39 protein-coding genes and 4 pseudogenes are annotated in these 44,392 nt (G+C 39.3%); 22 read left to right on the top strand and 21 right to left on the bottom strand.

The window, feature by feature from the left end:
- The coding region (locus CXF72_RS08785; RefSeq protein ID WP_157823222.1) for a hypothetical protein at positions 1–1,578 on the bottom strand (1,578 nt) is incomplete at its 3' end.
- Positions 1,579–1,860: 282 nt separating this feature from the next.
- On the bottom strand, positions 1,861–2,928 hold the full coding sequence (locus CXF72_RS08780; RefSeq protein ID WP_101038588.1) for an ice-binding family protein: 1,068 nt from the start codon (positions 2,926–2,928) through the stop codon (positions 1,861–1,863).
- A 590-nt stretch (positions 2,929–3,518) separates the two neighbouring features.
- Between CXF72_RS08780 and CXF72_RS08775 the strand changes: the two genes are divergently transcribed.
- From CXF72_RS08775 to CXF72_RS08760, 4 genes are all read left to right on the top strand, one after another.
- Positions 3,519–4,976, top strand: coding sequence for a sigma-54-dependent transcriptional regulator (locus CXF72_RS08775; protein ID WP_101038587.1), 1,458 nt, complete (start codon positions 3,519–3,521; stop codon positions 4,974–4,976).
- A gap of 224 nt (positions 4,977–5,200) precedes the next feature.
- The gene (locus CXF72_RS08770) at positions 5,201–6,460 is read left to right on the top strand and encodes an oligosaccharide flippase family protein (protein WP_101038595.1); all 1,260 of its coding nucleotides are present in this window, start codon (positions 5,201–5,203) and stop codon (positions 6,458–6,460) included.
- Entirely contained in the window at positions 6,453–7,463 is a 1,011-nt protein-coding gene (locus tag CXF72_RS08765) for a glycosyltransferase family 2 protein (protein WP_101038586.1), read from the top strand. Before CXF72_RS08770 ends, CXF72_RS08765 begins: the two co-directional genes overlap by 8 nt.
- A 23-nt stretch (positions 7,464–7,486) precedes the next feature.
- Complete coding sequence (locus tag CXF72_RS08760; protein WP_232784925.1) at positions 7,487–7,894, top strand: hypothetical protein; 408 nt, start codon at positions 7,487–7,489, stop codon at positions 7,892–7,894.
- Positions 7,895–8,092: 198 nt separating this feature from the next.
- On the opposite strand, the gene CXF72_RS08755 is transcribed toward CXF72_RS08760, so the two are convergent.
- The 6 genes from CXF72_RS08755 to CXF72_RS08730 are packed head-to-tail and all read right to left on the bottom strand — an operon-like array spanning position 8,093 to position 14,925.
- A complete protein-coding gene (locus CXF72_RS08755) occupies positions 8,093–8,938 on the bottom strand; it encodes a glycosyltransferase family 2 protein (protein ID WP_101038585.1) in 846 nt (281 codons plus the stop codon).
- A 14-nt stretch (positions 8,939–8,952) separates the two neighbouring features.
- On the bottom strand, positions 8,953–9,921 hold the full coding sequence (locus CXF72_RS08750) for a glycosyltransferase family 2 protein (RefSeq protein WP_101038584.1): 969 nt from the start codon (positions 9,919–9,921) through the stop codon (positions 8,953–8,955).
- A 4-nt stretch (positions 9,922–9,925) separates the two neighbouring features.
- The gene (locus tag CXF72_RS08745) at positions 9,926–11,017 is read right to left on the bottom strand and encodes a polysaccharide pyruvyl transferase family protein (RefSeq protein WP_101038583.1); all 1,092 of its coding nucleotides are present in this window, start codon (positions 11,015–11,017) and stop codon (positions 9,926–9,928) included.
- A complete protein-coding gene (locus CXF72_RS08740) occupies positions 11,010–12,278 on the bottom strand; it encodes an O-antigen ligase family protein (RefSeq protein WP_101038582.1) in 1,269 nt (422 codons plus the stop codon). Before CXF72_RS08740 ends, CXF72_RS08745 begins: the two co-directional genes overlap by 8 nt.
- On the bottom strand, positions 12,233–13,627 hold the full coding sequence (locus CXF72_RS08735) for a hypothetical protein (RefSeq protein WP_232784924.1): 1,395 nt from the start codon (positions 13,625–13,627) through the stop codon (positions 12,233–12,235). Before CXF72_RS08735 ends, CXF72_RS08740 begins: the two co-directional genes overlap by 46 nt.
- An 8-nt stretch (positions 13,628–13,635) precedes the next feature.
- Positions 13,636–14,925: a polysaccharide biosynthesis/export family protein gene (locus CXF72_RS08730; RefSeq protein WP_232784923.1), complete on the bottom strand. Its 1,290-nt coding sequence runs from the start codon at positions 14,923–14,925 to the stop codon at positions 13,636–13,638.
- 388 nt (positions 14,926–15,313) lie between these two features.
- Between CXF72_RS08730 and CXF72_RS20230 the strand changes: the two genes are divergently transcribed.
- The 3 genes from CXF72_RS20230 (at position 15,314) to CXF72_RS20030 (ending at position 16,126) form a co-directional block, all read left to right on the top strand.
- On the top strand, positions 15,314–15,661 hold the full coding sequence (locus CXF72_RS20230; RefSeq protein ID WP_442966035.1) for a transposase: 348 nt from the start codon (positions 15,314–15,316) through the stop codon (positions 15,659–15,661).
- Between the two features lie 63 nt (positions 15,662–15,724).
- Positions 15,725–15,916, top strand: a complete 192-nt coding sequence (locus tag CXF72_RS08725; protein WP_101038581.1) for a hypothetical protein — start codon at positions 15,725–15,727, stop codon at positions 15,914–15,916.
- Positions 15,917–16,003: 87 nt separating this feature from the next.
- On the top strand, positions 16,004–16,126 hold the full coding sequence (locus CXF72_RS20030; protein ID WP_269801169.1) for a hypothetical protein: 123 nt from the start codon (positions 16,004–16,006) through the stop codon (positions 16,124–16,126).
- Positions 16,127–16,296: 170 nt separating this feature from the next.
- On the opposite strand, the gene CXF72_RS08720 is transcribed toward CXF72_RS20030, so the two are convergent.
- The 3 genes from CXF72_RS08720 to CXF72_RS08710 all read right to left on the bottom strand — a co-directional run bounded on the left by CXF72_RS08720 (position 16,297) and on the right by CXF72_RS08710 (position 19,270).
- Entirely contained in the window at positions 16,297–16,992 is a 696-nt protein-coding gene (locus tag CXF72_RS08720; RefSeq protein WP_198552542.1) for a sugar transferase, read from the bottom strand.
- A gap of 8 nt (positions 16,993–17,000) precedes the next feature.
- On the bottom strand, positions 17,001–18,293 hold the full coding sequence (locus tag CXF72_RS08715) for a WecB/TagA/CpsF family glycosyltransferase (RefSeq protein WP_232784922.1): 1,293 nt from the start codon (positions 18,291–18,293) through the stop codon (positions 17,001–17,003).
- Positions 18,294–18,529: 236 nt separating this feature from the next.
- Entirely contained in the window at positions 18,530–19,270 is a 741-nt protein-coding gene (locus tag CXF72_RS08710; protein ID WP_101038579.1) for a hypothetical protein, read from the bottom strand.
- A gap of 304 nt (positions 19,271–19,574) precedes the next feature.
- Here CXF72_RS08710 and CXF72_RS08705 point away from each other — a divergent pair, with 304 nt between their 5' ends.
- Both CXF72_RS08705 and CXF72_RS08700 read left to right on the top strand, forming a co-directional pair.
- On the top strand, positions 19,575–21,209 hold the full coding sequence (locus CXF72_RS08705) for an LruC domain-containing protein (RefSeq protein WP_101038578.1): 1,635 nt from the start codon (positions 19,575–19,577) through the stop codon (positions 21,207–21,209).
- A 25-nt stretch (positions 21,210–21,234) separates the two neighbouring features.
- Positions 21,235–21,732: a hypothetical protein gene (locus CXF72_RS08700; protein ID WP_157823221.1), complete on the top strand. Its 498-nt coding sequence runs from the start codon at positions 21,235–21,237 to the stop codon at positions 21,730–21,732.
- A 65-nt stretch (positions 21,733–21,797) separates the two neighbouring features.
- Here the strand turns inward: CXF72_RS08700 and CXF72_RS20225 are convergent.
- Both CXF72_RS20225 and CXF72_RS19310 read right to left on the bottom strand, forming a co-directional pair.
- Positions 21,798–22,120, bottom strand: a pseudogene (locus tag CXF72_RS20225) (sensor histidine kinase).
- Between the two features lie 52 nt (positions 22,121–22,172).
- A complete protein-coding gene (locus tag CXF72_RS19310; protein WP_157823220.1) occupies positions 22,173–22,352 on the bottom strand; it encodes a hypothetical protein in 180 nt (59 codons plus the stop codon).
- A gap of 392 nt (positions 22,353–22,744) precedes the next feature.
- Between CXF72_RS19310 and CXF72_RS08685 the strand changes: the two are divergent.
- Positions 22,745–23,094 (top strand): annotated as a pseudogene (locus CXF72_RS08685) (transposase); the annotation flags it as partial.
- A 654-nt stretch (positions 23,095–23,748) separates the two neighbouring features.
- Positions 23,749–25,701, top strand: a complete 1,953-nt coding sequence (locus tag CXF72_RS08680) for an acyltransferase family protein (RefSeq protein ID WP_101038575.1) — start codon at positions 23,749–23,751, stop codon at positions 25,699–25,701.
- A 677-nt stretch (positions 25,702–26,378) separates the two neighbouring features.
- On the opposite strand, the gene CXF72_RS08675 is transcribed toward CXF72_RS08680, so the two are convergent.
- Positions 26,379–26,708, bottom strand: a complete 330-nt coding sequence (locus CXF72_RS08675) for a transposase (RefSeq protein WP_101038574.1) — start codon at positions 26,706–26,708, stop codon at positions 26,379–26,381.
- An 813-nt stretch (positions 26,709–27,521) separates the two neighbouring features.
- Here CXF72_RS08675 and CXF72_RS08665 point away from each other — a divergent pair.
- A pseudogene (locus CXF72_RS08665) lies at positions 27,522–27,902 on the top strand (sigma-54-dependent Fis family transcriptional regulator); the annotation flags it as partial.
- Positions 27,903–28,245: 343 nt separating this feature from the next.
- On the opposite strand, the gene CXF72_RS08660 reads toward CXF72_RS08665, so the two are convergent.
- Positions 28,246–30,111, bottom strand: a complete 1,866-nt coding sequence (locus CXF72_RS08660) for a sensor histidine kinase (RefSeq protein WP_101038571.1) — start codon at positions 30,109–30,111, stop codon at positions 28,246–28,248.
- Between the two features lie 20 nt (positions 30,112–30,131).
- Positions 30,132–31,346, bottom strand: a complete 1,215-nt coding sequence (locus tag CXF72_RS08655) for an ABC transporter substrate-binding protein (protein WP_101038570.1) — start codon at positions 31,344–31,346, stop codon at positions 30,132–30,134.
- Between the two features lie 1,010 nt (positions 31,347–32,356).
- On the opposite strand from CXF72_RS08655, the gene CXF72_RS08650 reads away from it, so the two are divergent.
- A complete protein-coding gene (locus CXF72_RS08650; protein ID WP_101038569.1) occupies positions 32,357–32,872 on the top strand; it encodes a hypothetical protein in 516 nt (171 codons plus the stop codon).
- A gap of 400 nt (positions 32,873–33,272) precedes the next feature.
- Here the strand turns inward: CXF72_RS08650 and CXF72_RS19565 are convergent, their stop codons facing one another.
- Positions 33,273–33,584 carry a transporter substrate-binding domain-containing protein gene (locus CXF72_RS19565; protein WP_198552541.1) on the bottom strand — a complete coding sequence of 104 codons (312 nt, stop codon included), beginning with the start codon at positions 33,582–33,584 and terminating at the stop codon, positions 33,273–33,275.
- Complete coding sequence (locus tag CXF72_RS19560; RefSeq protein ID WP_198552540.1) at positions 33,535–33,735, bottom strand: hypothetical protein; 201 nt, start codon at positions 33,733–33,735, stop codon at positions 33,535–33,537. Before CXF72_RS19560 ends, CXF72_RS19565 begins: the two co-directional genes overlap by 50 nt.
- Before the next feature lie 765 nt (positions 33,736–34,500).
- Here CXF72_RS19560 and CXF72_RS08635 point away from each other — a divergent pair.
- Positions 34,501–35,133 carry a 2OG-Fe(II) oxygenase gene (locus CXF72_RS08635; RefSeq protein WP_198552539.1) on the top strand — a complete coding sequence of 211 codons (633 nt, stop codon included), beginning with the start codon at positions 34,501–34,503 and terminating at the stop codon, positions 35,131–35,133.
- Between the two features lie 42 nt (positions 35,134–35,175).
- Here the strand turns inward: CXF72_RS08635 and CXF72_RS08630 are convergent, their stop codons facing one another.
- The gene (locus tag CXF72_RS08630) at positions 35,176–36,078 is read right to left on the bottom strand and encodes a metal-dependent hydrolase (protein WP_232784920.1); all 903 of its coding nucleotides are present in this window, start codon (positions 36,076–36,078) and stop codon (positions 35,176–35,178) included.
- A 333-nt stretch (positions 36,079–36,411) separates the two neighbouring features.
- Entirely contained in the window at positions 36,412–37,206 is a 795-nt protein-coding gene (locus CXF72_RS08625; RefSeq protein ID WP_101038566.1) for an HAD-IIB family hydrolase, read from the bottom strand.
- 294 nt (positions 37,207–37,500) lie between these two features.
- Between CXF72_RS08625 and miaE the strand changes: the two genes are divergently transcribed.
- Positions 37,501–38,262, top strand: a complete 762-nt coding sequence (gene miaE / locus CXF72_RS08620) for a tRNA isopentenyl-2-thiomethyl-A-37 hydroxylase MiaE (RefSeq protein WP_101038565.1) — start codon at positions 37,501–37,503, stop codon at positions 38,260–38,262.
- A gap of 315 nt (positions 38,263–38,577) precedes the next feature.
- Positions 38,578–39,189 (top strand): acyloxyacyl hydrolase, encoded by a 612-nt coding sequence (locus CXF72_RS08615; RefSeq protein WP_101038564.1) that lies wholly within the window; start codon positions 38,578–38,580, stop codon positions 39,187–39,189.
- Positions 39,190–39,769: 580 nt separating this feature from the next.
- On the opposite strand, the gene CXF72_RS20220 is transcribed toward CXF72_RS08615, so the two are convergent.
- Positions 39,770–39,928, bottom strand: coding sequence for a transposase (locus CXF72_RS20220; RefSeq protein WP_198552538.1), 159 nt, complete (start codon positions 39,926–39,928; stop codon positions 39,770–39,772).
- Between the two features lie 542 nt (positions 39,929–40,470).
- On the opposite strand from CXF72_RS20220, the gene CXF72_RS08605 reads away from it, so the two are divergent.
- The 6 genes and pseudogenes from CXF72_RS08605 (at position 40,471) to CXF72_RS08580 (ending at position 44,385) form a co-directional block, all read left to right on the top strand.
- Positions 40,471–42,570, top strand: a complete 2,100-nt coding sequence (locus tag CXF72_RS08605; RefSeq protein WP_101038563.1) for a hypothetical protein — start codon at positions 40,471–40,473, stop codon at positions 42,568–42,570.
- A complete protein-coding gene (locus tag CXF72_RS08600) occupies positions 42,542–42,784 on the top strand; it encodes a hypothetical protein (protein WP_101038562.1) in 243 nt (80 codons plus the stop codon). Before CXF72_RS08605 ends, CXF72_RS08600 begins: the two co-directional genes overlap by 29 nt.
- 99 nt (positions 42,785–42,883) lie before the next feature.
- Positions 42,884–42,982, top strand: a pseudogene (locus tag CXF72_RS20215) (hypothetical protein); the annotation flags it as partial.
- Positions 42,983–42,991: 9 nt separating this feature from the next.
- The gene (locus CXF72_RS08595) at positions 42,992–43,243 is read left to right on the top strand and encodes a hypothetical protein (RefSeq protein ID WP_101038561.1); all 252 of its coding nucleotides are present in this window, start codon (positions 42,992–42,994) and stop codon (positions 43,241–43,243) included.
- Between the two features lie 110 nt (positions 43,244–43,353).
- Complete coding sequence (locus tag CXF72_RS20125; RefSeq protein WP_332870227.1) at positions 43,354–44,019, top strand: group II truncated hemoglobin; 666 nt, start codon at positions 43,354–43,356, stop codon at positions 44,017–44,019.
- Between the two features lie 18 nt (positions 44,020–44,037).
- Positions 44,038–44,385: a TraR/DksA family transcriptional regulator gene (locus tag CXF72_RS08580; RefSeq protein WP_101038559.1), complete on the top strand. Its 348-nt coding sequence runs from the start codon at positions 44,038–44,040 to the stop codon at positions 44,383–44,385.
- Positions 44,386–44,392 lie beyond the last annotated feature (7 nt).

Here is a 44,392-nt window from a genome sequence, read left to right as displayed (position 1 = left end):
TTTAAGTTGATATCCTTCACTTTTATATTTGCTTAGAAAGCTCTGCCGTTTATCAGAGATTTCTGCTTTGCAATTGTTCATTTTTTTATTGTGACGCCTTAAAAATCGATCATATTTCTCTGGATAGGTCCGCTCATAATAATCTTGTCGAACCTGCATATAAGGTTCATGTTTGTACCCACGAATTCTTATGTTAGGCGCAGAGAGTGTCTTTTGGGGTGGTGTAAGCCAAGTTCCCTCCTTACCAACATAGCCTTCAGTAATCGCGCTTGCGCTATAGGCCCAGCCTTCTGCCGAAAATGACCACTGTAACGCTCGTGGAACGACATCAACCTCACAAGTACTGGAATCCCGCTCCGTTTCACTGGCAAGCGCTATTCCTCCTTTATAAGATTTGATTTCCCAAGCTTTAAACGGTATTAAAATTTCACCAGACAAGGATACTACGCCTTGTGTACGACCACGTGTTTCAATTTTAAATTTCTCGGCTTCGTTACTCTGCGTCTCTCCCTGTGAGCCTCCCTGCCAAAAAGTATCATTGGATTTCGAAGCGACTTGACCGCCATCATTCCAAAAATTATCACTGTCCGTTATCTGGGGCTTTATTTCCTCAGTCTCAGCTTTAGTTTTAATGCCAACTTGAGATTCAGATTCCACAATCCCACCGTTGTTCCAAAAATCTGATGCAGTTTCAGTAACAGGTGTTTTTTCACTCCCCACATCCTTTTTCTTACACGTCCATGTTAGCGGGTTGTCAGTATATTCACGGCAACCATTTTCACGGTACATCAAAGTATCGTAAATCGATTTAATTTCTTTTTCTGGAATTTGGATTTCCGATATTAGCGCATTACGAAACTCAACTGTGCCCGTGTTAATAAAGGTCGCTGCCAGTTTCTTTTCCACCTCCTTTTTCGATAATCCGTAGCCCTGCCCAAAACCGGGCTTAACAGCATAGCTAGTAAACTCTCTAAAACCATCAGGTGGTGTACCGGAACTCATGTTTTCGCCATCGCCCCCAGAACGGACGACCATCAATTCTACGTCTTTGATAACTCTGCGGTAAGTAAACTGGCCGCCTTCAAAGAAAGTCCCATAACCACTAATAGGCTTGATTATCGACATAGCTCGTAATGTGACGTCTACGGTAATCTCCATATGCAGGGGTTGTAGATCGTCATAACGTGCCAACAGATCCGGGTAGAGCTTGAGAGCACGGCGGTGTAAAAAAATCGAATATCCGTAGTACAACTCAACTTTAATTGCGTCTTTGAGCTTCCATCTCAAAGTGTGATAGTAAACAGGCTCCCTGAACAGCCACCACCAAGTAATATCGAGTTCGGTCGACTCAATAAACCCCACCGATTTTTCATCTCCGCCTGCAAACCCATAAGCATTTATTGGAAAAATCGTGGTGTGAAACTTACCGTCTTTTTTTTCAGCAGTCACCAGATCTTGTGCATGGGAGAGACTTAACGCTCCGAAGAGAACAATAAAAGCCACAGTATTGCGTTGAAAACATCGCAAGCTATTGATTTTAATTCCTAATGTATACAACCATAAGTTAAAAGCCATCAATCCAACATCACCTAAGAATGTAAAAAATAAAGTAGTAAGTAATCCCTATATGATTAAGATACAGGAATGGGGTCACCCATTAGTAAGTTCTGGTCAAGCTGGTATGTAAGTTTCCTTGGTTTTTTTACCAAATATTTAATCGTACATGAACCGTTAATTTGTTGCTTATTAATACACCCATTAGTAAGTTCTGGTCAAGCTGGTATGTAAGTTTCCTTGGTTTTTTTAACCAAGTATTAAATCGTACATGAACCGTTAATTTGTTGCTTATTAAAATAAGTTTTACCAATTTTTTGGACACGTTTTGAATGGCACGGATATACCATTTGACGCGACGCCATCCGTAATGCTGAGGCTATCATTTAACCCATTAATTGAGCCAGCCCATGTGTCTGTACCGATACAATTTGTTGATATCAGCGAACTTATATCTATCGCCGCTAGAGAAAATAAGTTGCCGCAACTAACGTTTGAGCCAGCACCACCGGATATAGCTCCATTGGCGAAAGCGGTGCCAATGAAAGATGTTTGGGCCCCAAGCGTTACAGCACCTCCGGTATTCCATATCACACTAGCACCAGCACCTGCGTTAGTTATTTCGAACATGGTACTAGCACCCACCGACAGAGCCCCACTGAAATTAAAAATCCATAAAGGATTTTCTTCACCTTTGCCATCAAGGGTAATGGTTGACTCTGCAGTGATAGTCAGCGCAGAGCCTTCATATACGCCAGGTTCAAAAGTATAAGTGCCCAATGTTGTAGGCAGAGAAAAATCACTGTAGAGGCCAAATAAAATTACCTGCGCACTCGTTATTTGTTCAATGGCTTTTGCGGTGTCTAATGTTTCTTTATAGGCATCTATACTCGATGCCGTATTAGTGTAGGCTGTGGTACTATTAGCCCCTGTTCCGGTGATTATCCCCGTTGCATAAATATCTCCTACAGAGGCACCATCGCCCAAACTAATGGCGGTACCAGAGTAGAGGTTTGCAGCGCTTCCTGCCGCACCTATTACAACAGCGGCACCAGCATATATGTTGCCAGCGGTACCATCAGCACCTATACCAGCGGCTTCACCAGCATATATGTTGCCGGCGCTAGAGCCAGCACCTGTAGTCACCGCGGCACCCGCATATAGGTTTGCAGTTTCAGCCCCAGCCCCGAGATTAACCGCCGCTTGTGAACCGAGATCATCACTGACAAAGCCATCTGCTTCTATCGTTATTGCCGCAACAGCAATTGCTGAGTAACCGATCAAGTCAGGACCTACCAGTGAGTCGGCTACCGACACGGTTGAGTTGATTAATAATATGCTGCATAAAAAAATAGTTGACTGTTTGTTATTCATATACCTGCCCCTAATTGAAATATAAACTCTATTGATATTTTTCCATTATTATCGTTACCAAATCTTCTTGACCGTCCTAGCCGCGATAAGGGGTTGCCGTATGCCGAAAATTTAGACGAGTGAAACCACGAGAGGACATGAGATCCTCATCGCCACTGATAAACTTATCAGGTTACAAACCTGTATAGCGAGATTCATGCCAGTTTATTGTGTCTTTTAACTCATTGATTTATATTTATTAATTATATTTTATTTTTATATGTAGCTATTGGTAGATAAATTTACACATCAATTTTCGCAATTTGCTATGCAATTTGCTAATGACGGGACCTATGTTAAAAAATATCCACTGACAAGCTTAACTTGTTCATGGAATGGACTGGTGATAATGCCAAAACTGATAAAACGAGGCTTTATTGATTAATTGTTCAGTAGTTATTTCAGTTTTACTGAGCTATGTACAACAAAGTAAAAATGTTTTTATTTGTTTTTTGATTCATTCACTGATTAAAAAAACTAATAAGTGAAAATAGCTTAAGAATGTGCCATTGTGAGATGGAACTATCTAAGTAACGAAGGAGATATTGCCAATGACCAGACAAACTAATGCAAGTATTTTATTTGTTGATGATGAGATAAATATCTTATTATCGTTGAAGCGTTTGGTTCACGATATGAATTTAGAGGTACATACCGCAATTACTGCAGAAGAAGGGTTGAAAATTTTGCAGAAAAATCACATTGATATCGTTATCTCAGATAAAAGTATGCCAGGCATGAATGGTAATGAATTCCTGGGAAAAGTTGCTATTGAATGGCCAGACACGGTAAGAATTATGATTACCGCCTACACAGAACTGACTGATGTGATAAGCGCAATAAACGCAGGTAAAATATGGGGGTATATTAAAAAGCCCTGGGATAACAAAGAGTTAAAATTAAGCATACAGCAGGCCTTGATTTTTCGAGAAGTTCTTGCGGAGCGAAGCTTACTGCGTCACACCCTCGATCAGGTGCAAGCCAAACGAAAACGTCACTTTCAGCATTTTATTGGTCAATCAACTGCGATGCAATTTGTTTACGATGCCATTGAACGTTGTGCAGTAAGTTCTGCATCGGTATTTATCACTGGACCAAGTGGCTCAGGTAAGGAACTTGCCGCTGATGCCATTCACAATTTAAGTCTACGAAAAGATCAACCCTTAATATGCCTTAATTGTGCAGCGATACCGCGCGAACTGATGGAGTCTGAAATATTTGGCCATATCAAAGGCGCGTTTTCTGGTGCAATATCAAACCGTGATGGTGCCGCAACACTTGCTCACAATGGTACTTTGTTTTTGGATGAATTAGGTGAGATGGATATCGCTTTACAGGCCAAAATTCTGCGGTTTATTCAAACGGGTACTTTTCAAAGGGTCGGCAGCAGTAAAACAGAAAAGGTTGATATTCGATTTATCAGTGCCACCAACAGATTGCCCTTTGAGGCAATTTCTGATGGGCATTTGCGAGAAGACTTGTATTATAGACTCAATGTTATTTCAATTAACCTGCCTCCTTTATGCGAAAGAGAGGCAGACCCCAGTCAAATAGCTCAACATTTTATTAATCGCTTTAGTGATATCGAACAAAAAATATTTGTTGGCATGTCTGCCAATGCAGAAAAGTTGATCAATCATTACAGTTGGCCTGGTAATGTCAGACAGCTTGAAAATATTATTCACAGTGCCGTGGTGATGTCAGAAGGGCCTCTGTTAACCGAAAATAATTTGGCTCGACAGTTGCAATTAAATGAAGGACAGGTAAGTGAACTGATCAGTAAAAGGTCGCCATTAGATACTTATAGATTAACAGAACAATTGTCGGATGAGGAATCTACATTTTTGATCAACAACCCTACAGAGGTACACAGTTTAGCGTCAGTCGAAAAAGCGGCTATTGAACATGCTATTGCCGCTTGTGATGATAATATCGTTAAAGCGGCTAGTTTACTTCGAGTGAGTCCTTCTACCTTGTATCGCAAGATGCAACAGTGGCAAGAGCAGTAATAACGGCGCTTTAAACCTCAGTATCCATCTATTTTTCCTTTTGCTATTTTTCGCTATTTGCAATTTTTGATTTTTTGCAAATAGCAAAAACCCCCCTTTCTTTTGATTTAATTAAAAAATACTCCTTATAATTCAAGTGGTTAAAATTATTATGTACTTGGAACGATTCTTGAATTGTTTCCTATAATTCTCTTGATCAGGTAGGTGTTGTGAAATTTAGATTAATGCAAGGTGAAAACAGACGTTTACTTGATAACACCACTTGGTTGTTGCTCACGGAAATCGCTGGAAAAATTTCCAGAGTACTGGTGATCCTAGCATTGGCCGCTCATTTAAGTGCTATTGAATATGGCACCGTCATGCTCGCATTAGCCTGTCATGAGGTCCTCAAGCTTATGTTGCGCTCAGGTGCGGGCACACAAATTATCCAGTGTTCTGATGACAACCTCAAAGAATATGCTAAAAATGGCGCAATATTACAATGGGTCGTGTGCTTGTCGTTAGCTGGAATACAGAGTGTTTTGGCTAAGCCTATTGGCGATTTTTATAGTAACCCCGCGGTCACTCAATTGCTGGTCGCAATGGCTGGTGTCTATCTACTGTATCCGTTGGTGAGTATAAAAGTATTTTTAATTCACCGTGCAAGTAACATGCGTTTTTATAGTGTACGAAATGCCAGCTGTATTTTGGCTGAAAACCTAACAATTACGCTATTTGCAATCTTTGATTTTGGCATTATGTCGGTTGTCTATGGAAAATGGGTGTTTGGCCTCATGTGGGTATGCCTATTTTATTTTGCTCCGGTGAAACACTTTGGTATCGGCTTTGACCTCAGTACATTTTTGGTGCTTTGCAGAACCTCAGGTCAATTATTATTAACCGAGTTAGCAAGGGCTCTGCGTATGCAACTTGATATGTTAATTGGTGCTCGTTTATTAAGTCCAGAAATGTTTGGACTGTACAGTTTCGCAAAAAGTGCTGGTGTCGGCTTAAGTCAGTCGCTCAATAATGCATTTAACTCGGCGCTTTATCCTTACCTTTGTGATAAACACAGACAAGGTCAATTATCACAACATATTTGTTGGATCTACCTCGTTACTACTGCGGTTGCCCTGCTATTTTTGTTGCAAGCCATCGCTGTACCTTTTTACGTGCCATTGTTGTTCGACCAACAATGGCAACAGCAATATCTGGTTATTTCATTGCTATGTCTCGCGGCATTATCTGGACTTTACGTCGATACTCATTGCAATATATTACGATCGCAGGGGGCCTATCAATATGAATTATATGTCCGTTTGTTTTGTTTAGTGATTAGTACAGTGGGTTTACTGATTTTCCAAACAGAGACGCCAGAAACTTTAGCTTTAGTTGTGTTGGCAAATAGTACAACTTGGCTCTTGGTTTTATTTTTTAAGCCACCTATGAGCCAGAATATTAGCCCATTAAAATCACTTTCAATAAGGACTCAAACTAATGAATAAACAATCGTTACCGATAGTGTCAGTCGTTATTCCTATGTATAACGTTGAAGATCATATTCAGCAGTGTATTCAATCTGTATTAGCTCAAACGTTCCAAAATTTTGAAGTGATCTGTGTTAATGATGGCAGTACAGACAGTACACTTGATAAACTCAGGCAATTTAATGATCCCCGCATAAGACTTATTCAACAAGCCAATAGGGGATTGTCAGGTGCCCGTAATAGTGGAATTCTTGCCGCGAGGGGGCTCTATGTTGCTTTGCTTGATGCCGATGACTTTTGGGCACATGAAAAGCTAACTTACCATGTCAATCATTTGAATAGTCATCCCAATGTAGGCGTAAGTTATTGCCCTTCTTTATTTGTCAATGAACAAGGTACACTGATGGGAATAGGTCAATTTCCTAAACTAAAAAAGCTCACTTGCAAGGATATCTTTTGCCGAAATCCGGTTGGTAATGGTTCTGCACCGGTGATCCGTCATCGACTGCTTCGAGAAATGACTTTTGAGTGTCCCAAAACTGGCCATATCTCTGTATTTGACGAAGAGTTAAGCCAATCTGAAGATATTGAACTTTGGCTTCGGATCGCATTACGTGAAAGGTGGACATTTGAAGGTATTGATGTCCCTCTCACCTATTATCGAGTAAACGAGAGTGGACTCTCGGCCAATGTCACCAAACAATATGCTAATTGGTGTTTAGCCGTTAAAAAAAATATCGTCGGTCACGAAGAATTCTTTGAACGTTATCTGGCTTTGGCTAGAGCCTATCAACTTCGTTACCTTGCTCGAAGAGCCATTCGTTCAGGCAATAGCTGGAGTGCCATTAAATTAATCCACAAAGCGCTAATCACTCACCCTAGAATAATTATTGAAGAACCGCTCCGGACACTTTCAACATTTTGCTTTGCATTAATTTCAATATTACCCCGGTCGTTTCATCGTATGTTGGAGAATATAGTCATGAGTTATGTTAAGTATCGTGGCCATGGTATACGTTAACTACTTATAAAAAAGGAGTTTTTTTGAATACTAAAAGTTCGATTAGGCAAGATCCCGATATCATGAATTTCCTGAGCCGGCTACCTCAGGTAACTGCAGCCAAATTTACTGATAGCCAACTCGAACATATTAAAGTGGCCATAGGAACCGCCAAGTATCGTAAACATAAAGTCGATGTAAGAGGTACCATTCCTATTTTTTTTACAGAATACCGCATCTATTATGTGTTGTTAATGGGGCTTAATTTACGTTCGCTTAATCGGCGAGAAAAATCATTAGCCCTAGCCGCATTACTCCTTATATTTAGCGTGTTCGTGTTACTCAGCTCGCTATGTGGTTTGGTTATTTTATATCTGCTCAAATCAGCTTTGGGTATCGATCTGTTGGAAGGTTTTTCAATAGGCTTATGGGGTTGGTTTAATGGCACCTAAGGAAATATTATTAAGCTAGAATAGTTTCATTAAAAACGATTGAAATACTCAGTACTATTGAGTGTTTTAATCGATTAAGCTTGTTTATCTGTTGCCAAAAGTAGCCAATATCCTTATGCCATAGTCAAATGGCAGAGAAAATGCTTTTGAAGACTCTCCGGTGTTGTTTTGACAAAAGCTTTTCAGTGCCGACAACTTCTATACTGGCCCAATAAACTTGGCAATGAGTATATCTTTTAGTGATAACACATTCTTAACACGCCAAATCAACCAGTATCGGGTTTGACTTGCGTAAAAACTCAGTCTGTCCATTAATGGAAATATCATCTTTTTATTGTCGCTATAATAAAAACAGTCATCGGCCTGTTTTAACCAGTCATCATCTGATTTGTTTTTAACATGTAAAAAACTAAAAGGGTTGTTTAGTCGAATTTCTCTGCGCATTTTTATCTGTTCTGGCGTGCGTTGGGCGTAATGCCGACAAATGGGTGACGGATGATACAACTTTTGACAAAATGACGGTACCTTGCCACTCATATCTTCTGGCCAGCTTTGATCAGGTGAGTTTTTGAAAAAACGCGGTTCACGCCAGTTTATTCGATAATAACGACGTCGTTCGGAAACCGATAGTGTCTTATCTTCTTTTTTGTATGCCGCTAAGTCATTGTCAGTGAAATAAAACTGGGCTTGCCATACGCGCATTTGATTTTTTTTACCTTGCATGGCCTTAATTAACATTGGGCGGGGATCGTCCGTTAGCATTTCATCAGCATCTAAAATATACCACCAATCCGATGCCAAAAAGCGGGAATGAAACATATTATAGATTCGATTTCTGAATTGATTTCGGTAGATTTCACCGCTATGGGCGGCGATGACGACTCTCGGATCCTCAAAGGCTTTGTTGCATATCAGCTCCCAACTGCCGTCGGTTGAGTCATTATCAAATACATAGATATTGTCACAAAAGCGCAGCGCGTTGTTGAGCGTTTCTAGAATGATATCAACTTCGTTTTTAATGATGCAAATGGCATTTAATTTCATAATATTACCTGCTACTAAAGTGAGTTTATATTGATAGATGACCCTTTAAGCTGAGTTAAATATGCTCGTGGGGATGAGATAAGTTTCATAAATAACCACAGATAAAAGCCAACGAAATGAAAAGGTTTAAGCTTACAGCATGGATATTTCAATAACTGCTGTGCTATCACTAGGTTTCCAACCCCTAGATTTAACTTAACCAACTGACAGATATGGGCTGCACAGTAAGTTAAAATAGCTTCATTTAAGTGGGCATCGTGAGACTCATTATCTACCCAGTCGACTAGTCGCTTCGCAAAGGGCAATAAGTCATTAGGCAGGTGTCTGTCACAGGCTCTGTTTTCACTGTCTGTGTGATACTTCAAGAGGATTAAAGGTGAATAAACAATACTTGCCCAAAGGGCAACTTGGGAGAATAATGCTTGATCTTCCCCCATAATTTCACCGACAGGAAACCCGCCAACTTGCTTAAATAAACGACGCGTTATAACAGTACTTGATACCATGAAAGGCAGATCACCATGCCCTGCAATGGTAAAATAATTGTCAAGTACAGATCCTCGAGGGGGGATATGACCAATAGCAAGTTTTGGGTCGATAAACACATCATGGTTACACACTTTCTGGTAATTGCTTGCAAAGAATTCGTGCCCCGGGAAGCGCTCAATCAATTTACTCATTTCGAGTAAGAAAAAGGGTGACCATTGGTCATCTGCGTCAATGAAGGCGATATGTTCATATTTTGCAAGAGAAACCCCATAATTTCTGGCCGCTGATACACCTAGATTTGCTTGTTTGACTAACCTGACTTGCGGAAGGTTAAGGGCTAACACTTTTTCTGCGCTGTCATCGGTTGAACCATCGTCAACAATAATAATCTCTGCGGCTTGGAAGCGTTGCTTAATAATTGAATCAAGGGTTCGACAGACACTTTTAGTCTTGTTGAATAAGGGGATTACGACTGAAAACTTTATTTTATTCATAATATTACCTCCAATTTAATAATGTGGCCTTAATAGCCTCATCGGTATTCATCGTGGGCAGAGTGAAACCGATACCAAGACCTTTTGTTAAAGTGTCAGTCAAGATTTTAGGACAAAGATCTCCCGCATCAAATTGGTACTGTTCAGGCACACCGACTTGCTGACACCAGCGCTTGCACTTTTCATGATAAATTATCGATATAGCGGGCGTATTCGCCAGATAAGAAAGGATCGCCGAGTGTAACCTCATTGACACCGTTACTTTAAACCGGGCCATTCGTTGCAATACTCGAAATGGATTGGGGTCATAGGGAATATGGACAACTGGGATATGGTCGGGTAAGCCAGCGATTATTTGCTGATGAAGATGAAAATCACCAAAGACCGCATGACCATTAAAATCTAACAAGTAAATGTCTTCATTCGTGTTTTGCCAGGTTTTTTTAATCGTCTCAATGGCCATTTTGATGTGGCGACGTTCATTATCGACATTGGTATGGCCAAAGGCGTCTATCGCCTGCTGACAAAAATTGAACATCACTCCTTTGCGCTCTATTGCCACTAGACGATTTGATTGATGACATAAGAGTAATGGCGCAAGATCAAAGGTTAGTTTTACGTTAGCCTGTGGTGCAATGGCCGTCGCTATCTCTAAACTGTTGGCATCTCGTACACCAACAAAACCACATTCAGATAAAAATTTAGCACAGGCTTTTTCTGCATTAATTGATTCAAATGGCTCAATACCTACACCAACACAGCGGCTTGATTTAGCGTTGGTTAAAGCGAGCAGGTGACGTTTAAATTGGATGTCCTTTTCACTATGTAAAACCGAACCACCACCAAAGATGATATTTTCACTTAGCAAAGCATTCTTATAATGCACAAGACGATGATGACCACGAAATTTAGCGGTAGGGTAAGCGGAAATGTCACCAAATTCTGGACAGCTAATGTTGGAGGCACTGCTGACTAAGTCTCTTTGATACCCTAATATATGACGTATTGCCCATCGGCTTGTATAAAGTAAAACGTCGTCACCGGTATTATTCATCCCATAATAGCCCGTAAGATAAGCATTGAATTTTTTAAACATGTGCACCTCTGACTTGAAGATTTTTAAGTACCATGCCGAGCCAAAATAAGGCCGGCCAATATAAATAGGCCAAAATTTCAAGATTTTCAAAAAAACTGTAGCAGATCAAAACCAACAACATACAAAGTGCTGAGCGTGCTTGAATGTTGTTATGAGCAAAAATGAAGAGATACAAGGTGCTCAAAACCATGGGGATGGCCAATGCCAAAAGCCCTACCAGTCCTTTAACGAAGAGCAAACCATACCAGCTGTGATGTGAACCAATAGGCATGAACTCAACAAGTTTTGGCCCTGACTCAACTATGCCATGTCCCCAAATGGGAGCTTCATCACGCCAGCGTTGAACGGCAAGGTTTTCAAGCGTAGCCCGCACCCGTGTCGATGCGGGACGCGCTTCTTTAACTTGTTGAAAGATATCCATTACTGATTCATATAAAGGTTCACCTAAGAGCATCATAATAGGTAACAGCAGTCCAATAGAGACCAGTAACCAGGGGTTGTTAACTTGGTTGGCCAGCATGAAAGTGGGGACAATTACGATAAAAATAGCCCAGCCTGCGCGAGATTGTGACAATAATGCCATAACAATACAGCCGGCAAGGCCCCAATTACGGTAGTTTTTGTCTTTTTCTTGTAAGCAAAAGATAACAAAAAGGCAGCTAAGTAATCCGGCAGCAGTAGCCCAAGGTGCAAAGAATTGCCAACGGCCAACAGACGATTCTGGATTGATTTGGTAAAGGCTGACCATAAAAAAATTCTCCCCTGAGCCGCCCAAAATTTGCAGGGGAGAGACAAATAATTTACCTGGCAACCCCGTCATGTAAATTAACCATGTTATTACGCCAAATATAGCGCTATGTTTAGCAACAATGCATACGACTCGTATCAATGCTTCGGGTTTAAGCTTGACGATTGCACCTAGCATTGGAAACAACCCCAGGAGTGCCCAGCCCTTTGCCCATCCAACGGTGCTTTTGATCGTTTGACCGCTGCCTAAAGACCATTGTCCATGTGCGACCCAAAGACTTAGCAGCATCACTAACATCCCCATGACCCAGACCCAAACTAGCACTGGAAGACCAGTAAACGAATTTTCACCTTCAATAAAAGCTCTCAGTGAAACCAGAGCTAGTACTGTCCAACCCAAAACAGAGCCTGTGATATAGAGTCCACCCATCGCATATATTGGATAGGTAAATAGCAAAGCCCCAACAATTAGCTTCTTTTCAAAAGTACTTTGATAATGCGTCTGCGATTCCATAAGACGGTTACTCCTGAAGTAAGGAAAATGAAACCCACTATACCCGCGGCCACTCCAAGCTCAGGAATGGGGCTGTTTTCTTTAGTGGGTAGCGATGGTTCTGTTAGTAGCTGTAGAACAGGGTATGAGGCAAATACATCCGCTTTACCTGCCTCTAATCTCGCTGCAGCAGAGGTGAAAATAGCTTCAGCTAAATCAAATCTACGCTGCAATTGATCTAGTACCGCAGACTCTCGGGCGAATATTTTTAACTGATCACTGAGTTGTAATTCAGAGCGCTGTAAGTCATTTATTTCTGCCTGAATACCTTGTTGACGAGCTTTAGCCTCAATTAAAGCAGCAAACATTTCGGCACGCTTTGGATTGATTTTAAGATCAGAGTGAGCAAAGAAATTCGCAGCATGTGGACCCGCCAATTCGTTACTTCTGCGCAGCAATGCTTGGCGGGCCCCATCATAACGCTGTTGCTCAGCAATCACTTTGGGGTGACCGATTCCCCAGCGTGATTGATACTCTAAAAGTTGAGAGGTACTGGTATCAAGCTCATTAAGTAAAGCTCTAAATTCAACATCTGATTGCAATAACAAAGCCTTACCGGCTAAATTTGACGATACACCTAAGTTTTCGCTCAAGCCATAACTGTAATCGCCAAGATTAGCAGCTTGGGCTTTTAGGTAGAGCTGTTTTTCTTTAATACTTTGTAAACTGGTCACCAGTAACACGAACTGATCTTGGGAGACTAAAAAAGAGTCTTCTTGGAACTGTAAAATATTGGCGCGCGCCTCGTTTAGCTTAACCCGATAGTCATCAAGCACTCCCTGAGTACTTTTATCTCGACGTCTGATTTCATCGGCTCTCAGACGATTTAATTCTTCTTGTAAACTTTGATAAAGCGCCCAAGCTTTTGCGTTCGCTTGTTTAGCACTAATACCAATGATGCTAACGGCTAGAATTGAGGTTTGGGCGGTTAAATTTACCTTTGGTAGTCCATAGCTAAGTGCTGACAAAAACATTTTTTCACGAGCTAATGCCAATACGCCGCGGCTTAATAGCATTTCTTTGTAATTCACTCGTGGGTTGTATCCGCCACCCGAGAAAGGTGCGCTGGTAGTTGATACCACCTGACCAACATTATCGATAGAGACACTCGATGATGTGCCAGTTCCGGGTAAGACTAATTCCAATTCACTTTTATAAACAGGCGCTTTGCCCAAGTATAATAAAACCATGAGCGTAATTAATAAATATCCTCCTAATGTAAAAATTAAATACGGCGATTTGACAAAACGATAAATTGTAGTTCTAAAACGGTTGCTAGGGGGTGAAATAACGATGGGGAATTGCATCATAAAGCGTCCTAAAATAACAAGGTAAATGGAGTTATTACATCTAAAACAGTTCGTGCTACTTCGCGCAAATTGGTTATGCTAGAGTCGTAACAAGCAATGGCATCATTAGGCATAACGTAAGGATTAATTTCATCACGATTGGCTTGTCTGACCAATTGTTCTACCGAACGCTCAATTACCTGAGTTTGATTTGTCATCGGATTGATACTCGCCAACATGACTTTACGTGAGGCATTAGTCCATTCTTTTCCGCCAACACAATTTGCTGATACAGCAGCTTGAAGCAGTTTGGTTCCGTAAGGTAGATTGGTGGAATATTTGTTGACCGCTGCACCGGAATTACTCTGTGCGGAATCAATCAAATTGGACATAAAAACGCGAAAACCTTTTGGAGTTATTTGACTGGGACGAACTAGGTGGGATTGAAAGCATCCTGTACTTGGCACTATTACCTGATCACCGGCAATCAATGGATAATCTTTGACCGGTAAACCAGTTAATATTCCGGTTAAATCAACTTCAATCTGCCAGCCCTGACGAATCAGTATAATTTGGTCTAGTTTGGCGTCAGGTCGAATCCCCGATGCAGCCCGGAGCGCTTCTGAAAGTAATCTTTTGTTGCTGTAATCGCCACTAGCGTTGATTCTCTGATCCATTTTTCCTGTCGCACTTTTGTCATTAATTAAGACCCTTCCCGGTTGGAAAACAGCACCCGTTACTGGAATTTCTATGGCAGCTAAGTGGAGAACTTTAACATTTACGGTTGCGGTGGCTGAGCGAAAAATATGGGCTTTGATCAGTGCTAATTCGATCTGCTTAGACAGATCTTTAGGCGACATGCCAGATGCATCTATTGCATCAAGTATTGGTAAGGTTAATAGTCCAAAATTATCCAATACATAAATACCGTTAAAGCCTTCGCCATATTCCATCATAATTTCTAACATATCTCCGGGGCTAAGAGGTAAGGCATTACGTGAGGGATGAATATTGGCAGGCAAGGGTGTCTGGCTGGGTGATGATGATAATATCGGTTTGTCTACCCGGTAATTCAGTGGCGCAGAAAACTGGTCTTTATCAGTACAGTTTAATTGACTCTCAAACGCTTTGGCGGGGATGCTTTGTTGAGTGAATAGCTCACCATGATCATTCATCGCGCCGTAAAATCCTGATGAGTGATTATTTATTGCTTGTAAGCTATCACGGTTGGTACAACCACTTAAGGTAGCGACAGCTAATAAACCACCGACTAACATCGCCTTTAATCGGGTGTTTATGTTAGGCCAAATATTTTTCATCAAATATTCCCTTTATTAGTATTGGGACAAATCTATATAGATATTCATTGCACAAATTAGGCCAATAATAATTAAAAATAACTAATTGTTTTATAAGTGTTTATTTTTTTAAAAAATTGACTTTCGCATTTTTGGAAGTATTTAAAACGTATTTTTTTAATTTGCGAAAAATAAAAAGTAAAGATTATAGGGGATTGAGGAGTCATTAAGGCGTCTATTTTAGATAAAAAATAGAAACAGTAAAATATATTCTCGGAGTTGGTAGACGATATGAAAAGTTTTAACCAATAACGTTGGCGATGTTTTAGTTAACTGATGCTGCACTGTGATTATATCCAGTTCGTTAAGTGAGGTTATTATGAATAATTCATTTAAACAACTCGAATGAATGGTCAGTGAACTATCGCTTGATAAAAAGCATTTATTAGTCAAATTGTTAAATGGTCAAGTATCAGGCCAAAGTTGCCTTGATGTATTAACTGGGCATCAAGATAGCGTATCTACTTGCCCACATTGTCACTCTCCAAGCATCAAACGAAACGGGAAAATAAATAATCGTCAACGCTACCTCTGTAAAGCATATTCAAAAAGCTTTATGTCTACATTCAATACACCTTTTTATCGACTAATAAATCCTGAAAAGTGGTTAAACTATTTCTCCTGTATGCTTAATAGTTTGACCGTAAGGCGTAGTGCAGCTTCTTGTGAAATCACCAAAAACACTGCTTTTCTATGACGACATAAATTCCTCAAGCTACTAAATATTCAAGATAATACTCATTTATCCGGAATAGTTGAAATGGATGAAATATTATTTAGGTACTCAGAAAAGGGAAGCAGAAAATTATCCCATACAAAACACCATCGAGGTGTAGATAAAGCGGGTAGAGGCCGTGCTAAAGGGGATTGGGTGGCTGTTATTGTCGCTCGAGATAGGCAATATAATACGTTTGATAAATGTTTAGATAGTTCGACAGGAGAAGCTTTCTAGCAGTTATTAAACAAACATATTGATAAGGATTCCGTTATTTGTAGCGATGGCTTTCGATCATATAGAGTATTAACTAAGAAATTAGGTATGGGTCATAAAGCGGTTAATTTAACCAAAGGTATTCGTGTTATTGAAAAAGTATTTCATATTCAAAACGTTAATGCCTACCACGGTCGACTTCATGGATGGATGAATCGATTTAATATTTAATATTTAGATAATTATTTAAGTTGGTTTAGGTTTTTTGAATCTAACAATAATCCTAATGAAAACAGCCTGTTATTATCACAGACACCGTTAATTGGGAGGTCGCCAATAGCGTTATATCTGACAAAAATAAGCGATGTTGATATCGCTTATTAGTTCACCATTTTATGCGATTAATAGGCCCCCTCAGCTGACAACACAACAGGGAAGGTAGCCAGTATGATCTTTATATCCAATAGGATACTCTGTTGCCAAAGATAACTCTTATCCAGATCAACTTGGGTGTCAAAATTGGTGTCAGCTCTGCCTGACACTTGCCATAAGCCAGACAATCCTGGTATACCATTAAGACGGCCCAAAGCATTGTATGAATATTGATCAACTTCATTTGACAGTGCAGGACGAGGACCGATTAACACCATATCACCGATGATAACATTGTAAAGCTGGGGTAACTCATCGATAGAAAATTTGCGAATGAACCAACCGACAGTGGTAATACGCGGATCCTTTTTATACTTTTTACAGACACCGTCACGATTACTTTGACTTGGATCAGGTTCGTGGTAGTTTGGATCACTTTTAAGATACATCGAACGAAATTTATACATTTTAAAATGTCGCCCATATTTACCAATACGGTCTTGACTGTATAAAAAACTTCCCTTACTTTCCAAACAAATAATGAAGGTGGTAATGAGTAAAACCGGTGTCAGTAGGATTAATGTCACTAAAGCAATTAACCGTTGGATAAACAGAGGTATGCCACGATGTTGACCCAACATTAGCACCTGTTTGGGCAATGCGGTACTGTGTATATCTTGGTCTGTTAAACTATTTAGATAAAAAAAATTGGTGATATTCATCATTAATATCCTCAGCTTGCTTGATTAAGTATAAAGGTACGGAATAAAAATAAAGGGTTACCTATAATGTAACGAGTGAACTTGGCTTTAGGTTCCTGGATAAGGCGCCATATCCATTCCATGCCAAGCTCTCGGAGCCATAGTGGAGCACGAGATATCCTTCCAGAGTAAAAATCGAATAAACCGCCAACCGCTAGAGCCGTCCGACATTTAATGAGATCTGCATGTTGAATGAGCCATTTTTCTTGGCTAGGTGATCCCATAGCAACGAGTAAAATATCTGCCTGGGATTCATTGATTTTTTCAATCACTTTAAGAGAACTGTTTACCTCAAAATAACCATGTTCGCTGCCAGCAATGCGTAGGCCTGGATATTGCTGGCAAAGGTTTTGGGCGGTAGCTTTTGCGATACTAGGTTTGCCCCCCAGTAAATAAATTGACAGACCTTTTGCAACAGCAGCCTTGCATAGGTATGGCAACATATCAGTGCCATTAACATTATCTTTAAGTTGTACCCCTATTTTTCTAGCAGCGATACGCATGCCTAAACCATCTGAAAAACAATGGTCGGCCTGACTGAGATGAGCTTTGAATTGAGGGTTTTTGTGCGCTAGGTTGACTGAATTGACATTAATAAAAAAACCGACTTTACAACCTTGCTTGATGGTCATTTCTAGTGGTTTAGTCATCACCCAATTTATGGCATCCGCCATGGAGTCGTTATGTATCTTTAGGCCAAAAAGGTAAAAAACTGTGGGGCATTTTAAGTGTAAGTTTTGCCCATGAAAAATTAATTGACTCAACACTCCTCTAACTAACAGTTTAAGGTAACTAGTTCGCGTTCCTTCGAATTGATTTTTAAGTAAAACAACTTTATTTACCGTGTGTAATCCACTGGACTCATGGATAGTTATTGCATCAAATAGACCGGCTGGTATATAGCTATAACAAGATAAAACCGCGCGATTTTTTCTCGTCAACTCAATGTTCATTGGCATACCACATAAACTAATACGTTTACTAAATACCGCCTCTAGTACCGCTATATTTTTCATTACACCTGAGCTGAAATGGTAATATTCAACCACTCGTTTTAAGCAATCCTTTTGTTGTACTGGTTGAAGTACTGATTTATTCTGAATAAGTGCAAGTAAGGTATTAACAAGAATAATGGGTAAGCACAGTACTAATAAACACACACTAATTGCTTGATTAAGTTCACACCCTGCATAGCGTTTATCTTGTGATCGATTTATCTCTAAATTATGACGCTTGCTCATTACTTGTATAAATTTAGATAACATACTTTTCTCCGATGACTGCAACTATTAGAGGTAAATAAGTCCAATGGTTGTCTGTGCTAATCTTTGATCAGTAACAATGCTTAAATGATGCCAACTTTTGTTTTCTTCTTAAGTCATTGTATTTTAATGTTATTTTTATATTTTATGTTTTTTTTTGATTATTTTTTAATTTTAATTATCATTTTAGAAATGCAACTTGAAAATATTCGTTAAATGATAAAAGCTTAAAGATGGAATCAGGTAGGATTGTTCTTAGAGAACAACTTGGTTGTGTGTAATGCAGCTTTTGTTAGTTTTATTAAGGGATCTTGAGAGCTATTTAGCAGATGAAGTGTCCGTGCGTATCTCTGCAATTTTGTTAGCACTCTGGTAGCTCGTCCAAGCACCTTATGACTGAGGTTAAGTAAAAAATTTTGACGTAGAGGGCCGAAACTAAAATGCCTTATATAATCAGATAAATGTATATCGTAGGTGTTATTCCAACGTCGATCGAGCGTAGAGACAAACTCACAATTTTGAGTGTACTCAATGATGTGGCCGTTTTCTCCCCAGCCAACATCATATTCCGGTAACACTGTGAGATGTCTAGCCGAGATAACATCCGTTAACCATTGTTGTATTTTTAAATGATTATTAATCAAAATTACACCTGAATTAAAACGTCCGCTGTAGCTTTTGGCAAGATACAAATATTTATCTGGTTGAAGCAGAGATTCAAGTTGATGTGCACTTGTCTTTATATAAGCATCAGCATCGACAAATAACACGGTGTCGTATCCAGCCTTTAAGGCTTCAAGTAGCACGGTCAACTTTAACCAACAACACTCAACACCCAGTGAAGTAAAATATGGACGAGAGATCACTAAATACTCATAGCCATAGTGTTTTGCATAAGCTCGCTGTGAATCAATACAATTACGGTATAACCATTGGTAGCCGTTGAGAGCAATGCTAAAGATCAATGTCTTATTTGCCATACTAGTCGCCTTTTCTTTTGGTGGACAATCACAGTAATAACTACATGCAAGAACCAATCCATATCTAATAAGGCTTAATTTGCTACTTTTCCCCTGCGAATTGATAAAATATTGTGATCTGCGATGCAAATTGCAAAAAAACAATCATTTATCCTTTAAAAATACCTAAAAAAGCACCTAAGTAGTTATTTTTTAGAAGATATAAAAGTTGGCTCGATGTAAGCATTGTATTCCTAGTAATTCAGATAAAACCACCATATCGATGGTTCACTTAAGGTTAATTACAGGATTAGGAAGCAATATTATGAAAAAAAAATTCAGCTTTAGTTTTATCAGTATATTAATACTACTGAGTTATTCTACCTTAGCGACAGAGCAAGAAAATGGCGACTATGTCTGGCAATTTTTGTCTGGTCAGCCTTGGCCAGTGGGGTACGAACAAAATATTGGTAAGCCAGACAATCTATTGTGGAGTGCCAGTGAATACACCACAGATTTCTTTGCCCGTATCAACAATGCACTGCCAGAAAGTGAGGTAAATGAAGCTTTTATAACTGATGATTGTGGGTCCATAGTCGATCTGGATGAGGAAGGTGAAGTATTTGTTACTTTTGTTCACGAAGGAACGGGCTATAAAAATTCTTTTGGTTTTTTCACTTTTGACCGTGACAATCCACCACAAACTAGCGCTGAAGTAATGGAAACTATCGTTTTCCCCAATTTGTCATCGCCTCATATGGCCGGTGGCCATAGATTAAGTTTGGGTACTTTTCCTGCGGGCACCAGCATAGGATTTTTAATTGCCGCTAATGGTTTTGATTATTATACGGGTGTAAAATCGGAAGAAACACCTTACTACTACTCATTACCATATCTTAATCCAGAAGTAGATCCTGCTTTACGTCAACATACGGTGATGCTTTATGATGAAGGGGTCGGTGAAGTGATTTTGGGTTTTGAAGATTTACCGGGGACATGGGGTGATAACGATTTTAATGATGCGGTATTTAGCATCAAAACAAGCCCAGGAACTGCCATCCATAAAGAATCCTTAACTAACGTTCCCAATGTTAACGATAGTGATGCTGATGGTTTGATTAATTCTTTAGATGAATTTCCATATGATTATCGACGAGCATACAGTACTTATTTTCCAAGCAAAAGTGATTTCGTCACCCTCGCTTATGAGGATAATTGGCCAAAACTTGGTGACTACGACTTTAATGATTTAGTCGTTAAAGAGCGCTTTCAGACAACGTATGATGCTTCAGGGCTGGTCAGTGGTTTTATTATTCAGGGCTTAATCTCAGCCCGTGGTGGAGAAAAGGCTAATGGTTTTGCCCTAAGGTTAGTCGACATTCCAGCTTCACAAGTTGAATCCGCGAATTTTACCATCAATAATATAACGTACAACAAACAACCAGAGTCAAATCAAACAGACGCCGTAATTTCTTTATGGGGTAATAGTAAAACCTTCACTGAAACCGGTGAGACTGGGCAATGTTCGTTGTTTAACACCAACAAAAACTGTGCTGAGTTTGCACCAGTCGCATTTACTTTTGACGTGAAATTTACCAGTGGTTTGGTGTCATTAAACCACTCGGCCATTGATTTTTTTATCTACCGTTCAAATGATCGTACTCTAGAAATTCATATGCCGGGCTACGCGCCAACAGACTGGTTTAACTTTGCTCGTTTTGGAACTGAAGATGATACCTCTGATGTAAATCAAGACCGCTACTTTAGATCTAGCACAAATTTACCTTGGGGTCTAAAAATTAGCGACAACTGGGCTCACCCTCGGGAGTACATAGATGTTTTGTGGGCTTATCCTGGTTATGAAGAGTGGGTTGAAAGTTCGGGAGGCCTCGCTACTGCATGGTATAAAACGAGTGAGCGCACAAGCCACTTTTATGTTCCCAGCATAATTAACCCATAAAAGGATTAACGTAATGAAAAAATTATTGTCAAATACAGGATATATTGTCAAGTCACGCACCATTACGCTAGCCTTGACGACACTGTGCTTAGTTTTGCTGTTACCGGCAACTGCCACTGGCAAGACAACACAAGATTATCAGCCATCGGCTGGGAAGCTTGATGCTAATGCGGGTCGTTCAAAAGAGCTTTATGTCGAACCTGATTTTCGTTTTGACACCTTTAAATCGATGACCGTGGATATATCGGTTGTTGATCTGAATGGACAACCTGTATCGGGTGCCATTGCGCTTATTTCTAATATACCGGAGGATGTTTTAGACCTATATGATCAACGACTCGAACAGAAAGTACTAATAGGTATTGTCCGTTCAGATGAACACGGTCGTGTCTATCAAGCGTTAGAACTGTCAAGTTCGGTTAAAAGGGTCTTACTTGAGTTGAAAATACAAAGTGAGAACAATAAAGTGATCATTGAACTAGATGATACGCAATACATTAGTCATTTTTTTCAAGTGGAATAAGGTGTAAATAATCGTTAAGTGAGAGTCAACATTAATTACTATTGTGGCGTTAATATTGACGCTGATCAAACACCAATGATGTAGGATTTACCCCTAAAAAGTCGACATTTTTTTATTTTGACTGATATTTTGGAAAAGGATAACTCAAAAATGGTACCGACACCTTCAACAGACTTGACGTTTATTGTTGCGTTATGAGACTCGATAATCGCATATGAAACTGATAATCCTAATCCGGTGTCTTCTCCTATTGGTTTTGTCGTAAAGAATGGCGTGAACAGCTGTTGAAGGTTTTTTTGTCCATACCCCTTCCCGTATCAGTGACTTGAACATTCAAGAAGTCAATATCCTCACTAACCGTTATACTTAATACCCCGTTATTATCCATGGCATAAAAAGCATTGACGAACAGGTTAACAAATACTTGCTGCAGCTGCCCTTTATCTCCCATGATAAAGGGCTAATGTACCTGTATCCCCTGAATGGATTGGTGATACACACCAAGACTGGTAAACAGGATCCTCAGCTAATGGAAAATATTTCATTGACGCTAAGAGAATCTCTTTATCGAGTGACCATCCGGCCTCCTGATTCCAAATTTTGGTGTTATCAATATCCACCGGGGACCCTGATTTAGTAATGAGGAAAAAGCCATATTCTGCAGAGAGAAAATTTCCAGTTAATTCGACCGTATTTAATAGCCGTTCTATAATACCAATCCGCATAAATATCTGACCTATCTTACTTGTTAAAATTAACGCTAGCTTCGTTGTTTTCAATCTCAATAGCCAGCTATTGCTCAATCAAACGTCTTGCTATCATTACTTTTTCCTGCGCAATTTTAGACCATTTACTTATGCGGATTGGTATAACAGAGAGTTTGGAGATAACATCATCAGATGCTTTAGAAAGAAACTCGAGTTCTGCCTGCTTTTTTTTTGAGCTGGCTAAAGAAGCTTGCAAAGACTGATTGCTCTCGTATAGTTCCCTGGTGTAATTCTCAAGTTGTTTCCCGAGTTGTGGCGCACGACGAATGGTAGAAAGTACAGCCTGACTGGTGGATGACTTCTTGTAAATTAAAAAGCTGCCATATGAGCCTATACGACAATGGGTATTGAGCTTTCCTTTTTAGCTTAGGTTTCTGTTTGCCAGCTACCCTCAGATCATGGGAAAAGTATTAGGGGTTGTCTATCGCATACTTGCTACACATATCACTAAAAAAGCAGGCTACAACAAACAGACCGCAAAATGGGTGCGGTAACACTGATCCAACGATTCGGTTCAGCGTTGAATTTAAATATCCATTTTCACATGCTATTTCTCGACGGTGTGTATGCCGAAGATAACGATGGCAAAATGCGTTTAGATGAGAAACATCCCTGTTTCTCACCCTACGGGCAACCTTTGGTTGTCCTAATTCATTCCCGATGAATTAGTCATCAGATAAAAGCCCCGAAAAAAAGTGAACTGAATGTACTTTCACCTAATTAGCCAGTGTGTGGCATAGTTACGGATTTACTCCCATTTTGCTAATATTATGGTCCTATCTATTTCTGTTTTGCTAATATTATGGTTCTATTTATTTCTGTTTTGCTAATATTATGCCCATTTTATATAAAAAATGATTAAACGTTACTTATAGGTGGTGTTGCATAGCTAAACTGAATGACGTGAAGTGGTTTGCATTATATAACAACATCTTGCGCGGTCGATTTTTAACCAAAATGCCGTGTCAGGGTTATTTTACACAGCAAAGATATCTTTAAACATTTGTTTGTAAACAAATAAGTTTGATTGTTACATTGATCTTTACCGGCTATTTTTTGATTAACCCACTTTGATTTTATCTCTATCCCTGTTTCATTATCAATTAACATAGCATGATTTTTTGCGAAATATCTTACTTATATAAACACTGATAATTTATCCAAGCCAATGAAAAATATCATTTCATTGGCTTGTTTTGTGCATACTTTTCAGTAAAGGGTGAGGTAACGTTATCTCTCGGTGGATATTATGCAATTTAGAAACGATATTAATGGATTAAGAGCTATTGCTGTAATAGCTGTTTTGCTATTTCATTTCAATGCGTCTTGGATGCCTGGTGGTTTTGCAGGTGTTGATGTGTTTTTTGTTATTTCAGGTTTTCTAATGACGGGCATAATATTCAGGGGGATTGAACAAGGAAACTTTTCTATTGTAAAATTTTATGTTGCCCGTGCAAATAGAATTATTCCTGCCTTAGCAGTGCTTTGTTTAGTCTTACTCGTATTTGGTTGGTTTTATTTAACACCGCTTGATTATAAATCATTAGGTCAACATGTTGGCAGTAGTATCGGTTTTTTTTCCAATATTATTTACTGGGGAGAGTCAGGTTATTTTGATGCGAGCTCACATGAAAAATGGCTATTGCATACGTGGTCATTATCAGTCGAATGGCAATTCTATATAATTTATCCATTAATCCTTGTCGCTATACATAAGTTCATGCCTGTAAAGACGATGAAAGTGACGGTACTACTTGGAACGGTCTTAGGCTTTATTTTTTGTGTCATCGCTACCTACAAATGGCCTAACGGTGCATATTACCTACTACCAACGAGGGCGTGGGAAATGATGTTCGGCGGCATTGCTTACCTATACCCTGTTAATCTAAAAGATAAAAATAAAAAACTAGTAGAGGGGTTTGGCTTAACTTTGATTGTGGGTTCTTACTTTTTAATCTCAAAAGATAACTATTGGCCAGGCTATTTGTCATTATGGCCAGTGTTAGGGGCCTATTTAATTTTACTAGCAAAAAGAAAAGACAGTTTTATCACCAGCAATCTAGTTTTCCAAAAAATTGGTGCTTGGTCTTATTCTATCTATCTATGGCACTGGCCTGTAGTTGTCGCTATTTATTTTTTCTCATTAAATGATTTATTTATCTTTTTAGGCATTGTGTTGTCAATAACCTTGGGTTTTTTGAGTAATAAATATATTGAGAAAACTAAGTTTAGCAATACCTTTGCTCAGCCATTCGATTACTTAAAGTGTAAGCCCTTGTTTATGGTTTTTCTAATAGGATTTCTATCTTTTTATAACGATTACACCAATGGTGAGAATGGTTGGCAAACAAGGCAAGATTCATTAACACAAAAAACATATTTGGTTATTGAAGAGAGAACTGAAAAACCTGACAATGGTCAGGAAGATGTGAATGCCAATCAAGACTTTTCAGCTTGTCGTTTTAATGTGCAGACCCTGACAGCTCAAGCGGCACTAAGATTTAAACAGTGTAAAGCTAAATATGGCGCAGGTATTTTAATATTAGGTGATAGTCATGCGAATGACTTATTCAATATGGTTACTTCTAAATTTAGTAATCAATTTATTGTTGGAGTAACAAGCACTGAGGGCTGTCGACCACATACACTAAAGAGCCATTGCAAGTATGAAAAAGTCACAGACTTTATCTCAATAAATAACCATGTATTTAACCATGTTATTTATGAGCAAGGTGGATCTTATTTATTAATTGATGAGCAAGGTAATAAAGGTTCAAAGAATATGTTTAGTAAACTGGCCTTCTCAGAAAGTGTTGATAACATTAGTGTTGACATTGGGCATGTTGATACAGTAAGTGCCTATTTGTCATCAATAAGTGAATTTGTACCCGTTACTTGGTTCGGTAGTAGGGTTGAACCGCATTTTACTAATAGACATTTGTTGCAGAAAGGTTGTAATTTTGAATTTAAGTTACGGCCAAATCAAAAAGGGGCGTTTGATTTACTTGATAATCATATCGAAAATAATATTTCTATCTTAAAGAATGTAAAATTCCTATCTCAAAATCAGCTGTTAAAGTATAAATTCCCCCAAGATTTTATGAACTGTAAAAAAATACTGTGGGATGATGGTGATCACTTATCAAGTTTTGGTGAAGAAGTCATTGCCAGGCGCCTTCCCAATAGCTTTTTACGTTATTAAAATGCAATGTTTCGAGCAAAATCTGCGGGCTAGTATGTTATTCTGCTAACCATGGTTGAAGATACAGCAAGCGTTTATAAAAGGTGTACAACAAAATAACAGGCACCGATTTATTTATTATATCCTAACCAGTTAATCAATGAGTCGCGATCACAGCCGATAAATGCTCTAGGCGCTCTATTTTAGTGATTATTAAGGCGAGGGCAATTATACTCGGTAAAAATTTCATTTTTTACCGAGTGATGACGAGGCGATTCTTTTAACGCATATACTCTCAATAAGCTAAATATTTGTCATGTCGAAATGAATGTTGGTGGGTAATTTATAGATTTATAACGCTATGGGGCATATATGGACGCCCTGTTTATTGCAATTTTAATGAAGATTACAGTCTGCTGTCATATATCCGACGTCTCAGTAGGTTGTCAATAACCTGCGCCATAGTGTAATCCGAGTCCTGTCTCCTAATCACAAAGTCGACATTTACATGCCAAGCCCCAAAGCAGGTTTTCACAGGAATGGTTGACCGTTTTTCATCAAGCATTGCAAACTTAAACTAGGGTGTATATTTTACTTATCTACTTTTTTTACTCGTTAATTATGCACTTTTAAATGCACAACTCGCTTAATTCGTAATTACCATTCTTGGTGATTTTGCCCCGTTTTGTTTTTCCTCTTTAACTGAATTGACGAGGAACTAAACCACACCACGCAGATAATTGCCGACAATTTGAGAACTGCTCTCCTGAGCCAACCTGACTTAAAAACGCAGTGGTTACAATCGGACCAAATCCTGGAATAGCCAACAGAGCTTGATATCGTGGTTGTTGTTTGCAGAGCGCTTCAAGATCATTGGTTAATGATTTGATACCAAGGGTAAGGGCATTAATCTCTGTCAGTAAATCATAAAGCATACGTCTCATCACAAGTGATAATTCATTTTCGGCATCTTCTAGTGCGATAGGCACCTGCTCTTTTAAACACTTAAAGCTTTTTGCGATTACCACGCCATACTCACTGGCTAAGCCTTTTAATTGATTAGCAGCGGCAAGGCGTTGTTCGACTCTTTGTTGTCTTATGCATCTTATGGATTTAATATCTTGAAGCTCGACAGTTTTTGTTGGAACGCTATGAATACTTGAACGAGAGGCAGCTTCACATATCGCGTGGCATCATTAGCATCATTTTTGTGATGACCAACAAATGGCTTAACGTATTGAGGTGGAATAAGTTTTATTTTAAAACCTATTTTAGCAAAAGTACGGGGCCAGTAATTCGAAGTACCGCATGCCTCGATAGCGATCAGCGTGCCTTCTGGCAAATTGGCGAACCACATCTAATAGACGTGCTCTTGTGACTTTTTATCAGAATGGATCACATCTTGCTCAGTTAAAACACCAACTTGAAAATAATGTTTAGCTAAATCAATACCAACCACTTTAATGTTCATGCGATGCTCCTTGGATTAAACGATCTAATCTAATTATGGCTAACATAACGCCATTGGGGATGGGCGTCGATCACATCACATAACGCCTTAGTTTTCTTCCGGAAAGTAGCTCACCTCCTCAGGCAAGTCTATTTGCATAAACATACGTTCATCATAAACAAAAGTAATATTCATAGCTGGTTTGCACAACAGCGGGACGCACTTGCCCTTTACCTAAAATTTTGTAAAGACGGGTGAGTATATGAGAAGTATCTGACTTTCGTAGCTTCATTAAGATGAAAAAGAAGTCAATATGAAATTATGAACTAAAGTAGATTTTGGATCTAATGAAAAATGACGTTTATTCTACTTATCCTCGGAACATAAGCATTTCACACACTTATCACTCGATGTGATTAAGATTATTTGTGATTATGATTGGCCGGGTAATATCGGTCAATTAGAAAATATTTTTCAGGCTATGGGGGTACTTAATACTGGCACACAAATAACCTCAGAAATGATCATTAAGTCATTATCTACTACTGTGGTTAGTCCGCATTTATTAAGCACAAAGCAACTAACTAAAGCTAATGTTGAAGAGGCGGTTGAAAAAGGCACTCCACTGCCAATATCAGCCTCTGAAGTATTACCTTTATGGAAAATAGAGAAGATGCCAACCGAAGCCGCCATTGATTTTTGTGCTGCTAATGTGCCTAAAGCGGCTGCATTATTAGGGGGTATCCCTTCGACCATATACCGTAAAAAATGAATGGGTAATGCTCCTATTTAGTCTTTAGAAGCATCAACTAGTATGGGGCTATTTGGCGAGCCTAGCGAGAAATTAGAATTTACTCATCCTCTCAAGAGGTTTGTAATGCAGAAATCCTGACTTTCAGTCAGGATTTTTTACATTAGTTGGTTTTATTATTTTAGGCCTACTATACCCATGTTACTTCAAGATGCTTTGTCAGGCGCAAGGTCGTAGACCAGAGCAAGACGCAACATGAGGTAATGGTTATTCCCTTTTCGATGGGTGCAACGCAGCGCTGGTTTTCGACCTTGCGCCCCGTAGGGCAAGGTAAATTGTGCCAATCTGCGTTGTTATAAAATATCTATGTAGAATAACTAACCTTCAATTTTATGCCTAGCATCTCAGCACAATTTTCCTTGCTGACTTTGCATCTTGAAGTATCATGGGTATAAATGGCAAGTAAGATACTAAACGTCGTTCCTTTTCCTAACACCGATCGCACTTTAATATCCCCACCATGTTGCTCAATAATATTATGGCAGATGGATAATCCCAAGCCGGTACCTTTTCCAACATCTTTAGTGGTATAAAATGGGGTGAATATATTCTTTAAATCTAGATCATTAATTCCACTCCCGGTATCTTCAATCTCTATCACCACAAAACCGTTATCTTGAAAAGTGCGTATATATATATCGCCTTTATCGCTGATCGCTTGGCCTGCATTCATGATGAGATTCATGAACACTTGGTTGAGTTTACCTGGATACACCATAATCTGAGGGATTTCTCCTAACTGTAAGTGCAATTTACAGTGGTACTTTATTTCATTATTGACCATATTAATGCTGGTTTGTAAACCCTCGTTAATATCCGTTAAGGTTTTATCTGGCGCATCTAAGCGAGAAAAATCTTTTAAACTGCTCACTATTTCACTGACTCTATCAATGCCAGATATCGAGCTACTCAATAGGTGGGGTAAATCAGACAGTATGTATTCAATATCATGTTGTACGGCGAGTTGTTGCTGCTGTGTTTGTTGTTCATCGAGCAATAGTTGATTGACCTCTTTTGTATAGGCGCAAAGGCTATCTGTATACTCTTGAAACATCTGGAAATTACTTTTAATAAAACCAATTGGATTATTAATCTCATGAGCAATGCCAGCGGCTAATACCCCAATGCTAGCCATTTTCTCTGACTGTACTAACTGTGACTCACTGAGTTTACGATCTTTATAGGCTTGGCTTAACTGCCTGTTCGCTTCTTTTAACGAGGACTCTCGTTGTTCAACCTGCCTTACCATTTTATTAAACTGCTTGAACAGGCGGGCAAACTCATCAATTTTTATATTTTCGTGTAGTTCTGTTTGCTGTAACCCTTGCTCTAAATCCTCGGTTGCAGCGGATAAAGAAACTAACGGTTTAACAAAGGTGTAATGGGCATAAAAGTAAGCAACAATTAAGATGGCAAAAGTGACCGCCGCAATAATAATGGCAAGCTCAAAGAGTAAATTATATAACTTTGGAGTGAGCAGTGTTTGATCAAAAGTGATGCGTAGCGTAACAGGTAGCTCACTCCATGTAATTTCAATTACTTCTCCATCGATATGTTCGCCAAATTTAATAATGTTGGTTTGCTGGTTAACTATTTCAATACTAAGCCCATCTAGTATCTTATCTCGATGAATTTCGGCAATGGGTATCTCAATCAGTAAAATGCCTTGGATAATACTCTGATAACTGACGGTGGCAGAGAGTACCCAATAATATTGCTGATTAATTATGAGTAATTGGATGCTACTTGTTTGTTCTGAGTTGAGCAGTGGTTGTATCCAAGTTTGTTGCTTAAAATTAGTGGGATTTTCCTTTGTTGAATAGATGGTATTGCCTGCAAAATCCAACAAGGATTGATTATACTTTTTCCCTAGCATGCTCATGCCTTGCATAAAGTCACCAATTTTCCCCAAATGGCTCTCTGGTTGCATCACTGTTTGTAATATTAATGGTAATTTTGCCTGCTCTTGCAATAAAATTAAGCGATCATGTAAAAACATTTTGTATTTATTACTGAGCGTTTTTGCTTCGCGTTCATTATTATGATTTTGCAACTGCTGGTGAGACTCAAGCACCTTCTCAATCACGAAGGTAGTGATCAGCAGTGCTAATAAAATACAAATGAGTGCAACAAACCGCGTTATTGCAATGGAGATGGTCTGTCTGGGCATAAAATCCTATTAATCTAAATTCAATTCAGCAGAATAACTTCATTTTTGGAGCCATAAAAGCCCATCGTATAATCACTACTGCCCAATGCTTCGTGTGCATCAGGCGTCTTTATTGTGTATTTAGAATAGGGCTTTTGATACGTTTTGATTAAACCTACTACTGGTTTTTGTAAATTCTCTAAGGCATCTTTGATTGCTTGCCTATCTTCAATCACATTGCCTGTTAATCCTGATTGCTCAATGGCAGCTATCAATAACTTTGTTAAATCATAAGCATGCACAAAACCACTTTGTACTTGAATATCATACACACTATTGAATTCAGGAAAGTGATGTATGGCATTTTTTAATACACTACGTTGAAATGGGTTAAGCATCGGGTTTAGAAAAGAGAAGGAGGTTTGAATAAATTCAATATCAAGATTCTTACGTATATTCGGGGTGATCACGCGCGTAAAGTCACCACCTGTTATGCCCCAGTGACTTCTTATTGGTAGGCGATATTGCGCGGGTAATTCAGACATCGCTTGGGCTAGTATTTTACCTTCTGATGCATTCCCAACAAAAAAGATGACATCGGCGCCACTGTCCGCAATATCGCGTAATAATATACTGGCATGATTTTTACCTAATCCCCAGTTAAACCAGGTAATACCTCGTGGTGTTAAGCCTGCTTTTTCTAATGCAATGGTCATTGTTTTTGCATTAGATTTTCCCCAACCAGTGTCTTCTAATAATAAAAAAGGTTCAATGAAGCCTTGCTTGACGGCATGTTCAGTAATGATATATCCGGCTTTACTGTCATCAATCGACAATCTGAAAATCCAATTTTCTGATTGTATTGTGCGTGTAATGGGGGCTGCCGCCGCCCATGGGTTTAATAGTAATATTTTGTTGTTATTAATAAATTTCTGATTGGCAAGAATAGGCGGGGAGTGCAGGCCTGAGAAAACGAGTAATGCATGTGGGTCCTTTAAGAATTGTTCGAGATTCTGTTTGCTGCGTAAAGAATTGCCCTGATGATTCTTACTGTGTATCTCGAACTTGTACCCCATAATGGTAAAGTTAACCTCTGATAATGCGCTCTCAATACCTTGTGAAATGGATTCGCTAGCGGCCTTTGTACTTATAAAGTCGGCATCTAGATAAATATTGTAATGCCCAGCCGTTACCTGTTGAGCATTACAGAGTGCACTAGAAAATACTAAAAATAAACTACAAATGAATTTAGACACGTTTTAACCTTCTGTTTTGGCATATAAACTCTATTGATATTTTCCCATTATTATCGTTATCAAATCTCCTTGACCGTCCTAGCCGCGATAAGGGGGTGTCGTATGCCGAAAATTTAGATGAGTGAAACCACGAGAGGACATGAGATCCTCATCGCCACTGATAAACTTCTCAGGTTACAATCCTATATAGCGAGATTCATGCCAGTTTATTGTGTCTTTTAACTCATTGATTTATATTTATTAATTATATTTTATTTTTATATGTAGCCATTGGCAGATAAATTGGCACATCAATTTTCGCAATTTGCTATGCAATTTGCTAATGACGGGACCTATGTTAAAAAATATCCACTGACAATCTTAGCTTCTTCATGCAATGGACTGGTGATAATGCCAAAACTGATAAAACGAGACTTTATTGATTAATTGTTCAGTAGTTATTTCAGTTTTACTGAGCTATGTACAACAAAGTAAAAATGTTTTTATTTGTTTTTTGATTCATTCACGGATAAAAAACTAATAAGTGAAAATAGCTTAAGAAGGTGTCATTGTAAAGGTAGACCTATCTAAGTAACGAAGTAGATATTGCCAATGACCAGACAAACTAATGCAAGTATTTTATTTGTTGATGCTTCTGAAAAATAGATCCCCCCTCAGATAAGTTTGTTTGAATATACAAAAGCTCATCATAAATAACCCGTGTTGGTTTGTACTTTTTTCCCCCCTAATTTTGGAAAAACAGGTAACTCATAGGCGAGAAATGTCTAACTTGCGCTCCTTCATTGAACTCAAAAAGAGGTGCACTTTGAAATTTGAGCTAAAGTATATTTTAAAGCTTATGAAAAATAACGTTTATTCTACTTGTACTCATCATTAATGTCCCCGAAAAGTGGTGCGAAGTTACTGACTTTATTTGAAAATGCATAGTCAGTGAATTTAATAATACACTCTGCTTTTATCGACAAATATGGGGAATCCACTGTTATATAACAACAAGCAGGAAATAAGTAATGGGAATGACTAAATGTGTGGATTGCCATCAGGACATATCCGATCAAGCGATAAGTTGTATCAATTGTGGTCGGCCATTAGCTTCCAAAACACCGTCCAGTGGCATGATCAACAGTGCTTGGGGGGCAGTAGCAAAATCGAAAACGCCAATAAATTTGTTTGCTATAGCCATAATGTCCTGCTCTGCAATTCTTGGAATGAGCGCGACCCAAATTGAAAACAGCGTTTCACTCACTGCTTTTACCTACACGTTACATACTTTTATGGCGGTTACTGGAATGTTTTTCGTGACCATTCTGTTCTGTCGTAAAGCTATTTATCATCCGGATGATCTGGCTAAAGCAAAGCGTGATGGTTTCACTGATATTGGTGAAGACAAGCCCAAAATTGCAGCTGTGCTTATTGTTCTGATGCTAATTGCCTATGGCTTATTCCAATATAGTTCCGACAAAATGCAACCAAAGACGGCATTATATTGCGGCAATGAACAGGGGGTAGAGCTGAGGGTATGTTGACGTTTTCGTCATACATTATTTTTTACGCAGCCTAATATTAACAGATTCTAGAATTTTTAAATGCGCTGTTATTTTTGGCCTTGTATAACAATAACTTTGCTGTAGCACTATGCCTGCTTTTTCGCATTATTTGATCAGCTGGTTTTGAATATTATTAGGTTGCAAAAATGTAGGTGCATACATATTAACAAATATAATAACTGGATGTCCGTAACTTATTTTCGCACGTTATTTATTACCGGGACTTACATAGATCATTTAATGAGTGGAATGAGTATAAAAAAAGTGCCATTCGAGTTAGCTCTGAATGGCATTGTGTTTATTCAAATCAATAGGTTCAGTTTTTAAACCTTTGGATGCACTTTTTTTACATCATTTGAATGTGCTATTGGCAGTCAAATTACATCAATGAATTTTTCTTCATCAATTCTAAATCTACGTCTTTTAGCTCCATTTCATCCATAATGAAGTTTACTGTATTCAGGAGTCTTTGTTCGCCCGTTGGTATCAGGTAGCCGAACTGGCTTTTTGTAAAGGGGGTCTTTTCACGAACAGCCTGCAGCTTGTTATTGATAGTCTGATAATAAAGTGCTTCAGGCGTTTCTGTTACCATCACATCTACCTCTCCTGCTGCAACCGCTTTTGGTACATCCAGATTATTTTCAAACTTGAGCAGAGTTGCCTTGTTCAGAAAATTTTTCGTTGGTTCCACCAATATTTATGCCAACCTTAACTTCAGAAACGTTGACTGCTTCAATAGTGTCGAAAAGATCTTGTTTTCCATTTGCAACTAAAAATAGCTTACCAAAGGTCATGTATCCTTGCGTTTGTTCTGCGGAAAACTGACGGGTAATACCACCCATGGCGATATCGTATTTATGCGTTACTAGGTCTGGAACTAAGCCTTTCCAACTGAAACCTAACCTCAACACCTAGCTGAGCTGCAATGTGTTTGGCAACGTCAATATCGTACCCAGAGTAATCTTACCATCAAAATAAGAGAAGGGTTTGTAATCACCAGTAGTACCTACTGTCAAATATCCTTTTTTCTGAACATCTTCCAGAAGATCTGCATGCGAAGCAAAGCTGAGTGTAACAAGAGAAGCTAGTCGTCATTTGAATAGTTTCATATCTTCATTTAATTCCTTTGGGTTATGTTGATTTTTAATAGACTCGAAAGAGCAATGTTACATATTATTAGCTGCGTTCCTATATTAATCTATTTATAAAAAGAAAATATCGTCCAACCATCTTTATCCTCATCTTTGATCAATTGGGCAGAAAGATAAGCATGGCTAAAAATGTATAAGCCGTTAAACTTCACAATCGGCTTTATCGGGCTATTATTACAGTTGTCACTGTTTTTGCTGTTGTCACTGTTTTTGCTAAAGACTAAAATCTGCAAAAAAAACGCCAACCTAGGTACTCTTACATAATTTTCCAGTATTTTTGAGCAGTTTACTCAGTAAGGGCGCGCTTTAATATCAGAAAACTTTCGGTTGAGTACTTAGGTGCCTGTATTTTCTGTTTTATGCACTTATATGCCTTTTGAAATGATCAAATGTTTTTATTAATAGGTAATTAATTTGGCAGCCCTAAAGCAATTCCCCTCAATAGAGGGTGACAATGTGAGTGATGAAATACTTTTTGGTGTCATAGCTCAAGATATCGAAAATAAAGGATATAGTGTCCTACCAGGCGCTTTTCCAGAAAGGTTGGCTAGTTCATTATTTTATTATCAGCAAACAATGGAGGCGGAACAATTTAAAAGTGCAGGCATAGGCAGGGGGAATGAATATTCAGAAAATAAATTTGTAAGAACCGATGAAATTTGTTGGATTACAGGGGACACTGAAACCGGTGAAAAGTGGCTGGATTGGTCTTCAAATCTGCAACGCTTCTTAAACCGCCGTCTATTTTTAGGTCTTTTTTCATTCGAAAGTCATTTTGCCCACTATGGACCTGGAGATTATTACAAAAGACATTGTGATGCCTTTAGAGGTGAAGCTAATCGCATTTTATCAATTGTTGTGTATTTAAATACTGGCTGGACGAGTGCCGATGGTGGCGAATTAGTGATATATAAAGATGAGCACGATCAACAAGGGATTAAAGTCGTCCCTCTTTTAGGCACATTGGTTACCTTCTTAAGTGAGGAATTTCCTCATGAAGTGCTTGCTGCTAATCGGGATCGTTATTCTATTGCGGGATGGTTTCGTGTTAATACATCCGTTACAGCTAAAGTAGATCCGCCCTTATAGGCCACATAAGGCGAGGGCGAATGACATACTCATCTGAGGTGCTTAAAAAGGCACGGGCATCTCTGGGTTACTGGTGTCTAGCAATGGGATCAGCGCGCCCTTCGGCAGTGTTGCGTGGCCTTTGACCCAATCTTTCATCCACTGTGGATCTGGCTCTTTTCTGGGATTAAAGCCGGGCAGCAGAGCCCTGAATATAAAAGGACCTATTGCGACACACAAATTAACTATTTCTTTGGCTATCTGAAACAGCGTTTTGGGACGATACAATATTTTGTCTTTTTTAAGCGCAATGCACATCCCCCAAAATCCCAGTCCCATGACGTGGCAACTGCCGTGAAAAACACCCAGAAAGCGAGCGAAATACTGGCCTGAACAAGCCATATAGGCATCGTAAGCAACCGTTTTGTGTTCACTTTCTTCAATCATATGCATGATCCAGAAGGAGCTGACATGTCGGTCCGCACCGCCAAAAAGCGCGACGCGTTTGTTGATAAGCCAGTGAGTCAAACCATTTGTAATAGATTCAAAACCGGCTGAATAGGCTAACTGAGTGCGTAAGCTTCTTTTCTCTAGGCGGGCATAAGCTTTGGCCATGTGCTTCTCCAGCCGCTCCAACTCGGGATAGCCATTGGCTTTCAATAATTCATTGTACTTACGATGACACTTGTAATGATTTGCCTCCTGCCGATTAAAACCCGCGAGATCTTTTAGCAACTCAGGGTCTGTAATGTGCTTGCGTGCTCTTAGTATTGAATGTATCAGGTAGGGTTCAAGGTAAGGCATGATCAGGGAAAAGCCATTAAACAAGTGCGAGCGCACCGGGTTACCGGGTATCCAAATCGGGTCAAGGTCCTCGGGAAAATCAAAAGTGAAATTCCTTACTACGATCTGGTCGACATCCTTGGGCTGATATGCATACTGGGGTTGCGTGATAGTTGACTCCATTCTTTTTATTGTGCAGCGCTAAAAGCCTTCGTCTTATATCGCCATTTGCCCAAGAAACCCCGGTACATATGTTGTGTGAATACAGATCTGCGCATGCGTCATAAAACGCTGAATCATCAGCATAATAGTGCCCTTGACGTGCCTGCCCACTGTCTTCACCAATAATTAATATTTTCTCACAAAAGGCGATCAAAAGGTAGGACGGTCAGTGTGCTGAGATAAATCGGTATTAGATTTAACCGTTATAAAGCAAATTTTTCCACACTGAGCGAGAATGCCATTCGAAGCTGAGCTGAAGGGCATATTTTAATGCTTATTCCGACTTCAGCTTGCTTAGCTCACGGCTGAGATTAGGTCGGATACGCTATTATATATTTTCAAAGAGACGGCTTTAACCTCTTCTTTCGCATTATTTACCGCATAACCATTATATTTTTCGAGCATCGGAATATCATTTAAGTCATCACCAATCACGGAAACACAATATTTGTCTGCTTTAGAATGCTCAATAATAATATCCAGACCGCTGGCTTTACTTATTCCTTTAGGCACTATGTTTATGTAATTTAGGTTGATAAATACTTCTACTTCACTCTCATATTTGAGCAGAATTTCTTCTTTTAATATCTTTGCCTTTTCAAAATTATCATTTAAACAACCAATAAGTAAGACTTCCCCATCAAGCGCTGTTTCTATTGTTTTTGAATATATCTTAGCGTTTCTTTCATATACTTCTCTGGAAATTTCATTGCTCAGGCTGGCCTTTTTACTGGTCATATTACAGCCATCAAATCCATTGGAAATAATCAATTCATCACCAAACTTTTCTTTTAGCATTTCAACCAGCTCTCTGGCTAACGCATTGTCCAGTGCTTGTTTAAATAGAATATTATTTTTGCCATCGACAATAAAGGAGCCGTTAAGCGATACAAGATAGTCATAATCTATATTTCTGATTTTTTTCTCATGAAGCATGCTTGCAACATCCCGGCCGGTACTGATTGCAAAAATATTTCCTTTATTTCTCCAATTTTCGACCGCAATGAGGTTTTTTTTTAAATCCAGCTGATTATTTCTATGAAATGTTTTATCGTAATCTGAAGCTATTAATTTAATATTATTTAACACTTTCTTTCCTTAAGTCTTATGGAACATCAATAATACTTTATCGAGATCTAACAGGTGAGGGCAATTCACCGAACCTGTCTGTTAAGTGGTTTGCTAGGTTATATCTTAACAGTTTTTTATATTTGCTTGTTAAAGTGATTGAGTCTTTCATTTTTGTCCGTTATTAAGGGGCTGCGCGAACGCCGATAATACTATGTTGTATTTACGACGGGCTGATAGTTAGATTAATCAATAATTCTTAGTGGATTTTCATGTTAAAATATTGAAAATTATTAATAAACTGAATAAAAAATAATGTATGAAAAATTATTAGAGCCTATCAACTCCTTTTTAAAATGTACTACGCCCGACTCTTGGGTTGATCAAGCTAAAAAAGCAGAAAATTTACCCATTCTTCTTCGGGATCACTTGCTATGCGAATTAAAAGCGTCCCAAAGTGCTTTATTTTTACTTAAACGTTATGCTTTAAAAGATGAGGGAATAGAGCAACTAGTGAAGCTTGTTAAGCCCTATGAACAATTTGCTTATAAGCGTATCGGTAATCTAGAAACCCTTAAAGGCAAGAATGTTTTATCAAAGTCGATTAAGGCTCGTTCCGACTGTCCTTACGGTCAGGATATGGTCGATAAAATGGTTTTATTGATAAGAGAAGAATTACATCACTTTTATCAAGTATTAGAAATTATAGAAGACAATAATATTACTTATGAATCAATACCTGGCTCACGTTATGCGAAAGGGTTGTTAAAAAAGGTTCGCACCTATGAACCGCAAGCGCTTATTGATAAATTGATAATAGGTGCCTTTATAGAAGCAAGATCCTGCGAAAGGTTTGCTAAAATAGCACCGCATTTAGATCCTAAAATAGGAAAGTTTTACCTGTCTCTGCTGCGGTCAGAAGCGCGCCATTATCAAGATTATTTAGCATTAGCAGAGCATATTTCAGGACAAGACATAACCGAGAGAGTTGCTTTTTTTGCTGTTGTTGAAGCTGAACTCATTCAAGCACCTGATTCTGACTTTAAATTCCACTCAGGAAAGCCAAGCTTTTTGTAAGGCTCGGCTCCATTTTATTGTGGCCCCATGTCTTTCTTTTCGCTGGGTTTTGCTTGAATTTTATTCGTATGTCAGGCATCACCATGCCGGTATTATTTATTTTCACTCTCGTCGGAGCATATTGACTTGCCAAGCCTGATTTATGGAAGATCCGTTGCTCGCGGCAAGCGAGGACTGATGAGAGGCTGAAATTTATGACAATACCTATTTCGTTGCTACCTGTTTTTTGTTAATAATTAGTTACCAAAAATCTAATTTCTAACTAAACTTTATTTGTTATCACACTTTTAGCTAGCAGCAATTAAAGGAAGTTGAATGATAAATTTTCCTGCTCTATCACCTATTAAAATAATTCTTCATCGATTAAGTAATCATCAGGTTATCAAGCAGGCAAAAGAAGACTGCGGAATAAACACTGCAAACAACAAATTGAGCGCAATGATCTTTACTGCCATCTGTTTATTATTATCACCTGTTACTTTTGCTAAGCAATCAGACTCTATCGCGGTTTCCGTTGGCGTGTTTGATATAGGGAATGCTAATAATGATACGGCTGCAGAGATGGGTATTGAGTATCGTTTTGCACCACTTCAATCAGTATATAACCTGATACCGACAGTGGGTTTTGCCGTTAACGCTGATCAAGCTTACTGGCTCTATGGTGGTGTTCGTTATGACTTTCCGCTAAATGAAAAGTGGGTACTGACTCCAAATTGGGCAGTCAGCTACTATAACGAAGGTGACAGCACCGATCTGGGATCTGATATAGAATTCCGCACTGGCCTTGAACTGGCATACAAGCTGAGCGCTAATTCCCGTCTGGGCGTGGGCCTTTCTCATTTATCCAATGCCGGTTTTGCAAGCAGAAACCCCGGTTCAAATTCAATCATCCTGAGTTATAATTTTTCATTCGCTGCGTTTAAATAGTTCAATCAACTGATTAGCATATTTACTGTCATCCACTTCTCCACCAGTCACTATTAACAGCTAAATGTATTTTACTTGTATTTAACCCTATGCCGTTTGTTCACGGGCAGCCCCTGCTCTATCCTGGTGTGCCTTGACGTAATTATACCAAAAGAACTAAAAAGGTGATCACTCTTGCTGGTTAAAATCATCCCTAACTGCGTTGTGAGTTTTGAAGTGAGAACAACTATCTCCTGCAACTCACGCCTTGTTAGTGCTAATTTTTCCTTCGCAATAATTGATCACTTCATTAATTCCTTTGGTATTACTGCTTTCAGACGTAAATATGAACATTCATTTTTATGATGAAGTATGCGTGGTTATTTTTTGTAACAAACTTAAAGGTACTACCACAGAGGGCTGCGCTACACAGAGTAAAGAGGACTATATAAGTCCGCGTACACAACATAATTATCCACCCCCTTTCTATTGAAAGAGATGATGAAATTAGGTCATGAATATATAATACAAACTTAAGTCCGAAGACACTACCATCAATAAACTCCCATTCAACATCACTATCACTTGATAATTTTTTAAATCATCTCATCAAGATACCTTTCCTAGACCAAAGTAAAAATCGGCGATAAATCGTATTCCATAAGTTAAAAAAATCAGATAAATCACGCCAAGGGCAAGCAGCACACAAGCGCCAGAGAATGCCTTCCATTGCCTGTCTATATTCAGATTTTTTATGCACTCTATCCTCAATAGAAATAGCTTTTAGTTTTGATCATAACTCATCGGTGAGTATTGTTCGGGGCATGGCAGCGGATCAAGTTTTTTTCTGGAGTAAATTATATGGTATTCCCTTTGTCGTATAAATTTCAAATAAAGATCAGCAGCCCTCTAGCGCATAACGAATGAATAGCTATATTTAAAGATGAAATATGATCGATCTTGCTTAGTGATTTTATAAATTTTATGTACATCGAAATAGATAACTTCAAATATTTTGCTATAAGCATTAACAGTGCGTAATACCAAATGTATTAAAAATGTGATCTTGCATTGCGTCGGAAAATTAATACTGGAAAGGAATGAGCTGCAGGAAGTAGTTATTATCCTTTCAAAAAATCATATGCAACGATTTTGAACCACTTTAGCTTTATTACTAACTGGTGAAGAGAAGGATGTTCTGAATAGAACTCATTACACCGATAGGCTTGATTTTAGCCAGCAAGGCTGATCACTTATTTGATGCGTTTGGTATAACCACATTAAGTGATAAGGAGATTTGACATGAAGAGTAAAAAAGATAAACCCACCGATTCTGAGAAAAATGCTAACTTTAAAATAGAAGGTGACATTCAGCGCGAACAGGCTGAGTGTGAATCTGGTGATCTGAAACTAGCCGTCTATGTTTTCGATAGAGCCGGCGCTCTAATCGGCAATACAGATATAAAGGATAAAGGTAATTACAGTGTTTCAGTTCGGCTAAATAAACCTGCTCAGGTGCAGCTGATTATTGGTCCGATAGGCGATGCGCAACAAATTCGCCATTCCAGCGCCTATAGTAAACTGTTCGCCGCAACAGATTGGCGTGGTGAAGAACAACGGTACAGTCTGCATTTTGATAGTTTATTACCGCTAGCTGTGTGGCGCCTCTGGTGGCCTCAACGCATTTGTGTCAGTGGTCATGTCCGTAAATTAGTTCATCAAGATAGCAATACCGAACTCTGTCCGGTGCCGTTTGTGAAGGTGGAGATATATGATGTTGATCGCGAAGCTTGCTGGTGGCCTTGGTTGCGCAAGTGGCCAGATCTGGCTCTTGACCGTCAAGTTGTACGCATTCCCGACTTACTAAAGGAGCCTCCTTTTCCGCCGCGCCCGTTTCCCAGACCAGATCTACTGCCAGAATTGGATTTAGGCGGAATTTCTGACCTATCCCAAGGGATTAATTTATTATCATCACCTTTGCCGAAGGTGACTATCAATCCTCAACCAGAGCCGCCAGGAAAATTGCAGCTAGCCTCTGCAACTACTTTTAAGCGTGTGGGCGAAGCCGCATTATTAGACAACACCACCGCGGCACGTCTGGATAATCTCACCCTGACTTCTAAACTAGCGCCATGGCATGTTTTTCCGCTGTGCTTTTACAGCAAGGCTCTATTATGCGAAACCAACACCGATTGCAATGGTTATTTCAACTGCTGCTTTAACTGGTCGCCGTTCCACTTCCGCAGAGGGCGTCTGCGCTTTGATGCTCGCCCTGATATTATTATTAAGGTCACTCAGATCGTTAACGGTGTAAAGACAGTTATCTATATGGATCCGTATACCAGTACACGCTGGAATGTAAACAATACCCATATTGATCTGTTCCTGGATAATGAAGAGGTGATTTGTGGTAATGGTCATTGTTATGAGCCACCAACTGGTTCACCAGTATTCTTCACTCGCATTGGTGATGATGAAGTTTATCAAATTAACCAGACAACAGGCCTCTACAACCAAACCCCTTATAGCAATGTAGCCTATGGGCATAGCCTGTTGGTGTATGGCCAGTTTGGTGATCATCTGACGAGCAGCGATCCGGTCCTTGGCGATCCGCCGCCATATTATTATTACCGTCTTTCCTACGCCAAACAGGGTAGTCATGATCATGACTTCAAATTTATTGATGTCACACTCAATGATACGCGGGTCGATAAAAGCACGCTAATTGGTCTAAGCCATAAACTGGGGCCCTATCAAGTTAATGCGGTACCTAGCCTGTACGAGATGCGTAATTTCAATGACTATTACTGGTACAATCCTGATTGGATTGGGGTATGGCAGAGCTGGTTGGCAGAAGAAGATACGGGGATCTATATATTGCGCATGGAGGTGTTTGATAAGAACGGCCTTAAGCTGAACACTGCCTCTGGTTCAGTCGATTACCGTAACGGTGCCGGCGTCGGTAATGGCATACCGCCGGCTCCACTACCGGTTATGGTCGATCACAGTGATCTGGTGATCACTTTGGATAATAAACGACCCGATGCCGAAATCACTGTTCCAAGTGTGATGAATGACTGCGGTGTCATCCCGTGGGCGGCAGTGCCACCACTGGACTTATATGTAAATGCATCACAGGAAAACAATCGCCTGCACGGATGGCATTTATGGTATACCAAGGGTGTTGGTACAGAGCAATCCTTAGCGAGCAATATATCCAATAATGGTCTGCCTGGAAGTTTCACCAATTATCATGTTTCAGGAGCATCGTTGCTGACTGGTCTGGACTCGACCTGTGCCTTTGCTCTCAGGCTGAGAGCTTGGGCACATGTACGTAATGGGCGTTATTTTATCTTTTACGATGAAGATATTGATGCCATTGCAATCGAGAAATGTCCTTAGTTATGACTGGCTGCAGGCGCAGCTGTTCAGACGGCCTCGGTTCATTGCAATAAAACCTGAGAGGAATCCCGCTATTTTTGGGGTTCCTCTTCTGCGCATAGATCTGAGTAAATGTGCCCCTATTGGCAATAGCGAAATAATCGGTGAAAATAGTGTTTATGGTCAGTGTGATTTTAAGATTGATTTTGATCGTGATATTGTTGAACCAGAGTAGGAATTGAAGGTGATATAACGCCTATTCAGTTGTACATTAAGCCTACGTGCGGCGCAATGTATCAGGCTTTAAATTTGATAACGTGTATTACTTAAACGCTGGAACAACGATCATCCTATCAGCGAATGGGAGATAGAGCGCAATAAAAAGAACTGTGAAGTTCAAGGTTCTGGTAATCAATATATCGGTGAATATTAGAGGAAATTTATGGCAAAACCAAATACTAAAGCGCCCTCTAGAAGTGTGAATATTTATTGCAGCAAATGCCAACATCCACTTTTTAAATATAAAAAAGGCGGAAAAGGCTCTCTTGTTAAATGCTTCAAAGAGCGAATTACTAAAAATTTCACCACGGAAGAATGTACTTGTCCTGAATGCGCAACCGTGTTCGCCAGAGAGATGCTAATACGCGGTACCCCTGCCTATAAAATGATAGGCGGAAAAGTATGGTTTAAATAGGAGCATTATCCTATCGCTTAAAGCTAAAAGAGAACAATAAGGCAGGACAGCCAAGCCTTTTTGACTGTGTAAAATAAGGGGTTGAAGGCAAGATCTAAATCAGTATTTTTATGAATATAAAGCACAAAACGCAGCTGAATACTCAAAGGAAAACTATAATCAGCCCTATAAATGCAGTAAATGTTATTTTTGGCATCGGTCATAACGCCGGTAAGAAATACCTTAGGTGTACCGCTGGAGAGGGTACATATAGAATGGTTATTCATTTGGCCTGTTATTATCAAAAGAACGGGTGTCTCGCTTTTTCAGTTTTTAGTCCGTTAACAAGGGCGTTAGTGCGTCAAATAGGTTTGGGTTCAATGATGAGTTTTGAAAGTTGTGAGTATGGCGTAGGAGACAACTCTTATACAATGGCGGGAAAGTTATCTGGTATTACTAAACTCGTTGATGATTTTTATCATAATATGAATGTTTTTTCAAAATCAAAGAAAATTAGAGATATGCACCCCAGTGATTTGTCAGAGTCTCGGAAAAAGCTGTCCTGTTTTTTATCCGGTTGGCTTGGCGGGCCTAAATTGTATGCTGAGCATTACGGGAGTATCAATATTCCCTTAGCGCATAAGCATTTGTCAGTCGGTATTGAGGAAAGGGATGCATGGCTTTTGTGTATGCAAAAAGCCATCGATCAACAACCCTATGAAGCATCATTTAAAATTTATTTAATGGCACAATTACGCGTTCCGGCAGAACGAATCAGAATGGTGTCAGGCACTTAGATTAACAAGGACAATCGCATGCATCCAGATAATATAATTCAGTTTCGCAAGCAGTTGATAGCCCTTAAGGAAGAGCTCATTGTAGCCCTTGCCAGCACTGCAAATGATATCAAACCAGTGGCTCTGGATCAGGCCGCTGTTGGCCGCGTATCGAGGGTCGATGCCATGCAGATCCAGCAAATGGCACTTGAATCTTCGCGCCGTCGAGAACGTCGATTAATCAGTGTGGAGCAGGGGCTAAAGCGATTGGATCAACAGATATATGGAATCTGTATTGACTGTGATGAAGACATCAATGTACGCCGTTTGGAAATCGATCCAACGGCGATTCGCTGTATCAAATGTGCACAAGCCCTTTCGATGTAATCACCTC

Source organism: Psychromonas sp. MB-3u-54 (assembly GCF_002836415.1).
Classification (GTDB): domain Bacteria; phylum Pseudomonadota; class Gammaproteobacteria; order Enterobacterales; family Psychromonadaceae; genus Psychromonas.
Note: the sequence above shows the minus strand (reverse complement) of the source record. Positions and strands in the feature narration are given on the sequence as shown.

What these genes read in the sequence shown, in the direction of transcription:
- CXF72_RS08595 (WP_101038561.1), top strand. Translation starts at nt 42,992, where the DNA reads ATGGCAAAACCAAATACTAAAGCGCCCTCTAGAAGTGTGAATATTTAT.
- CXF72_RS19560 (WP_198552540.1), bottom strand. Translation starts at nt 33,735, where the DNA reads ATGGGTGGTATTACCCGTCAGTTTTCCGCAGAACAAACGCAAGGATAC.
- CXF72_RS08780 (WP_101038588.1), bottom strand. Translation starts at nt 2,928, where the DNA reads ATGAATAACAAACAGTCAACTATTTTTTTATGCAGCATATTATTAATC.
- CXF72_RS08710 (WP_101038579.1), bottom strand. Translation starts at nt 19,270, where the DNA reads ATGGCAAATAAGACATTGATCTTTAGCATTGCTCTCAACGGCTACCAA.
- CXF72_RS20030 (WP_269801169.1), top strand. Translation starts at nt 16,004, where the DNA reads ATGGGTCATAAAGCGGTTAATTTAACCAAAGGTATTCGTGTTATTGAA.
- CXF72_RS08630 (WP_232784920.1), bottom strand. Translation starts at nt 36,078, where the DNA reads ATGGAGTCAACTATCACGCAACCCCAGTATGCATATCAGCCCAAGGAT.
- CXF72_RS08740 (WP_101038582.1), bottom strand. Translation starts at nt 12,278, where the DNA reads ATGGAATCGCAGACGCATTATCAAAGTACTTTTGAAAAGAAGCTAATT.
- CXF72_RS08650 (WP_101038569.1), top strand. Translation starts at nt 32,357, where the DNA reads ATGGGAATGACTAAATGTGTGGATTGCCATCAGGACATATCCGATCAA.
- CXF72_RS08765 (WP_101038586.1), top strand. Translation starts at nt 6,453, where the DNA reads ATGAATAAACAATCGTTACCGATAGTGTCAGTCGTTATTCCTATGTAT.
- CXF72_RS08720 (WP_198552542.1), bottom strand. Translation starts at nt 16,992, where the DNA reads ATGATGAATATCACCAATTTTTTTTATCTAAATAGTTTAACAGACCAA.
- CXF72_RS08755 (WP_101038585.1), bottom strand. Translation starts at nt 8,938, where the DNA reads ATGAAATTAAATGCCATTTGCATCATTAAAAACGAAGTTGATATCATT.
- miaE (WP_101038565.1), top strand. Translation starts at nt 37,501, where the DNA reads ATGTATGAAAAATTATTAGAGCCTATCAACTCCTTTTTAAAATGTACT.
- CXF72_RS08715 (WP_232784922.1), bottom strand. Translation starts at nt 18,293, where the DNA reads ATGTTATCTAAATTTATACAAGTAATGAGCAAGCGTCATAATTTAGAG.
- CXF72_RS08605 (WP_101038563.1), top strand. Translation starts at nt 40,471, where the DNA reads ATGAAGAGTAAAAAAGATAAACCCACCGATTCTGAGAAAAATGCTAAC.
- CXF72_RS08770 (WP_101038595.1), top strand. Translation starts at nt 5,201, where the DNA reads ATGCAAGGTGAAAACAGACGTTTACTTGATAACACCACTTGGTTGTTG.
- CXF72_RS08775 (WP_101038587.1), top strand. Translation starts at nt 3,519, where the DNA reads ATGACCAGACAAACTAATGCAAGTATTTTATTTGTTGATGATGAGATA.
- CXF72_RS08730 (WP_232784923.1), bottom strand. Translation starts at nt 14,925, where the DNA reads ATGAAAAATATTTGGCCTAACATAAACACCCGATTAAAGGCGATGTTA.
- CXF72_RS08615 (WP_101038564.1), top strand. Translation starts at nt 38,578, where the DNA reads ATGATAAATTTTCCTGCTCTATCACCTATTAAAATAATTCTTCATCGA.
- CXF72_RS08750 (WP_101038584.1), bottom strand. Translation starts at nt 9,921, where the DNA reads ATGAATAAAATAAAGTTTTCAGTCGTAATCCCCTTATTCAACAAGACT.
- CXF72_RS08735 (WP_232784924.1), bottom strand. Translation starts at nt 13,627, where the DNA reads ATGATGCAATTCCCCATCGTTATTTCACCCCCTAGCAACCGTTTTAGA.
- CXF72_RS08660 (WP_101038571.1), bottom strand. Translation starts at nt 30,111, where the DNA reads ATGCCCAGACAGACCATCTCCATTGCAATAACGCGGTTTGTTGCACTC.
- CXF72_RS08705 (WP_101038578.1), top strand. Translation starts at nt 19,575, where the DNA reads ATGAAAAAAAAATTCAGCTTTAGTTTTATCAGTATATTAATACTACTG.
- CXF72_RS20230 (WP_442966035.1), top strand. Translation starts at nt 15,314, where the DNA reads ATGGTCAGTGAACTATCGCTTGATAAAAAGCATTTATTAGTCAAATTG.
- CXF72_RS20125 (WP_332870227.1), top strand. Translation starts at nt 43,354, where the DNA reads ATGAATATAAAGCACAAAACGCAGCTGAATACTCAAAGGAAAACTATA.
- CXF72_RS08725 (WP_101038581.1), top strand. Translation starts at nt 15,725, where the DNA reads ATGGATGAAATATTATTTAGGTACTCAGAAAAGGGAAGCAGAAAATTA.
- CXF72_RS08580 (WP_101038559.1), top strand. Translation starts at nt 44,038, where the DNA reads ATGCATCCAGATAATATAATTCAGTTTCGCAAGCAGTTGATAGCCCTT.
- CXF72_RS08680 (WP_101038575.1), top strand. Translation starts at nt 23,749, where the DNA reads ATGCAATTTAGAAACGATATTAATGGATTAAGAGCTATTGCTGTAATA.
- CXF72_RS08600 (WP_101038562.1), top strand. Translation starts at nt 42,542, where the DNA reads ATGCCATTGCAATCGAGAAATGTCCTTAGTTATGACTGGCTGCAGGCG.
- CXF72_RS08745 (WP_101038583.1), bottom strand. Translation starts at nt 11,017, where the DNA reads ATGTTTAAAAAATTCAATGCTTATCTTACGGGCTATTATGGGATGAAT.